General features: G+C 61.7%; 48 protein-coding genes (1 of these 48 cut by a window edge). 19 read left to right on the top strand and 29 right to left on the bottom strand.

Annotated features, from left to right (window positions below; translation table 11 throughout):
- The 5 genes in view from CAF63_RS03270 to CAF63_RS03250 are tightly spaced (at most 29 nt apart) and all read right to left on the bottom strand, a layout consistent with a single transcriptional unit that may run on beyond the window.
- Nucleotides 1–411, bottom strand: partial view of an enoyl-CoA hydratase/isomerase family protein gene (locus CAF63_RS03270; RefSeq protein WP_085683395.1) — the 5' portion only. Its footprint begins 387 nt before the window's first position; the window shows 411 of its 798 coding nt (coding positions 1–411); its start codon is at nt 409–411; its stop codon lies off the left edge, out of view.
- Nucleotides 408–1,565, bottom strand: coding sequence for a citronellyl-CoA dehydrogenase (gene atuD, locus CAF63_RS03265; protein WP_085683394.1), 1,158 nt, complete (start codon nt 1,563–1,565; stop codon nt 408–410). Before atuD ends, CAF63_RS03270 begins: the two co-directional genes overlap by 4 nt.
- A 29-nt stretch (nt 1,566–1,594) precedes the next feature.
- Entirely contained in the window at nt 1,595–3,211 is a 1,617-nt protein-coding gene (gene atuC / locus CAF63_RS03260) for a geranyl-CoA carboxylase subunit beta (RefSeq protein WP_085683393.1), read from the bottom strand.
- A gap of 3 nt (nt 3,212–3,214) precedes the next feature.
- On the bottom strand, nt 3,215–4,084 hold the full coding sequence (locus CAF63_RS03255) for an SDR family oxidoreductase (protein ID WP_085683392.1): 870 nt from the start codon (nt 4,082–4,084) through the stop codon (nt 3,215–3,217).
- Between the two features lie 12 nt (nt 4,085–4,096).
- Nucleotides 4,097–5,887, bottom strand: coding sequence for an acyclic terpene utilization AtuA family protein (locus CAF63_RS03250; protein WP_085683391.1), 1,791 nt, complete (start codon nt 5,885–5,887; stop codon nt 4,097–4,099).
- Nucleotides 5,888–6,081: 194 nt separating this feature from the next.
- Here CAF63_RS03250 and CAF63_RS03245 point away from each other — a divergent pair, with 194 nt between their 5' ends.
- The 3 genes from CAF63_RS03245 (at nt 6,082) to CAF63_RS03235 (ending at nt 8,695) form a co-directional block, all read left to right on the top strand.
- Nucleotides 6,082–6,705 (top strand): TetR/AcrR family transcriptional regulator, encoded by a 624-nt coding sequence (locus CAF63_RS03245; protein ID WP_007955773.1) that lies wholly within the window; start codon nt 6,082–6,084, stop codon nt 6,703–6,705.
- Nucleotides 6,706–6,796: 91 nt separating this feature from the next.
- Nucleotides 6,797–7,594: an ABC transporter substrate-binding protein gene (locus CAF63_RS03240; RefSeq protein WP_085683390.1), complete on the top strand. Its 798-nt coding sequence runs from the start codon at nt 6,797–6,799 to the stop codon at nt 7,592–7,594.
- 87 nt (nt 7,595–7,681) lie between these two features.
- Entirely contained in the window at nt 7,682–8,695 is a 1,014-nt protein-coding gene (locus CAF63_RS03235; protein ID WP_085683389.1) for a GNAT family N-acetyltransferase, read from the top strand.
- 71 nt (nt 8,696–8,766) lie between these two features.
- On the opposite strand, the gene CAF63_RS03230 is transcribed toward CAF63_RS03235, so the two are convergent.
- Entirely contained in the window at nt 8,767–9,321 is a 555-nt protein-coding gene (locus CAF63_RS03230; RefSeq protein WP_085683388.1) for an RNA polymerase factor sigma-70, read from the bottom strand.
- Nucleotides 9,322–9,701: 380 nt separating this feature from the next.
- Here CAF63_RS03230 and CAF63_RS03225 point away from each other — a divergent pair, with 380 nt between their 5' ends.
- Together CAF63_RS03225 and CAF63_RS03220 are read left to right on the top strand one after the other, a co-directional pair.
- Nucleotides 9,702–22,703 (top strand): non-ribosomal peptide synthetase, encoded by a 13,002-nt coding sequence (locus tag CAF63_RS03225; RefSeq protein WP_085683387.1) that lies wholly within the window; start codon nt 9,702–9,704, stop codon nt 22,701–22,703.
- Nucleotides 22,704–22,852: 149 nt separating this feature from the next.
- Nucleotides 22,853–23,665, top strand: coding sequence for an alpha/beta fold hydrolase (locus CAF63_RS03220; protein WP_085683386.1), 813 nt, complete (start codon nt 22,853–22,855; stop codon nt 23,663–23,665).
- A gap of 31 nt (nt 23,666–23,696) precedes the next feature.
- On the opposite strand, the gene dsbG is transcribed toward CAF63_RS03220, so the two are convergent.
- The 4 genes from dsbG to CAF63_RS03200 all read right to left on the bottom strand — a co-directional run bounded on the left by dsbG (nt 23,697) and on the right by CAF63_RS03200 (nt 27,829).
- Nucleotides 23,697–24,467: a thiol:disulfide interchange protein DsbG gene (gene dsbG / locus CAF63_RS03215; protein ID WP_007955786.1), complete on the bottom strand. Its 771-nt coding sequence runs from the start codon at nt 24,465–24,467 to the stop codon at nt 23,697–23,699.
- Nucleotides 24,443–25,315 carry a TlpA disulfide reductase family protein gene (locus tag CAF63_RS03210; RefSeq protein ID WP_085683385.1) on the bottom strand — a complete coding sequence of 291 codons (873 nt, stop codon included), beginning with the start codon at nt 25,313–25,315 and terminating at the stop codon, nt 24,443–24,445. Before CAF63_RS03210 ends, dsbG begins: the two co-directional genes overlap by 25 nt.
- Nucleotides 25,315–27,045, bottom strand: a complete 1,731-nt coding sequence (gene dsbD, locus CAF63_RS03205) for a protein-disulfide reductase DsbD (RefSeq protein ID WP_085683384.1) — start codon at nt 27,043–27,045, stop codon at nt 25,315–25,317. Before dsbD ends, CAF63_RS03210 begins: the two co-directional genes overlap by 1 nt.
- A 100-nt stretch (nt 27,046–27,145) precedes the next feature.
- Entirely contained in the window at nt 27,146–27,829 is a 684-nt protein-coding gene (locus CAF63_RS03200; RefSeq protein WP_085683383.1) for a hypothetical protein, read from the bottom strand.
- Nucleotides 27,830–28,167: 338 nt separating this feature from the next.
- Here CAF63_RS03200 and CAF63_RS03195 point away from each other — a divergent pair, with 338 nt between their 5' ends.
- From CAF63_RS03195 to CAF63_RS03175, 5 genes are all read left to right on the top strand, one after another.
- A complete protein-coding gene (locus tag CAF63_RS03195; protein ID WP_085683382.1) occupies nt 28,168–28,848 on the top strand; it encodes a response regulator in 681 nt (226 codons plus the stop codon).
- Entirely contained in the window at nt 28,848–30,170 is a 1,323-nt protein-coding gene (locus tag CAF63_RS03190; RefSeq protein ID WP_085683381.1) for an ATP-binding protein, read from the top strand. Before CAF63_RS03195 ends, CAF63_RS03190 begins: the two co-directional genes overlap by 1 nt.
- Before the next feature lie 107 nt (nt 30,171–30,277).
- On the top strand, nt 30,278–30,763 hold the full coding sequence (locus CAF63_RS03185; RefSeq protein WP_085683380.1) for a GNAT family N-acetyltransferase: 486 nt from the start codon (nt 30,278–30,280) through the stop codon (nt 30,761–30,763).
- A gap of 142 nt (nt 30,764–30,905) precedes the next feature.
- The gene (locus CAF63_RS03180; RefSeq protein ID WP_085683379.1) at nt 30,906–32,318 is read left to right on the top strand and encodes an aspartate aminotransferase family protein; all 1,413 of its coding nucleotides are present in this window, start codon (nt 30,906–30,908) and stop codon (nt 32,316–32,318) included.
- 83 nt (nt 32,319–32,401) lie between these two features.
- Nucleotides 32,402–32,626, top strand: coding sequence for an MbtH family protein (locus tag CAF63_RS03175; RefSeq protein ID WP_007917715.1), 225 nt, complete (start codon nt 32,402–32,404; stop codon nt 32,624–32,626).
- Between the two features lie 126 nt (nt 32,627–32,752).
- Here CAF63_RS03175 and CAF63_RS03170 read toward each other — a convergent pair whose 3' ends face one another.
- The 10 genes from CAF63_RS03170 to CAF63_RS03125 form a co-directional block, all read right to left on the bottom strand.
- Entirely contained in the window at nt 32,753–33,652 is a 900-nt protein-coding gene (locus CAF63_RS03170) for a metal ABC transporter solute-binding protein, Zn/Mn family (protein WP_085683378.1), read from the bottom strand.
- Entirely contained in the window at nt 33,653–34,552 is a 900-nt protein-coding gene (locus CAF63_RS03165; protein WP_007917717.1) for a metal ABC transporter permease, read from the bottom strand.
- Entirely contained in the window at nt 34,552–35,313 is a 762-nt protein-coding gene (locus CAF63_RS03160; RefSeq protein ID WP_178081261.1) for a metal ABC transporter ATP-binding protein, read from the bottom strand. Before CAF63_RS03160 ends, CAF63_RS03165 begins: the two co-directional genes overlap by 1 nt.
- An 83-nt stretch (nt 35,314–35,396) precedes the next feature.
- Nucleotides 35,397–36,326 (bottom strand): metal ABC transporter substrate-binding protein, encoded by a 930-nt coding sequence (locus CAF63_RS03155; RefSeq protein ID WP_085683376.1) that lies wholly within the window; start codon nt 36,324–36,326, stop codon nt 35,397–35,399.
- Between the two features lie 35 nt (nt 36,327–36,361).
- Nucleotides 36,362–36,937 (bottom strand): DUF6162 family protein, encoded by a 576-nt coding sequence (locus CAF63_RS03150; protein ID WP_085683375.1) that lies wholly within the window; start codon nt 36,935–36,937, stop codon nt 36,362–36,364.
- Nucleotides 36,934–37,275 carry a hypothetical protein gene (locus CAF63_RS03145; protein WP_085683374.1) on the bottom strand — a complete coding sequence of 114 codons (342 nt, stop codon included), beginning with the start codon at nt 37,273–37,275 and terminating at the stop codon, nt 36,934–36,936. Before CAF63_RS03145 ends, CAF63_RS03150 begins: the two co-directional genes overlap by 4 nt.
- On the bottom strand, nt 37,272–37,814 hold the full coding sequence (locus tag CAF63_RS03140; protein ID WP_085683373.1) for a thiamine pyrophosphate-binding protein: 543 nt from the start codon (nt 37,812–37,814) through the stop codon (nt 37,272–37,274). Before CAF63_RS03140 ends, CAF63_RS03145 begins: the two co-directional genes overlap by 4 nt.
- Nucleotides 37,811–39,010, bottom strand: coding sequence for a PepSY domain-containing protein (locus CAF63_RS03135; protein ID WP_085683372.1), 1,200 nt, complete (start codon nt 39,008–39,010; stop codon nt 37,811–37,813). The genes CAF63_RS03140 and CAF63_RS03135 overlap by 4 nt, the downstream gene beginning before the upstream one ends.
- Nucleotides 39,011–39,260: 250 nt before the next feature.
- Complete coding sequence (locus CAF63_RS03130; protein ID WP_085683371.1) at nt 39,261–40,136, bottom strand: alpha/beta fold hydrolase; 876 nt, start codon at nt 40,134–40,136, stop codon at nt 39,261–39,263.
- A 140-nt stretch (nt 40,137–40,276) separates the two neighbouring features.
- Entirely contained in the window at nt 40,277–40,735 is a 459-nt protein-coding gene (locus CAF63_RS03125; RefSeq protein WP_085683370.1) for a VOC family protein, read from the bottom strand.
- Between the two features lie 271 nt (nt 40,736–41,006).
- On the opposite strand from CAF63_RS03125, the gene CAF63_RS03120 reads away from it, so the two are divergent.
- The 3 genes from CAF63_RS03120 to CAF63_RS03110 all read left to right on the top strand — a co-directional run bounded on the left by CAF63_RS03120 (nt 41,007) and on the right by CAF63_RS03110 (nt 43,733).
- Nucleotides 41,007–42,221 carry an SfnB family sulfur acquisition oxidoreductase gene (locus CAF63_RS03120; RefSeq protein WP_085683369.1) on the top strand — a complete coding sequence of 405 codons (1,215 nt, stop codon included), beginning with the start codon at nt 41,007–41,009 and terminating at the stop codon, nt 42,219–42,221.
- Between the two features lie 2 nt (nt 42,222–42,223).
- Nucleotides 42,224–42,889: a methionine ABC transporter permease gene (locus CAF63_RS03115; protein ID WP_007955819.1), complete on the top strand. Its 666-nt coding sequence runs from the start codon at nt 42,224–42,226 to the stop codon at nt 42,887–42,889.
- 73 nt (nt 42,890–42,962) lie between these two features.
- Nucleotides 42,963–43,733 (top strand): MetQ/NlpA family ABC transporter substrate-binding protein, encoded by a 771-nt coding sequence (locus CAF63_RS03110; RefSeq protein ID WP_039770347.1) that lies wholly within the window; start codon nt 42,963–42,965, stop codon nt 43,731–43,733.
- Between the two features lie 37 nt (nt 43,734–43,770).
- Here CAF63_RS03110 and soxR read toward each other — a convergent pair whose 3' ends face one another.
- Entirely contained in the window at nt 43,771–44,229 is a 459-nt protein-coding gene (gene soxR, locus CAF63_RS03105) for a redox-sensitive transcriptional activator SoxR (protein ID WP_085683368.1), read from the bottom strand.
- Nucleotides 44,230–44,319: 90 nt separating this feature from the next.
- Here soxR and CAF63_RS03100 point away from each other — a divergent pair, with 90 nt between their 5' ends.
- Nucleotides 44,320–44,685 carry an antibiotic biosynthesis monooxygenase gene (locus tag CAF63_RS03100; RefSeq protein WP_007955823.1) on the top strand — a complete coding sequence of 122 codons (366 nt, stop codon included), beginning with the start codon at nt 44,320–44,322 and terminating at the stop codon, nt 44,683–44,685.
- Here CAF63_RS03100 and CAF63_RS03095 read toward each other — a convergent pair.
- From CAF63_RS03095 to msuE, 4 genes are read right to left on the bottom strand one after another with little or no spacing between them, the layout of a single operon-like run.
- Nucleotides 44,682–45,785 (bottom strand): sigma-54-dependent Fis family transcriptional regulator, encoded by a 1,104-nt coding sequence (locus CAF63_RS03095; protein WP_085683367.1) that lies wholly within the window; start codon nt 45,783–45,785, stop codon nt 44,682–44,684. The genes CAF63_RS03100 and CAF63_RS03095 overlap by 4 nt on opposite strands.
- Before the next feature lie 23 nt (nt 45,786–45,808).
- Nucleotides 45,809–46,996, bottom strand: coding sequence for an acyl-CoA dehydrogenase family protein (locus tag CAF63_RS03090; RefSeq protein WP_011335232.1), 1,188 nt, complete (start codon nt 46,994–46,996; stop codon nt 45,809–45,811).
- A gap of 10 nt (nt 46,997–47,006) precedes the next feature.
- Complete coding sequence (gene ssuD, locus CAF63_RS03085) at nt 47,007–48,152, bottom strand: FMNH2-dependent alkanesulfonate monooxygenase (protein WP_007955828.1); 1,146 nt, start codon at nt 48,150–48,152, stop codon at nt 47,007–47,009.
- Nucleotides 48,153–48,162: 10 nt separating this feature from the next.
- Nucleotides 48,163–48,726: an FMN reductase gene (gene msuE / locus CAF63_RS03080; protein WP_085683662.1), complete on the bottom strand. Its 564-nt coding sequence runs from the start codon at nt 48,724–48,726 to the stop codon at nt 48,163–48,165.
- 389 nt (nt 48,727–49,115) lie between these two features.
- Here msuE and CAF63_RS03075 point away from each other — a divergent pair, with 389 nt between their 5' ends.
- The 4 genes from CAF63_RS03075 to CAF63_RS03060 all read left to right on the top strand — a co-directional run bounded on the left by CAF63_RS03075 (nt 49,116) and on the right by CAF63_RS03060 (nt 53,340).
- Nucleotides 49,116–49,385, top strand: a complete 270-nt coding sequence (locus CAF63_RS03075) for a hypothetical protein (protein WP_085683366.1) — start codon at nt 49,116–49,118, stop codon at nt 49,383–49,385.
- A gap of 101 nt (nt 49,386–49,486) precedes the next feature.
- Nucleotides 49,487–50,101 carry a LysE family translocator gene (locus CAF63_RS03070; protein WP_085683365.1) on the top strand — a complete coding sequence of 205 codons (615 nt, stop codon included), beginning with the start codon at nt 49,487–49,489 and terminating at the stop codon, nt 50,099–50,101.
- A gap of 206 nt (nt 50,102–50,307) precedes the next feature.
- On the top strand, nt 50,308–51,474 hold the full coding sequence (locus CAF63_RS03065; protein WP_085683364.1) for an aminotransferase class V-fold PLP-dependent enzyme: 1,167 nt from the start codon (nt 50,308–50,310) through the stop codon (nt 51,472–51,474).
- Between the two features lie 57 nt (nt 51,475–51,531).
- The gene (locus CAF63_RS03060; protein WP_085683363.1) at nt 51,532–53,340 is read left to right on the top strand and encodes an aminopeptidase P family protein; all 1,809 of its coding nucleotides are present in this window, start codon (nt 51,532–51,534) and stop codon (nt 53,338–53,340) included.
- A gap of 9 nt (nt 53,341–53,349) precedes the next feature.
- On the opposite strand, the gene CAF63_RS03055 is transcribed toward CAF63_RS03060, so the two are convergent.
- Both CAF63_RS03055 and CAF63_RS03050 read right to left on the bottom strand, forming a co-directional pair.
- Nucleotides 53,350–53,949, bottom strand: coding sequence for a 2-hydroxychromene-2-carboxylate isomerase (locus CAF63_RS03055; protein ID WP_085683661.1), 600 nt, complete (start codon nt 53,947–53,949; stop codon nt 53,350–53,352).
- Between the two features lie 33 nt (nt 53,950–53,982).
- Nucleotides 53,983–54,711 carry an SDR family oxidoreductase gene (locus CAF63_RS03050; RefSeq protein ID WP_085683362.1) on the bottom strand — a complete coding sequence of 243 codons (729 nt, stop codon included), beginning with the start codon at nt 54,709–54,711 and terminating at the stop codon, nt 53,983–53,985.
- A 90-nt stretch (nt 54,712–54,801) separates the two neighbouring features.
- Between CAF63_RS03050 and CAF63_RS03045 the strand changes: the two genes are divergently transcribed.
- Entirely contained in the window at nt 54,802–55,371 is a 570-nt protein-coding gene (locus CAF63_RS03045; protein WP_085683361.1) for a TetR/AcrR family transcriptional regulator, read from the top strand.
- 10 nt (nt 55,372–55,381) lie between these two features.
- On the opposite strand, the gene CAF63_RS03040 is transcribed toward CAF63_RS03045, so the two are convergent.
- Nucleotides 55,382–55,663 carry a hypothetical protein gene (locus tag CAF63_RS03040; protein ID WP_085683360.1) on the bottom strand — a complete coding sequence of 94 codons (282 nt, stop codon included), beginning with the start codon at nt 55,661–55,663 and terminating at the stop codon, nt 55,382–55,384.
- Nucleotides 55,664–55,832: 169 nt separating this feature from the next.
- Nucleotides 55,833–56,720, bottom strand: coding sequence for a threonine/homoserine exporter RhtA (gene rhtA, locus CAF63_RS03035; protein ID WP_085683359.1), 888 nt, complete (start codon nt 56,718–56,720; stop codon nt 55,833–55,835).
- Nucleotides 56,721–57,121 lie beyond the last annotated feature (401 nt).

Here is a 57,121-nt window from a genome sequence, read left to right as displayed (position 1 = left end):
ACCGAATTGCGCCTGATGATCGGCGATGGCGATATCGCTGACACACGCCAGGCCGAAGCCGCCCCCGAGCACCGCGCCCTGCAACACCGTGATCAGCACTTGCGGCGCGTGCTGCGCTTCTTCCAGCAACGACCCGAAGGCACGGTTCAGATCGCGATAGGCATCGCTGCCCTGGGCGCGGGCATTGGCCATGTCCTTGATGTCGCCGCCGGCACAGAAATGCCCACCGGCACCGCTGAGCACCAGTGCGCGAACGCCGCGGTCATCGCGCACCTCTGCCAGCACGGCGCGCAACTCGGCGACCATTTGCAGGCTCATGGCGTTGCGGCTTTCCGGGCGACTGAGGGTGATGTGCAACACGCCGTTGTGCCGTTCCAGCAGCAGCGTCTGGCAATCGGGCAGGGCGCTCATTTCTTTTTCCCCGGCAAGATGCCCATGAGTTTGCAGATGATCCCCAGCATGATTTCATCGGCGCCGCCGCCAATCGACACCAGCCGCACGTCGCGGTAGGCGCGGGCCACCGGGTTGTCCCACATGAAGCCCATGCCGCCCCAGTATTGCAGGCAACTGTCGCTGACTTCCCGGCCGAGGCGCCCGGCCTTGAGCTTGGCCATCGAGGCCAGTCGGGTGACGTCCTGGCCTTTCACGTATTGCTCGGTGGCCTGATACACCAGCGCCCGCAGGCATTCGATTTCGGTCTGCAATTCGGCGAGACGGAAGTGGATCACCTGATTGTCGATCAGCGCGTTGCCAAAGGTCTTGCGTTCCTTGCAGTACTCGATGGTGCTGTCGACGCAGTATTCCAGGCCTTTGATCATGTTGGCCGCGCCGAACAGACGTTCCTCCTGGAACTGCAGCATCTGCATCATGAACCCGGCGCCTTCGTGACCGATGCGATTGCGCTGGGGCACGCGTACGTTATCGAAAAACACCTGGGCGGTTTCCGAGCTGCGCATGCCGAGCTTGTCCAGATTCGAACTGAGGCTGATGCCCGGCGTGTCCATCGGCACCATGATCAGCGACTTGTTGACGTGCGGCTTGTCGTCCGAGGTGTTGGCCAGCAGGCAGATGAAGTCGGCGCTCGGCGAGTTGGTGATCCACATCTTGCTGCCGTTGATCACGTAGTCGCCGCCGTCCTTGCGTGCGGTGGTCTTGAGCCCGGCGACGTCGGAGCCGGCACCGACTTCCGAGACGCCGATGCAACCGACCTGCTCGCCGCTGATCGCCGGGCGCAAAAACTCTTCGCGCAATTCATCGGAACCGAAGCGGGCGAGGGCCGGGGTGCACATGTCGGTCTGCACGCCGATCGACATCGGAATGCCGCCGCAATGGATGGTGCCGAACTCTTCCGCCGCAACGATCGAATAGCTGTAATCCAGGCCCATGCCGCCGAATTTTTCCGGCTTGGAAATCCCCAGCAGACCGAGGTCGCCGGCCTTGCGGAAAATCTCGTGGATAGGAAAACGCCCGGCCTTTTCCCACTCATCGACGTGCGGGTTGATTTCGTGCTCGACGAACTGGCGGACAGTACGGCGCAGTGCTTCGTGTTCCGGGGTGAAGATCATTTTTATTGTTCTCCTTTAATCCGTGGCGATCAGAACCGGCTGACGCCGAAGCTGTTGGGTTGCAGCGTGCGCACGTCGGCTTCGTGGCAGATGTCCAGCAGGTAACCGAGCAGAGTGCGGGTGTCGCGCGGATCGATCAGCCCGTCGTCCCACAGGTTGGCGCTGCCGTAGAGGGCGGTGGACTGGCTGTCGAGTTTCTGCGCGGTGACCTGCTCCAGCATGTCGAGCATTTTCGGGTCCGGCACCAGGCCGTCCTTGAGCTGCTTGGCTTCGGTGACGATCCGTAGCACCTTGCCGGCCTGGGCGCCGCCCATCACGGCGGTGCGGCTGTTGGGCCAGGCGAAGATGAAGCGCGGATCAAGCCCGCGCCCGCACATCGCGTAGTTGCCCGCGCCGTAGGAGCCGCCGACCACGATTGTCAGTTTCGGCACCCGCGCATTGGCCACGGCCTGGATCAATTTGGAGCCGTGCTTGATCACCCCGTGCTGTTCCGATTCGGTGCCGACCATGAACCCGGTGGTGTTGTGGAAAAACAGCAGCGGCGTCTGGCTCTGATCGCAGAGCTGAATGAACTGCGCCGCCTTGCTCGCACCGTTGGGCGTGATCGGGCCGTTGTTGCCGATGAAACCGCAGGCGCGGCCCTGAATTTTCAGGTGCCCGCAAACGGTCTGCTGATCGAACTCGCCCTTGAACTCCAGGAAGCGTGATTCATCGGCGATCCGAGCAATGATTTCGCGCACGTCGTAGGGTTTTTTCGGGTCGTCCGGGATCAGGCCGAGCAGTTCGTCGATGGGGTACAGCGGCTCCTTGAATTGCGGCTCGGGCAGCCACGGTATTTGCTCGTTCCAGTTCAGCAGGCTGACGATTTCCCGCACCTGACGCACGCCGTCGGCATCGTTTTCGGCCAGGTATTCGGCGGTGCCGGCGACTTGCGCGTGCATCTCGGCACCACCCAGTTCTTCGTCGGTGGCGACTTCACCGGTCGCTGCTTTAAGCAACGGCGGGCCGGCAAGAAACAGCTTGGCCTTGCCGCGCACCACCACCACGTAGTCCGACAACCCCGGCTGATAAGCGCCGCCGGCGGTGGCCGAGCCGTGCACCACAGTGATCTGCGGCAACCCCATGGCCGACATCCGCGCCTGATTGGCAAAACTGCGTGCGCCTTCGACAAAAATTTCCGCCGCGTAATTGAGGTTGGCGCCGCCGCTTTCGGCGAGGGTGATGACCGGCAGTTTGTTTTCCTGGGCGATCTGTTGCAGGCGCAGGGATTTTTTCAGGCCCGACGGGGAAATCGTCCCGCCCTTGATCGCGCTGTTGTTCGCCACGATCAAGGCGCGCACGCCGGACACGTAACCGATGCCGGCGATCAAGCCGCCACCGGCCGAGCTGCCGTCCTTGTCGTCGTGGAGTTTGTAGCCGGCCAGGCTCGCCAGTTCGAGGAATGGCGCGCCGGGGTCGAGCAGCAGATTCAGGCGCTCACGGGGCAGCAATTGTCCGCGCTTGTCGAATTTCGGTTTGGCTTCGGCGGCCTTGTTCAGCAGGTTCTGTTCGAGCTGCTGGACTTGCTCGATGGCCGCGAGCATCGCTGCGCGATTGCGGGCGAAGGCTTCGCTGTGCGGGTCGAGTTGGGACTGGATCTGCGGCATGGCTTACTCCTTGTCCTTCAAGACGTCCGGCATATAGGCCCGGTGAAAACCGTTGAAGGATTCGCCGTGTGTCGCCTTGTGCAGTGGCCAGGCGCGACTGCCCAGGCTGGCCGCACCGTCGATACGCAACGTGCTACCGCTGATAAACGAGGCGGCAGGGCTGAGCAGAAACACAATCGCCGCGCTGACTTCTGATTCGGTGCCGATGCGCTTGAGCGGCACGTGTTCGCGCAAGGTCGGGATCACCGCTTTGAACGCGCCTTCGTAGGTGTCCATGCCGCTGGAAGCGATCCACCCCGGGGCTACCGCATTCACTCGAACGCCGGCATAACCCCATTCGAACGCCGCTGTTTTGGTGAAGTTGTCCATGCCCGAACGCGCGGCGCCGGAGTGGCCCATACCGGGCATGCCGCCCCACATGTCGGCAAGCATGTTGACGATGCTGCCGCCGTGTTTGCTCATCGACTGGTTGAACACTTCCCGGGCCATCAGGAAACCGCCGACCAGATTGGTGCGCAGCACGGTTTCGAAACCTTTCTGATTGATCGAGGCCAGGGGCGACGGGTACTGGCCGCCGGCATTGTTGACCAGCCCGTGGATCGGCCCGTGTTCGCGAATCAGTTCGCTGACTAGCGCCTTCACTGCTTCTTCGTCACGGATATCGCAAGCCTTCCAGTGCGCACGGCCGACGTCCTCGGCGATTTCGGCAGCAACGGTTTGCAGCTTTTCCGGCTTGCGCCCGACCAGCACCACGGTCGCCCCGAGCGCCGCCAGTTCATGGGCGGTGCAACGCCCGATGCCACTGCCGCCGCCGGTGACGATGACGGTCTGGCCGCTGAACAGATCAGCCCTGAAAATCGATTCGAACGCCATGGTGCCAATCCTCTAGTCGAACTGTTCGGCGATGCTCTGCGGCACCGGGATCTGGATTTCCAGTAGTTGTTGAGCGAAGGCCTTGCCTTGCGGGTCGATGCGCAGGCTCGCCACGCCACCGCCGCCGAGGGCGTTTTCCAGCAGGAAGTTGAGGCTGTGGGTGCCCGGCAGATACCAGCGTTCGACCCGGCCGTAAATCGGGTCGAGGACATGACTCATCCAGTCCACAACCACCGCCGGGGTCAGCGCCTCGGCGATCCACGGCAGGTATTCCGGGCGGCGTGGCATGACGCCGATGTTGCTGTGGTTGCCCTTGTCGCCGGAGCGCGCCACGGCCAGTTTCACCAATGGCACGCTCGCGTCGGCGCGGCCCTGGGGTTTGGGTGTTTCGTGGGGCAGGGGCAGATCCTGACTGTCGAGGGTGGCGGGGGCGGGCAGGGCAAACAGATGAGATTCGCCAGCGATGTCGATCTGCAATGTGCAGGCGCTTTTGTCGATCAGGAACGAGAACAGCCGGATCAGCGGATACACCGTCGGCCGCCCGCCGACGATGCCGGTCAGGCCCGGCGCCATGCCGGTCGCGGCCTGGGCGATCTCGCGGGAAAACAGGATCAGTGCCTGCTTGTTCGGGTGGCGCACGGCGAGTTTGATCACCACTTCGCGGCTGTCCCGACGCTGGCCGTGAGGGCCGTAGGTGGCTTCGCTGCCGAGCAGTTCGACGTGGGTTTCGGTGTAGGGGCCCAATCCTTTCTGGTCGAGCATTTCCGAGGTCTTGTCGAGGATCGCCTGGCTGACGCGCCGGGCTTTCTCCACGGCATCGATGCCGGCGATCAGGCAACTGGCGGTGCAGCGGAAACCGTCCGGATACGTGGCGCTGACCTTGTATTGGTCGCTGGGCGGCAGGCCTTTGGCGCCGTGGACCCGGACGGCGTTTTTGCCTTGTTGCTGGAGTTTAACCTCGCTGAAATCGCAGACCACATCCGGCAACAGATAAGCCTGCGGATCGCCGATTTCGTAGAGCATCTGTTCGCCGACCGTCAGCGGTGTGACCAGCCCGCCGGAGCCTTCCGGTTTGCTGACGATGAACTGGCCGTCGGCGCTGACTTCGACGATCGGGAAACCGATGTGTTCGTAATCCGGCACATCGCGCCAGTCGGTGAAGTTGCCGCCGGTACACTGCGCACCGCATTCGATGATGTGCCCCGCCAGGGCTGCTTGCGCGAGTTTGTCGTAGTCGTGCCACGACCAGTCGAATTCGTGCACCAGCGCGGCGCTGACCACTGCGCTGTCGACCACCCGGCCGGTGATGACGATATCGGCGCCGAGGCGCAGGGCTTCGACAATGCCCGGCGCGCCGAGGTAGGCGTTGGTCGACACGCACATCGGCGGCAGCGGGGCGCCGCTGAACATTTCCGTGATGCCTTGGGAGGCGAGGTGTTTTACGCGGGGTTGCAGGTCATCGCCCAGCAGGACGGCGATTTTCAGCTCTACGCCGGCCTTGTCGCAGGCCGCTTGCAGCGCGGCGGCGCAGGCCTTTGGGTTGACCCCGCCGGCATTGCTGATGACGCGAATGTTCTGTTCGGCCAGTTGTGGCAGCAGGGGCGCGAGGACTTCAATGAAGTCTCCTGCGAACCCGGCCTGCGGGTCCTTCATGCGTGCGCCGGCCATGATCGACATGGTTATTTCGGCCAGATAGTCGAAGACCAGATAATCCAGCTGTCCGCCCGCCACTAACTGCGCGGCGGCGGTCGAGGTGTCTCCCCAGAATGCGCTGGCGCATCCGATGCGAACCGAGGTGGGCATTTTGATCTCCGACTCAGGAACCTGTGACAGAAGTGCATCGAGACTACCAAGCAAGCGCTTGGTTTGTAAACGCCTGGAATTATCTTCTGCCCAAGCGCTTGCTTGGTCACCGCCGGCGGCTTAAATTGCCCGCGCAACCCCGCCGTTTCTGCGGCGTACGGCGCATTTGACTGATCGACTGTAGGAGAGAACGGGTGGACGAGCAAAAAGCCCTGAGGGTCATGCGTGAACTGGTCGATGCCGGCCAGCTGACCGATCCGGACAGCGCTCGCGGCAAACTGCTGCAAGTGGCGGCCCACCTGTTCCGCAACAAGGGCTACGAGCGCACCACGGTGCGCGATCTGGCCGGTGCCGTGGGGATTCAGTCCGGCAGCATCTTTCATCACTTCAAGAGCAAGGATGAAATCCTGCGCGCAGTGATGGAGGAAACCATCCGCTACAACACCGCGCTGATGCGTGCAGCCCTTGCTGATGCCGCCGATGTGCGCGAGCGGGTGCTGGCGCTGATCCGCTGCGAATTGCAGTCGATCATGGGCGGCAGCGGCGAGGCGATGGCGGTGCTGGTGTATGAATGGCGCTCGCTGTCCGAAGATGGCCAGGCAAAAGTGCTGGCGCTGCGCGACATTTACGAAGACCTCTGGCTGCAAGTGCTGGGCGAGGCCAAGGAGGCGGGCTTCATCCGTGGCGATGTGTTCATTACCCGACGTTTTCTCACGGGCGCATTGTCCTGGACCACCACCTGGTTCCGCGCCGGCGGCAGCCTGAGCCTGGATCAACTGGCCGAAGAAGCGCTGATTCTGGTGCTCGAAGAGCGCTAGGCGCTTTCTATCGGGCCGGGAAACTGGCTAACTGGGCGAAACCGCCTAGCTTGAATGCAATGATCGGTACTTTTTCGGGGAGTGGGGTGTTTTGAAGTCTTCGCCAATTCGGACGGCCGCCGGGCTGATGCTCGCAGCGCTGGCTGCATTATGGGTATTGCCTGCTCCGGCGGCGCAAGTGGTTCGGGTGGGCGCGGCGCATTTTCCGCCCTACACCATTCGCCCGGAAAACGGCGCAGATACAGGGCTGCTGCCGGAGTTGGTCGCGGCTTTGAACAGCGCCCAGAGCGACTATCGTTTCGAGCTGGTGCCCACCTCGATTCCTCGCCGGTTCGGCGATTTCAAGGATGGCCGCACCGACATGGCGATCTTCGAAAACCCGGAGTGGGGCTGGAAAGACATTCCCCACACCACCGTCGACATGGGCCTGGAGGACGCGGAGATTTTCGTCGCGCAGAACAAGCCCGGTCGCCAGCAGAATTACTTCGCCGATCTCAAGGGCAAACGCCTGGCGCTGTACAGCGGCTATCACTACGAATTCGCCAATTTCAACGCCGATCCCAAGTACCTCGCGGAAACCTATAGCGCCACGCTGACCTATTCCCACGACAGCAACCTGTTGATGGTCTTGCGCGGGCGTGCGGACGTTGCGCTGGTGACCCGCTCGTACCTGTTCGATTACCTGCTGCGCAACGAAAAAGTGCGCGACGAATTGCTGGTGTCGCAACGCATCGACCAGATCTACCACCATTACGCCATTCTCAGCCCGAAGGCGCCGATCACCGGCGAGGCGTTCGGCAAGCTTTTGCAAGGTCTGCGCGACAACGGGCAGATGCTGAAGATCTTCGATCCGTACAAGATTGCGGTGGTGCCGGTGCCGCAACAATGACGGACGGTTTTTCGCGCCTGGCCTAAATTTCCCGCCTCGGCTCACGTCCCATCGTTGAACTGTCGACGATTACCGTGAGCCCGACCCATGTCCAATCTGAATGACCTGACTGCCCTGGCCCTGCCTTCGGGCAGCCAACTGGTAGCCGATGCCACCGAAAGCCGTCTGAGCCTGAGCCTGGACGGGCAACCGCTGATTCGCCTGCGTCTCGATCGTGAAGGCCAGGGGCCGATCCAGATCGATGAACGCTACGCACTGCCGCCGGGCCAGGCGCTGTGGGCGGCCTGTTATTGGCTGTTTGCCCGGGATCCGGCGCGTCAGCAATTGATCTGGCAACTGGATCAGACGCCGACCGAAGCCTTGCTCAGCGGTTTGCTGGTGAGCAGTGAAGTGGCAGGCGAATATCGCTGCGAGCGCACGCTGTTCTGGCAACTGCCGCAGCCGTGGCTGGGGGCCTCGCTGACCGGCAGTTATCCGCAGCAGATGGTCATCAGCAATGGCAAGCGTCATCCGCTGCGCCCGGTCAAACCGCGTGGTGAGGTTTATCGGCGTTTCGATGCGCGCCTCGGTGCCTGGATTTCCCTGCGAACGGTGGAGATCGAGCAGGATCTGGCGCGTTTCAATCGCTGGCAGAACAGTCCGCGAGTTGCCAGTTTCTGGCAGGAAGAGGGCAGCCTCGAACAGCATCGCGAGTACTTGAGCAAACTCGACGCCGATCCGCACACGCTGACCCTGATCGGTTGTTTCGATGATCAGCCGTTTGCCTATTTCGAAGCCTACTGGGCCAAGGAAGATCGCATCGCGCCGTTCTACGATGCCGACAATTACGATCGCGGCATTCACATGCTGGTTGGTGAGGAAGACCATCGTGGCCCGCACAAGGTGGCGAGCTGGCTGTCTGCGCTGGTGCACTACCTGTTCCTGAATGATCCGCGTACTCAGCGAGTGGTCGCCGAACCGCGTGCCGACAACGCGAAGATGATTGGCCACATGCACAACCAGTGTTTCCACTGCGAGAAGGAGTTCGACTTCCCGCACAAGCGCGCGGCGCTGATGATCCTCGGGCGCGAGCGCTTTTTCGACCGCTGCACGCTGGTGTGACACTGCGCTGAAAAAAAAAAGATCGCAGCCCTTCAACGAAGGCTGCGATCTTTTTTTGCGGCCGGTTTTTATCAGCGGCGGTTCGCGGACACTGCGTCGGCGCGGCTGCCGGATACCTTGCGGCAATGCACCAGCGCATCGCGAATCATGAAGTTGACCAGGGTCGGCGAAACGCCGAGTTCCTTGGCGATGTCCTTCTGCGGCACGCCGTGCAGACGGTACATCTCGAAGGCGTAGCGGGTGCGGACCGGCAGCTCGGTCAGCGCGTCGGCGATGTGTTCCAGGGTCGAGAAGTTGATGTGCGAGGTTTCCGGCGAGGCGCCCTGAATGACCACGTTCATCCCTTCCTCCTCGGGGCCGGCGTACTTCTGCTCCAGCGCCTGTTTGCGGTAGTGATCGATCGCAAGGTTGCGCACGATCTGGAACAGATAACTCAGCTGGGCCTTGATCGACGACGTGATCGGCGGTGCCGATTGCAGTCGGAAGAACGCATCCTGCACCACATCTTCGGCGCGTGACCGGCAGCCGGTAATGCGGGCTGCAATCTTGACCAGAATCAGTCGATTGTCGACGAATGCCTGAAGTAGCGGTGAATCGCACCTGCTTGTGGATACTTGTTCCGTCATGGAAATCACCTTGCTGCCAATAGGTTAGGGGGACGCCTGGGGGACGGGGCCGTCCTACACATCGAGCGACAAATTATGTTGAATGATAATGATTGTCAATTGAGAAAGAGAACTAATGATCCATAACAGTGCGATCTGAGAACTGCGACACGCCGCCGCACTTGCCCAAGCGCCCAGCCCCGTTGGCGATCCAGCCTGCTGACTAATTATTTCAAGACGTCATCCGTTCTCATTGGTGAATGGATCCGGGTACGCAGCCTCGGACCTACCGCATTCCAATGCCTTGCACGGTCGGCGAAGACCGTGTCCCGCATGCCTTGCACGGGCATGCCGCAGCCAACCCGATTCCACCAGCAAGCCGAATTCAGGCAGGAAACCTCATGACCGACGCGTTCGAACTCCCCAGCACCCTGGTCCAAGCCCTCCAGCGCCGCGCGGCCCTGACGCCGGATCGGCTGGCCTTGCGGTTTCTCGCCGAAACCGAGGAACAGGCTGTGGTGCTCAGTTATCGCGAACTCGATCAGCGCGCGCGCACCATCGCGGCAGCGTTGCAGGCCGAGGCCGGATTCGGTGATCGCGCGGTATTGCTGTTCCCGAGCGGCCCGGATTACGTCGCGGCGTTCTTCGGTTGCCTGTACGCGGGTGTGATCGCGGTGCCGGCCTATCCGCCGGAATCGGCCAAGCGTCACCATCAGGAACGCCTGCTGTCGATCATCGCCGACGCCGAGCCGCGTCTGCTGCTGACCAGCGCCGACCTGCGCGACGCCTTGCAGCAAATCGAAGGCGCGCCGCCGCTATTGTGCGTCGACACTCTCGACGCTGAGCTGGCCGAACGCTGGGTCGAACCGGCCTTGCCGCAAGACCACATCGCCTTCCTGCAATACACCTCCGGCTCCACCGCGCTGCCCAAGGGTGTGCAGGTCAGCCACGGCAACCTGGTGGCCAATGAACTGTTGATCCGTCACGGCTTCGGCATCGACGTGAACCCCGACGACGTAATCGTCAGCTGGTTGCCGCTGTACCACGACATGGGCCTGATCGGTGGCCTGCTGCAGCCGATCTTCAGCGGCGTGCCGTGCATCCTGATGTCGCCGGCGTACTTCCTCGGCCGGCCATTGCGCTGGCTCGAAGCGATCAGCCAATACGGCGGCACCATCAGCGGCGGGCCGGACTTTGCCTATCGACTGTGCAGTGAACGCGTCAGCGAATCGGCGCTGGATCGTCTTGATCTGAGCCGCTGGCGCGTCGCCTATTCCGGCTCCGAGCCGATCCGTCTCGACACCCTTGAGCGCTTTGCCGATAAATTCAGCGCATGCGGTTTCAGTGAAAGCAGTTTCATGGCGTCCTACGGTCTGGCGGAAGCGACCCTGTTTGTCGCCGGCACACCGCGTGGTAAAGGCATTCCTGCACTGCGCGTCGACGATCAGGCCCTGGCACAGAACCGCGCCGAAGCGGGCGAGGGCAGCCCGATCATGAGTTGCGGTATCAGCCAGCCCGAGCATGCGGTGCTGATCGTCGAACCGAACACCCTCGAAGAATTGGCCGACAACGCCGTCGGTGAAGTCTGGGCCACCGGCCCGAGCATCGCCCTCGGCTACTGGCGCAACCCCGAGGCCAGCGCCAAGACTTTCGTCCAGCACGCCGGCCAGACCTGGCTGCGCACCGGTGACCTGGGTTTCATTCGCGACGGTGAACTGTTCATCACCGGTCGCCTGAAAGACATGCTGATCGTGCGCGGTCACAACCTCTACCCGCAGGATCTCGAGAAAACGGTCGAGAACGAAGTGGAGGTGGTGCGCAAGGGGCGCGTCGCTGCGTTCGCGGTCAATCAGAATGGCGAAGAAGGTATCGGCATCGCGGCGGAAATCAGCCGCAGCGTGCAGAAAATCCTCCCGCCCGAAGCGTTGATCAAAGCCATTCGCCAGGCCGTGGCCGAGGCGTATCAGGAAGCGCCGAGCGTGGTGGTGTTGCTCAACCCGGGTGCGCTGCCGAAAACCTCCAGTGGCAAGCTGCAACGTTCGGCCTGCCGCAATCGTCTGGCCGACGGCAGCCTCGACAGCTACGCGGTGTTCCCGTCGGCCACTGCGGAAATCGCTCTGGACTCGACGCCATTCGCCTCTGAACTGGAAGCGTTGATCGGCAAAGTCTGGGCCGAGCAACTCAACGTCAAACAGGTCAACGCCGACGATCATTTCTTCCTGCTCGGCGGCAACTCGATCGCCGCCGCCCAGGTGATCGCCAAGATCCGCGAAGAACTGAGCCTGGAGCTGAACCTGCGCCTGCTGTTCGAAGCACCGACCCTGTCCGCGTTCGCCGCAGCCGTGGCACAGCAGCAACAGGACGGCGGCAGCGCCCAGGGCGAAATCACCGCACTGTCGCGCAACGAAGCCTTGCCGCAATCCCTGGCGCAAAACCGACTGTGGATCACCTGGCAGCTCGACCCACAGAGCAGCGCCTACAACATCCCCGGTGCCCTGCGCCTGCGCGGCGAACTGGACGAAGACGCTCTGCGCGCCAGTTTCCAGCAACTGATCGAACGTCATGAATCCCTGCGTACGCGCTTCTTCGAACGCGATGGCGTGGCCCTGCAACAGGTCGAAGCGGCGGGTGAGTTCAACCTGCAACTGATCGACATCAGTGACCTGCCGGCCAGCGAACGTGAAGCCCGCGCACAACAGATCCGCGAGGACGAAGCCCGCACCCGGTTCGATCTGGAGAAAGGCCCGCTGTTGTGGGTGACGTTGGTTCGCCTCGACGATGAAGAGCATCAGTTGCTGGTGACGCTGCACCACATCATCGCCGACGGCTGGTCGCTGAACGTGCTGATCGACGAGTTCTCGCGTTTGTACGCCGCCGCGTCCCAAGGCCAGCGCGCCGAACTGGCGCCGCTGCCAACCCAATACGCCGACTACGGCAGCTGGCAGCGCCAGTGGCTGGCGCAAGGCGAGGGCGAACGGCAACTGGCGTACTGGAAAGCGCAGTTGGGTGACGAGCATCCGACCCTGGAACTGGCGACTGACCATCCGCGTTCTGCCAAACAAATTCAAAGCGCCGCACGCCATAGCGTTCGTCTGGGGATCAGCCTCAGCAACGCGATCCGCCAGACGGCCCAGGCCTATCAGTCCACGCCATTCATGCTGCTGCTCTCGGCGTTCCAGAGCCTGTTACATCGCTACAGCGGCCAGTGCGATATCCGCGTCGGCGTACCCAACGCCAACCGTCCGCGCCTGGAAACCCAAGGCCTGATCGGCTTCTTCATCAACACCCAGGTGCTGCGCGCCGACGTCGATTCGCGTCTGCCGTTCACCGAACTGCTGGCGCAAACCCGACAGGCTGCGCTCGGTGCCCTGGCCAATCAGGATCTGCCGTTCGAACAACTGCTCGAAGCCTTCCCGCAGGCCCGCGAACAGGGGCTGTTCCAGGTCATGTTCAACCATCAGCAACGCGATTTGGGCGCGCTCAAACGTCTGCCGGGTCTGCTCGCCGAAGAACTGCCGTGGCACAGCCGCGAAGCCAAGTTCGATCTGCAACTGCACAGCGAAGAAGACCGCAACGGTCGGCTGACGCTGTCCTTCGACTACGCCGATGAGCTGTTCGACGCCGCGACCATCGAGCGCCTCGCCGAGCATTTCAGCAACCTGCTGCGTGCTGTCTGCGAACGTCCGGAAAAAGCCATCGGCGACCTGCAACTGCTGACCGCCGCCGAAAATACTCAGCAAAGCGAATGGAGCATCGCCCCGTGCACCCCGGCGCAACAATGGCTGCCGGAACTGCTCAATGAACAAGCGCGGCAGACGCCTGAACGCACCGCGTTGGTGTGGGACGGCGGCAGCCTCGACTTCGCCGAACTGCACACTCAGGCCAACCGACTCGCCCATTACCTGCGCGACAAAGGCGTCGGCCCGGACGTGTGCGTGGCCATCGCTGCCGAGCGTTCGCCGCAACTGCTCATCGGCCTGCTGGCGATCATCAAGGCCGGTGGCGCCTACGTGCCGCTGGACCCGGATTACCCGGCCGAGCGTCTGGACTACATGCTCAACGACAGCGGCGTCGAACTGCTGCTGACCCAGACCGCATTGCTCGACCGCTTGCCGGCCAGCGAAGGCGTCAGCGTGATCGCCATGGACACCCTGCACCTTGAGAACTGGCCGAGCCAGGCACCGGGTCTGCATCTGCACGGCGACAATCTCGCCTACGTGATTTACACCTCCGGCTCCACCGGCCAGCCGAAAGGCGTGGGCAACACTCACGCGGCGCTGGCCGAACGTCTGCAATGGATGCAGAACACTTATCGCCTGAACGACACCGACGTGCTGATGCAAAAGGCCCCGATCAGTTTCGACGTGTCGGTGTGGGAATGCTTCTGGCCGCTGATCACCGGTGCGCGCCTGCTGATCGCCGGCCCCGGCGAACACCGCGATCCGCATCGCATCGCGCAGCTTGTTCAAGAATATGGCGTGACCACGCTGCACTTTGTGCCGCCGCTGCTTTCGCTGTTCATCGACGAGCCTTTGAGCACCGGCTGCACCAGCCTGCTTCGCGTGTTCTCCGGCGGTGAAGCGCTGCCGGCGGAGCTGCGCAACCGCGTGCTGGCGCAACTGCCGACGGTGCAACTGCACAACCGTTACGGCCCGACCGAAACCGCGATCAACGTCACCCACTGGCATTGCAGCGTGTCGGATGGCGAGCGTTCGCCGATTGGCCGTCCGCTGGGCAACGTGGTCTGCCGCGTGCTCGACAGCGATCTCAATCCGGTGCCGGCCGGTGTGCCAGGTGAACTGTGCATCAGTGGCATCGGTCTGGCCCGGGGTTACCTCGGCCGTCCGGCGCTGACGGCCGAACGTTTCGTGGCCGATCCGCTGGGCGAGCAGGGCGTGCGTCTGTACCGCACCGGTGACCGCGCACGCTGGACGAATGATGGTGTGATCGAATACCTCGGCCGTCTCGATCAGCAGGTCAAACTACGCGGCTTCCGCGTCGAACCGGAAGAAATCGAAGCCCGTCTGCTGGCTCAGGACGGTGTGGCCCAGGCTGCCGTACTGGTGCGTGAAACCGTCGCCGGCCCGCAACTGATCGGCTACTTCACCGCCACCGACGCCAATGAAGATCAGGACGGGCAAATCGCTCGCCTGAAAAACGCACTGGCCGCCGAGCTGCCGGAATACATGGTGCCGGCGCAACTGATGCGCCTGGACGCAATGCCCCTGAGCCCGAGTGGCAAACTCGACCGTCGCGCCTTGCCCGAACCGCAATGGCAGGTGCGCGAACACGTCGAGCCGGTCACCGAGCTGGAACAGCAGATCGCCGCAATCTGGCGCGAAGTGCTGGGCCTGAAACAGGTCGGCCTGCGCGACGACTTCTTCGCCCTCGGCGGTCACTCGCTGCTTGCCACCCAAATCATCTCCCGCACCCGTCAGGCCTGCGACGTCGAGCTGCCGTTGCGTGCCTTGTTCGAACACAGCGAACTCGGTGATTTCGCCGAACAGATCCGCCAGATCCAGGCCAGCGGTCGCACCAACAAACAGCCGCCGATCGACAAGGTTGATCGCAGCAAACCGGTGCCGCTGTCCTATTCCCAACAGCGCATGTGGTTCCTCTGGCAGATGGAGCCGGACAGCCCGGCGTACAACGTGGGCGGCATGGCGCGCCTGCGGGGCGTGCTGGATGTCGGGCGTTTCGAAGCGGCGCTGCAAGCGCTGATCCTGCGCCACGAAACCCTGCGCACCACGTTCCCGAGCATCGACGGCGTGGCCCGTCAGCAGGTGCATGCCGAAACCGGCGTGCGCATGGACTGGAAGGATTTCTCGAAGCTCGCCGCCGATGTGCGCGAACAGAAAGTCCAGCAACTGGCCGACGACGAAGCGCACCTGCCGTTCGATCTGGAAACCGGTCCGCTGCTGCGCGCCTGCCTGGTCAAGACCGCCGAGCAGGAGCATTACTTCGTCCTGACCCTGCATCACATCGTTACCGAAGGCTGGGCGATGGACATCTTCGCCCGTGAACTCAGCGCGCTGTACGAAGCGTTTGTCGACGATCGCGAATCGCCGCTGGAACCGTTGCCGGTGCAGTACCTCGACTACAGCGTGTGGCAACGCAATTGGTTGGAGTCTGGCGAGCGTCAGCGTCAGCTCGACTACTGGACCGCCCAATTGGGCCGCGAACATCCGCTGCTGGAATTGCCGGGCGACCGTCCGCGTCCGCCGGTGCAAAGCCACCAGGGCGAGCTGTTACGTTTCGACCTCAGCGATGATCTCGCCGCACGGGTTCGGGCGTTCAACGCGCAGAACGGTCTGACCCTGTTTATGACCATGACCGCCGCGCTCGCAACCCTGCTTTACCGCTACAGCGGCCAGACCGATCTGCGCATCGGCGCGCCGGTGGCCAACCGTATCCGTCCGGAAAGCGAAGGGCTGATCGGGGCGTTCCTCAACACCCAGGTGCTGCGTTGCCAGCTCGACGGCCAGATGTCGGTCGGCGAACTGTTCGAGCAGGTGCGCCACACCGTGATCGAAGGCCAGTCCCATCAGGACTTGCCGTTCGATCATCTGGTTGAAGCGCTGCAACCACCACGCAGCGCCGCCTATAACCCGTTGTTCCAGGTGATGTGCAACGTGCAGCGCTGGGAATTCCAGCAGAGCCGCATGCTCGCCGGCATGACCGTCGAGTACCTGGCCAACGATGCGCGGGCGACCAAGTTCGACCTCAACCTGGAAGTCACCGACCTCGACCATCGCCTCGGTTGCTGCCTGACTTACAGCACTGACCTGTTCGACGAGCCGACCATTGCGCGTATGGCCAAGCACTGGCGCAACCTGCTGGAAGCGCTGATCGCCGACCCACAACAGCGTCTCAGCGAACTGCCGCTGCTCGACGCTCCCGAGCAACAGCAATTGCTCGACAGCCTCGGCGTCGAGCCGGGCGAACACCGTCTCGATCAGTGCATCCATCACCTATTCGCCGAGCAGGCACTGGCGCGCAAGGACGCACCGGCTCTGACGTTTGCCGGGCTGACCCTGAGCTACGCCGAACTCGATGCCCGCGCCAATCGTCTGGCCTGGGCCCTGCGTGAACGCGGTGTCGGCCCGCAAGTGCGGGTCGGCCTGGCGCTGGAGCGTTCGCTGGAAATGGTCGTCGGTCTGCTGGCGATCCTCAAGGCCGGTGGCGCTTATGTGCCGCTGGACCCGGAATACCCGCTCGATCGCCTGCATTACATGATCGAAGACAGCGGCGTCGGCCTGCTGCTCAGCGACCGGGCGATGTTCAAAGCCCTCGGCGAACTGCCGTCGAACGTGGCGCGCTGGTGCCTGGAAGACGACAGCGCGGCGCTGGCCGCTTACCCGGCCACAGAGCTGCCCTTTATCAGCCTGCCGCAGCATCAGGCATACCTGATCTACACCTCGGGTTCCACCGGCAAGCCGAAAGGCGTGGTGGTGTCCCACGGTGAAATCGCCATGCACTGCCAGGCGGTGATCGAACGCTTCGGCATGCGTCCGGACGACTGCGAGCTGCACTTCTATTCGATCAACTTCGACGCCGCCACCGAGCGTCTGCTGGTGCCGCTGCTCAGCGGTGCGCAGGTGGTGCTGCGTGCGCAAGGTCAGTGGGACGCGGAAGAAATATGCGGCCTGATCCGTGAACATCGGATCAATATTCTCGGTTTCACCCCGAGCTACGGCAGCCAGTTGGCGCAGTTCCTCGCGACGCAAAACGACATCTTGCCGGTGCGCATGATCATCACCGGCGGCGAAGCGCTGACCGGCGAACACCTGCAACGGATTCGTGCAGCGTTCAAACCGAGCCTGTTCTTCAACGCCTACGGCCCAACCGAAACCGTGGTCATGCCGCTGGCCAGTCTGGCGCCGGACGTCTTGGAAGAGGGCGCCGGCAGTGTGCCGATCGGCAGCGTGATCGGTGATCGCGTGGCCTACATTCTCGACGCCGATCTGACGCTGGTGCCGCAAGGTGCGACCGGTGAACTGTTCGTCGGTGGCGCCGGTCTGGCGGTGGGGTATCACGAGCGTGCGGGCATCACTGCCGAACGTTTCGTCGCCGACCCGTTTGCTGCCGATGGCGGGCGCATGTACCGCACCGGCGACCTGGTGCGCCAGCGCGCCGACGGCTTGGTGGAGTATCTGGGGCGGATCGACCATCAAGTGAAGATCCGTGGTTTCCGGATCGAACTGGGCGAGATCGAAACTCGTCTGCTCGATCACGATTCGATCCGCGAAGCGGTGGTGCTGGCGCTGGATGCGCCGAGCGGCAAGCAACTGGTTGGCTACCTTGTGACCGAGGTCGCTTCGCGAAGCGAAGCCGAGCAGGCCGAACTGCGCGAAGCCCTGAAGGCGCACCTGAAGACGCAACTGCCGGACTACATGGTGCCGACTCATCTGATTCTGCTGGCGAGCATGCCGCTGACCGCTAATGGCAAGCTCGACCGCCGCGCGTTGCCAGCGCCGGATCCGGAGCTCAATCGGCAGGATTACGTGGCGCCGAGCAACGAGCTGGAGCAGACCCTGGCGCAGATCTGGTGCGAGGTGCTCAACGTTGAACAGGTTGGTCTCAACGACAACTTCTTCGAACTGGGCGGCGACTCGATCCTGTCGATTCAAGTGGTCAGCCGGGCGCGTCAGCAGGGCATTCACTTCAGCCCGCGCGATCTGTTCCAGCACCAGACCGTGCAGACGTTGGCGGCTGTCGCCAGTCGCAGTGAAACCGTGACCGCCGAGCAAGGTCTGGTGACGGGCGAATCGCGTCTGACGCCGATTCAGCACTGGTTCTTCGACACCGAGATTCCCGAGCGTCAGCACTGGAACCAGGCGCTTCTGCTGGAACCGACGGTTGCGCTGGAACCTCATCGTCTGGAGCAAGCGTTGCTGGCGGTGATCGAGCAGCATGACGCCTTGCGCCTGCGCTTCACTGAGGTCAACGGCGCATGGCAAGCGACCCATCAACCGGTCACCGATGCCGCCGTGCTGTGGCAGGTTCGCGTGCCATCGATGGACAAGTGCGCGGCGCTGTTCGCCGATGCCCAGCGCAGTCTCGACCTTGCCCTAGGCCCGCTGCTACGCGCAGTGTTGGTCGATGGGCCGGACGCTCAGCAACGACTGTTCATCGCGATTCATCACCTGGTGGTCGACGGTGTGTCGTGGCGCGTTCTGCTCGACGATCTGCAAACCGTGTATCGCCAGCTCGACGCCGATCAGTCGGTGAAACTGCCTGCGAAAACCAGCGCCTTCAAGGACTGGGCGTCGCGCTTGCAGGCCTACGCCGGCAGCGAATCCCTGCGTGAAGAACTGAGCTGGTGGCAAGCACAACTGGCCGGTCCGAATGCCGATTTGCCGTGCGAACGTCCTGAGGGCGGTCGCGAGAATCGCCATGCGCAAACCGTCAGCGTGCGTCTGGATGTAGAAAAAACCAAACAACTGTTGCAACAGGCCCCGAGCGCCTACCGCACGCAGGTCAACGACCTGTTGCTGACCGCGCTGGCCCGCGTGCTGTGCCGCTGGAGCGGTCAGCCATCGGCGCTGATTCAACTGGAAGGCCACGGCCGCGAAACCCTGTTCGACGAGATCGACCTGACCCGCACCGTCGGCTGGTTCACCAGCGCCTATCCGCTGCGCCTGACCCCGTACAACATCGAAGAGGCTGCCGGGCAGGGCGCTTCGATCAAGGCGATCAAGGAACAACTGCGCGCTGTGCCGCACAAAGGCCTCGGTTATGGCGTGCTGCGTTATCTCGCCGATGACGCCAGCCGTCAAAGCATGGCGGCGTTGCCGAACGCGCCGATCACCTTCAACTACCTCGGCCAGTTCGACCAGAGCTTCGGCAGCGACGCGCTGTTCCGTCCGCTGGATGAATCGGTCGGTGCCGCCCACGATCCGCACGCACCGCTGCCGAACGAGTTGAGTGTCGACAGTCAGGTGTACGGTGGGGAATTGCTGCTGCGCTGGACCTTCAGCGCCGAACGCTACGACGCGCAGACCATCAACGAGCTGGCCGATGCCTACGTCGGTGAGTTGCAGAGCCTGATCGAACATTGCCTGCAGGACGAGGCGGGTGGCCTGACGCCGTCGGACTTCCCGCTGGCGAAACTGACCCAGGCGCAACTTGACGCACTGCCGGTGCCGGCGGCGCACATCGAAGACGTGTACCCGCTGACGCCGATGCAGGAAGGCATGCTGCTGCACACCTTGCTCGAGCCGGGCACCGGTCTGTACTACATGCAGGATCGCTACCGCATCAACAGCGAACTCGACCCCGAGCGTTTCGCCCAGGCGTGGCAAGCGGTGGTCGCCCGTCACGAAGCGCTGCGTGCGTCGTTCTGCTGGAACGTCGGCGAAGACATGCTGCAAGTGATCCACACCCCGGGTCGCACGCCGATCGAGTACCTGGACTGGAGCGCCATCGCCGACGCCGAGCAGGAGCCGAAACTGCAAGTACTGCTCAAGGCCGAGCGCGAAGCCGGGTTCGATCTGCTCAATCAGGCACCGTTCCACCTGCGCCTGATCAAGGTCGGCGCGGCGCGCTACTGGTTCATGATGAGCAACCACCACATCCTGATCGATGCCTGGTGCCGTTCGCTGCTGATGAACGATTTCTTCGAGATCTACACCGCTCTGGGCGAAGGTCGCGAAGCGCAATTGGCAGTGCCGCCGCGCTACCGTGATTACATCGGCTGGCTGCAACGCCAGAGCCTGGCCGAAGCGCGCCAGTGGTGGCAGCAGAATCTGCAAGGCTTCGAGCGCACCACGCCGATCCCGAGCGACCGCCCGTTCCTGCGTGAACACGCCGGCGAAAGCGGCGGCATGATCGTCGGCGACCGCTACACCCGACTGAATGTCGAAGATGGCGCCCGTCTGCGTGAGCTGGCGCAGGCCCATCAGCTGACCATCAACACCTTCGCCCAGGCGGCGTGGGCACTGGTGCTGCGCCGTATGAGCGGTGATCGCGACGTGCTGTTCGGCGTGACCGTGGCCGGACGCCCGGTGGAAATGCCGGAGATGCAACGCACCGTCGGCCTGTTCATCAACAGTATCGCGCTGCGGGTACAGATCCCGGCGGACGATCAGCGCGCCAGCGTGCGTCAGTGGTTGAGCGGTCTGCTCGACAGCAACATGCAACTGCGCGAGTACGAATACCTGCCGCTGGTGAACATCCAGGAACAAAGCGAACTGCCGAAAGGTCAGCCGCTGTTCGACAGCCTGTTCGTATTCGAAAACGCCCCGGTGGAAGTCTCGGTGCTGGACCGTGCGCAGAGCCTCAACGCGACCTCGGACTCGGGCCGTACCCACACGAATTTCCCGCTGACAGCCGTGTGCTACCCGGGCGATGACCTCGGTCTGCACCTGTCTTACGACCAGCGCTACTTCGACGAGTCGACCATCGAGCGCATGCTCGGCGAGTTCAAGCGTCTGTTGCTGGCGCTGGTCGATGGCTTCCATGGCGATATGGCCGACCTGCCGCTGCTGGGCCATGAGGAACAGGACTTCCTGCTCCACGGCTGCAACCAGAGTGAGCACGACTATCCGCTGGAGCAGAGCTACGTCGAGCTGTTCGAAGCGCAGGTCGCGCAACATCCGCAACGCATTGCCGCCAGTTGTCTCGATCAGCAGCTGAGCTACGCCGAGCTGAACCAGAACGCCAACCGTCTCGGCCATGCACTGGTCGCGGCAGGAGTGCAGATGGATCAACCGGTGGCGCTGCTGGGCGAACGTAATCTGGATCTCTTGGGCATGATCATCGGCAGCTTCAAGGCCGGTGCAGGTTACCTGCCGCTGGATCCGGGCCTGCCTAGTCAGCGTCTGCAACGCATCATTGAACTCAGCCGTACGCCGGTGCTGGTGTGTACCGAAGCTTGCCGTGAACAGGCGACGACCTTGCTGGATGAGTTCAGCTGCGCCAACCGTCCACGCTTGCTGGTGTGGGAAGAGGTTCAGGCCGGCGCGGTGTCGTCGGCGAATCCGGGCATCTTCAGCGGCCCGGACAACCTGGCCTACGTGATCTACACCTCAGGCTCCACCGGGTTGCCGAAGGGCGTGATGGTCGAGCAGCGCGGCATGCTCAACAACCAATTGAGCAAGGTGCCGTACCTGAACCTGAGCGACGCCGATGTGATCGCCCAGACCGCTTCGCAAAGCTTCGACATTTCGGTCTGGCAGTTCCTCGCCGCGCCGCTGTTCGGGGCGCGGGTGGACATCGTGCCGAACACTATCGCCCACGATCCGCAAGGCTTGCTGGTGCATGTTCAGCAGCAGGGCATCACCGTGCTGGAGAGCGTGCCGTCGCTGATACAGGGCATGCTCGCTTCGGAGCGCCTGAGCCTCGACGGTCTGCGCTGGATGCTGCCGACCGGTGAAGCGATGCCGCCGGAACTGGCGCACCAATGGTTGCTGCGTTATCCGGAGATCGGTCTGGTCAACGCTTACGGCCCAGCGGAGTGCTCGGACGACGTGGCGTTCTTCCGCGTCGATATGGCCTCGACTCGCGGCAGTTACCTGCCGATCGGTACGCCGACCGACAACAACTTGCTGTACCTGCTCGATGGCGCGCTGGATCTGGTGCCGCTGGGTGCGGTGGGCGAGTTGTGCGTGGCCGGCACCGGTGTCGGTCGCGGTTATGTCAGCGATCCGCTGCGCACTGCGCCGGTGTTCGTGCCGAATCCGTTCGGTGCGCCGGGCGAGCGTCTGTATCGCACCGGTGACCTGGCGCGCCGTCGCAGCGATGGGGTGCTGGAGTACGTCGGTCGGGTCGACCATCAGGTGAAGATTCGCGGTTACCGGATCGAGCTGGGCGAAATCGAGGCGCGTCTGCATGAGCAACCGGAAGTTCGCGATGGCGCGGTCGGCGTGCAGGAAGGCGTCAACGGCAAGCATCTGGTCGGCTATCTGGTCGCCGCAGATTCTGCACTGAATCAGAGCGAACGGCTGGAGCGGATCAAGCAGCGCCTGCGCGCCGAACTGCCGGAATACATGGTGCCGCTGCATTGGCTGTGGCTCGACCGGTTGCCGCTCAACGCCAACGGCAAACTCGATCGCAAGGCCTTGCCGGCACTGGAGATCGGCCAGTTGCAGAGTCAGGATTATCTGGCGCCGCGCAGCGAACTGGAACAGACCCTGGCCGATATCTGGGCCGAGGTGCTGAAGGTCGAGAAGGTCGGGGTATGCGACAACTTCTTTGAACTCGGCGGCCATTCGTTGCTTGCCACGCAGATTGCGTCGCGGGTGCAGAAAGCCCTGCAACGGGACGTACCGCTGCGAGCGATGTTCGAGTGCAGCACGGTGGAGGAACTGGCCGGGTACATCGAAGGGCTGGCGGCCAGTGACATTACCGAGGAGAAGGTAGATCGCCTGAATGACCTGATGGCGGAGCTGGAGGGCCTGTAAACAACAGCCCGCGACAACGGCGACAGAAAACATGGTTTTCTCTGTAGCCGTTGTCGCGGGTAAGGCTTTGTAATCCTTTCATATCATTGACTGTCGAGGCCGGCCCGCTCAGTCTTCGGGCTTCAGTTTCTTTGCCACGGGGGTTATCGATGCCTTTTTTCACGGTTGACGGACAGGCGCTTCACTACATTGATCAAGGCACAGGCCCGGCGGTATTGCTGGCCGGCAGCTACCTGTGGGACCAGGCCATGTGGGCGCCGCAGATCGCAGCGCTGTCGCCGCACTATCGGGTGATTGCGCTGGATCTGTGGGGCCATGGCGAATCCGGTCGCTTGCCTGAAGGCACCGCTTCGCTGGACGACATCGCCCGTCAGGCACTGGCCTTGCTCGATCATCTGGACATCGACCGGGTGACGCTGGTCGGGCTGTCGGTCGGCGGCATGTGGGGCGTGCGCCTGGCGTTGTCGGCGCCGCAGCGGCTCAACGGTCTGGTGTTGATGGACACTTACGTAGGCGTCGAGCCGGAACCGACCCGCCAGTATTATTTCTCGCTGTTCAAACAGATCGAGGAAAGCGGCGGGATCTCCGAGCAACTGCTGGATATCGTGGTACCGATCTTCTTCCGTCCGGGCATCGATCGAGAGTCGGCGCTGTATCAGGATTTCCGCGCAAAACTCGCCGGCTATTCAGCTGAACGCCTGCGCGAGAGCATCGTGCCGATGGGGCGCATCACCTTTGGCCGTGACGATCTGTTGCCCCGTCTGGGCGAGCTGAATGCCGCCACTACGCTGGTGGTCTGCGGCGATCAGGACAAGCCACGCCCGCCGTCGGAAGCACGGGAAATGGCTGAGTTGATTGGCTGTCCGTGTGTGCTGGTGCCGGAGGCAGGGCATATCTCCAATCTGGAGAACCCACCGTTCGTGACCGACACGCTGCTGAAGTTTCTGGCTGAGCTGAAGTAACGAAAACGCCCACGCATTGCGTGGGCGTTTTTTATTTCGGGCCGAGAATCTTCGCCAGTTTGTCCGGCGTCGGCGCGCCTTGCTGTTGTTGCAGTTCGCCCTTGTCGTCCATGTAGAAGATCGCCGGGGTGGCCTGCAAGTCCAGGTCTTCCATCAACTGCATGTTCGCCGCGAGTTTGGTCTGCACGGCGACCGGAATGTCCTTCAAGGCCTTGAGGGTGCTGGCCTTGCCAGCCTTCTCGTGATCTTCCAGGGCTTTGCTCGGGTCTTTGGCGGCGAGCAGGGCGGCGGATTTTGCCGGGCTGTCTTCGCGGATGATGCCGACCATGATGTGGCGCAGCTGCACCTTGCCGGCCTTGACCCATGGACGGGCCTGTTCCCAGAACATGTTGCAGTACGGGCAGTTCGGGTCGCTGAACAGGTACACGGTGCGTGGTGCATCCTTGTTGCCGTCCTGAATCCAGTTGCTCGCTTCGAACTTGGCCCAGACTTCCTTGGCCATCGGCGCGTAAACCAGTTTTTGCAGCGGCGCGCTGCTCAGGTCGTTGCCGTCGGCGTCGTACAGATTGCCCAGCAGCACATGCTTGCCGTCCGGCGTCAGGTACAGCGCCATGCCGCGGTTCTGGTATTGCGCGGCGTAACCGCGCAAACCGTCCGGCGCGTCGAACTGGCCGACGATCTTGGCGCCCTTGGCTTCGATCTTCTTGATCGCTTCAGGCAATTCTTCGGCGGCCTGGACCGACGGCAAGTGCAGCAGGGCTGCGCTCATGGTCAGCGTCAGCAGGTGGCGGAGGCGGGGCATGGCAGTTTCCTTGAAAAAGAGGTGGCCGGGTTCGGGCTGGAAGCCGGGCTGTCGAAGTTTTCCAGGGCGCGGGCCAGACTGGCGTTGGACAATTCGCCAAGATGGCTGCCCAGCAGGCGACCGTCCGGGCTATAGAACAGCGTAGTCGGCAGGGCCATGGAACCCACGGCCTGGCCGAGGCGTCCGCTGCGGTCGAACAGCACGTTGTTCAGGCTCAAGCCCTGGGTTTCGAGAAAGGTCGCGACGCTTTGCATGCTTTCCGCCTGGTTGACGAACAGGAACGTCAGGTCCGGGCGTTGTTGCTGGGCGTTTTCCAGCACCGGCATTTCCCGGCGGCACGGCGGGCACCAGGTCGCCCACAGGTTGATCACCAGCGGCCCGCCCTGATAGTCGGTGAGTTTCACGGTTTCCCCGGCGGCGTTGCGCAGGGTGATATCCGGCAGGCGCGTGCCTTGCTCGTAGATGTTCAGCGACAGGGTCGCCAGCACCCAGAACGCCACGCCGCTGACCACGCCGAAGCCTAGCGGGCGACGTAAACCCGGCCGGCGCCAGCCGCGATACAGCGCCGCCAGCAGCAGCACGATCACTCCCGGCCAGGCGAGAAAACCGCCGTCGCGCAGATCGATGATCTGCCACAGATCGTTGCGATAGTGGCCCCAGTACACGGCGACAAACGCAATGCGCGCCGCCAGCATGCCGAGCAGAAACAGGCTGAACAGCGCCGACTCGGGGTTGTCACCGCCACGCTTGGCCACCCGCCAGCCGACGAAGGTCGCCAGCGCCAGCGCGCTGATCAGCAGCAGATGGTTGAGTGCGATGGCAAAGGTGCCGAGGGTGAAGGTCAGCATTAACGGGCGTCTCGGGTGGTGGTCCAGCGTTGCAGGAAAGTATCGGCATCGACCTCGCCGGTGATGCGCTGGCTGCGGCGTTCTTCGCCGTCGGCGCCGATCCACACGAAACTCGGTGGCCCCGGCACTTTATAACGGCCGAGCAGTTCGCGGCTGGCGGCATTGTCGGCGGTGACGTCGAGTCGGAGCAAGCGTACATCGCTCAAGGCCTGCATCACTCGAGCCTGGCCGAACACCTGTTTCTCCATGACTTTGCACGACGTGCACCAGTCGGCGTAGTAATCGAGCAATACCCACTGGCCCTGCGCTTTGGCGGTGTCGAGCTCGCGTTGCAGGGCAGCGGGATCCTTGATCGTCGTGAAGGCTTCGTGGCCGCTGGGCGCCGCAGACCCGACTCGGCCGGCGCTGTACACCTGCAACGGCTGATACGGATCGTCACTGCCGCCCGCCGCACCGACCACCAGCAGACTGCCCCACAAGCCCAGCAACAGTGAACCGGCACCGAACAGTTGTGCCACGCGACCGAAGCCCTCGGACTGTTTCCAGGCACTGTAAGCAGCGATCAACAACAGCGCGCCGCACAGGCCCAGCCACAGCGACGGATCCAGCACCGGACGCAGCATCAGCAGCGCGGTGGCGAGGAACAGGAAGCCGAACACGCCTTTGAGCAGATTCATCCACGCGCCGGGCTTGGGCAGGAAGCGATTGCCGACGGTTACCAGCAACAGCAGCGGTACGCCGATGCCGATCCCGAGCGCAAACAGAATCAGGCCGCCGTGCAGCGTGTTGCCACTTTGCGCGATGTAGAGCAGGGCGCCCGCCAGCGGTGCAGTCATGCACGGGCCGACCAGCAGACCGGACAGCGCGCCCAATACCCCTGCGCCGACCAGGCTGCCGCCACGTTGACTGCGCGAGGCGTGTTCCAGTCGATCCCGCAGGGCCACTGGCAATTGCAGTTCAAAGAAACCAAACATCGGCAGCGCCAGAACCACGAACACTGCTGCGAACGTCCCGAGCAGCCACGGGTTCTGCAACCATGCCTGCAGGTTGGCCCCCAGCAGTGCGGCGATGACGCCCATCGCCGCATACACCAGCGCCATGCAAACCACATAACTGCCGGCCAGCGCGAAACCGCGACGCGGCGTGGCGCCGCTGCCTACCACCATGCCCGCCAGAATCGGCAGCATCGGCAACGAACACGGGGCAAACGCCAGCAGCAGGCCCAGGCCGAAGAACACCAGCAGACTCCAGCCCAGCGAATGCTGTTGCAGACCGCTGGCCAGTGCCTGATCCGGCGCTTCATCTGTCGTTGCTGCGACTTTGCCGCCGAGGTCGATCACTCTGGTTTGTGGCGGATAGCAAAGACCGGCATCGGCGCAACCTTGATAGCTGACCTTGATCTGGCCTTGGGCGGCAGCCGGGATCTTCAGCTCAAGGCCCTGGCGATAAACCGGTTGCTCACCGAAATACTCGTCGCTGTGGGACTCGCCTCCGGGCAAGGGCGGGATGTTTTCGGTCGCCAGTCCGTCGAATTTCAGGCGTTTCTGATACAGGTAATAACCGTCGGCAATTTGCCAGAACAGCTGGGTCTCACCGGAATCCAGACGTTCCGAGGTCAGTACGAACGCCTTATCGACCGGCAGGAATTCCGGTTTTGATGCGAAGGGATCATTACCTGCCTGGGCCAGATTCGAAATCAATAATGCAAACAATAGAAAGAAATGACGCATGGAGGAGCCTTGTCCCTGTGCAATTGAGGGGCACGATGGGCGGTGGCGATTAACCGATGATTAACCGTGCCTCGGCGCCAGGTCAGATCTCTATTTGTTTTCAGTCGTGCGGAAGCCCAGGCCAGGATTCATCATCGGTTTTGATCGGGCCGTATACTTTCTTCGACTCATGCTCATACCTCAAGTATTCATTGTCGCTCAGGAAAACATAGAAGTGGCGGTCGAACGTGGGATAGTCATTGGTGACGGCAGTCAACATACGGTGGCTGTAGGGTTCCAGTTTCGCCCAGTTGCTGTTTTTTAGAGGGTGGGTCTTTAGAGTTTTTGTGTATGCATCATAGGATAGATAGTTCCCGTTATTTAAAAGTATCCAGAAGTCATTGGTTGTGGATGAGTAACTTTGATGCATGACGCCGACGATGTTGTCGAAATAAGGAAGGAGTGCAGACCATTCGGAATTTGCAACCGAGGCATTGGATACGACACTGTCAGTTTGCTGGAGGAACTGGCACACCCACGGTGTTTCATTTTTATAGTAAAACAGCCAGAGATGGTCGGTGTTGTTGTTCCAGCTTGGAGATTCAGTGGTGAAGCCGAAGCGCACATCGGCGGCCGATATGACGTGATCTCCCCAATTTCCTCTCACCGGCTTTGGGTAGTCACTGTCGGCTTTATTTGCGCCAATGGAGAAGCGCGAGTAAGTATTGGATTCCTTGAAGTAGAAGAAAATGCGGTCGGGGCCGGCGCGCCAGTCAACAGCGATGAAGTTGTCCATTTTTGACATGTTTAAAGTCCTTTTGTTAGTTGTTTTATGCCCGAGTTGTCTCTTGGCTTTTTTTGGTTTGTTGAGTTGTTTTGATGTTTGTTTTTTGCGCTGTCAGAGTAGTTTTGGTTGCGAGGGTCTGACAAGTTATTTGGTTGGGGTGAGTATTTCGAGTTAATGCGGGTGTGCTGGTTGCGCAGCGGGAAAATATATAAGTTTTTAGTGTTGCTCACAGGGCTGGATATTCTGTGGGCATCTCGTTAGCCCAAAGACACTTTTCGTATGCTGAATCCCTCGTCATAATTTGAGCTTAATCCTCACCTGCTTGACTCACGTTTTTGCTCAGGGAGCCTCCCCCCATGCATGTACTGGTTTGCGAAGACGATGAGTTGATCGCCAGCGGCATCGTCGCCGGGTTGACGGCGCAAGGCCTGACGGTCGAGCACGTCAATACCGCCTCCAAGGCGCGGGCGATTCTCAAGGTTGCCGAATTCGACGTGATGGTGCTCGATCTCGGTCTGCCGGACGAAGATGGCCTTAAGTTGCTGCAACAACTGCGTCAGCAAGGCCTGGAAATTCCGGTACTGATCCTTACCGCGCGGGACTCGGTCACCGACCGGGTCGACGGTTTGCAGTCCGGTGCCGACGATTACCTGCTCAAGCCATTCGACCTGCGCGAATTGTTCGCCCGTCTGCAAACCCTGCTGCGCCGGGTGGCCGGACGCAGCGTCAATCTGATCGAACACGGCGCGCTGACCTACGATCCGAGCAGTCGCGAAACCACGCTGGCGGGCCGTTCGGTGGATCTGTCCCGTCGCGAACAATCCCTGCTGCAAGCCTTGCTGCACAACCGTGGCCGGGTGCTGTCCACCGAGCAGTTGAAGGACAGCGTCTACGGCTTCAACGATGAACTGGAGAGCAACGCGCTCAATGTGCATATCCATCACCTGCGCAGCAAACTGGGTAAAGGCATCGTCGAAACCGTGCGCGGCCTGGGCTATCGCCTGGGCCCGGCCGATGGTGGAGAACACGACAAGTGATGAGTCTGCGCCTGCGCCTGAGCCTGACACTCGGCGCCGCGTTCGCGCTGATCTGGGCGCTGGCGGCCGCCTGGATGCTCAGCGACTTGCGCAACCAGATGATGTTTTCCCTCGACCAGCGCCTGGTGGCGTCGGCGCGGATGGTCGCCGGTTTGCTTGAACAATTGCCGGCGATTCCGAGCAAAGGCGAGGGCACTCACTTCAGCGCCGAGCAACTGAACATTCCCGGCGGCATGGCCTGTCAGGTCAGTTCGTTGCGCGGTGAAATCCTCGCCCGCAGCCACAACAACCCGGAACAGGCGCTGGAAGCCCAGAAGATGGGCTTCCACGATCAGATGATCGATGGCGCGCCATGGCGCAGCTTCACCCTGGCCCGAGGCGATGTGCGGATCACCACAGCTGACCGAGTGATCGAGCGCGAAGCCCTGAACATGTCGATCCTGCTGGCGGCCTCGGTGCCGGTCGGCGTGGCGTTGCTCGGCTGCCTGTGCCTGTTGTGGCTGGGGATCGGTCAGGGTCTGGCGCCGCTCAATCGCTTGCGTGAAGCCTTGATGCGCCGCAATGCCGACTCGCTGGAACCGTTGCAACTCCAGTCATTCCCCAGCGAACTTAAACCGTTGCTGGAAACCCAGAACCAATTGTTCCAGCGTATTGGCAAGACCATCGAACGCGAACGCCGTCTGACGGGTGACGCCGCCCATGAGCTGCGCAGCCCGCTGACGGCGATCAAGACCCACTTGCAAGTGGCGCGCATGACCGACGGCAACGCCCGCGATCAGTCCCTGGCGCGGGCCGAGGAGGGCGCTGACCGCTTGCACCGCACCCTTGAGCAATTGCTGTTGCTGGCGCGGGTCGAGGGCAGTCTGTCGTTCGACGACGGTGTGCAATGCAGTGCCGAACAGGTGGCGAAACTGGCGATTCAGGACTCGGCCAGCGACCAGCGCCAGCGCATCAGGCTGCACTTGCCTGAGCGCTTGTCCGGTGCACCCCTGCAAATGCCGGCGGTGCTGTCGATCGCGGCTCTGCGAAACCTGTTGGACAACGCTCTACGTCACACGCCGACGAACGGCGCGGTGGAACTGAGCCTGGAAACCTCCGCCACTCACGTGCGTTTCGTGGTGCGCGATCATGGGCCGGGAATTGCCCCGGACGATCTGCAACACCTGACCCAGCGCTTCTGGCGCAATGGCCAGAGCACCGGCTGCGGACTGGGACTGGCGATTGTCCAGGCCATCGTTCAGCGTTGTGCCTGCACGCTGCATTTCGATAGCCGCCCGGATGGTTTGCGGGTCGAGTTGACCATGCCGCTGCAACCGGTCTGACATTTTGCCAGGCACATCAAATGTAACCTCTCTCCATTAGTCATCCGCCGGCCGCGAAGTTATTGTCGCCCCAGCCTTTGACTCAATGGATTGAGGGAAATAGCGCCATGGAAGCACCCATCCACATCTGTCCCGCTACCCCCGCCGACGCCGGCATCATCAGCCGGATTCTCGAACGCTCGATCCGCGTCGGTTGTGCGCTTGACCATCGCAACGATCCACCACTGGTCGACCACTGGGTCCGCCGACAATCGGCGGAACACATCAGCGTCTGGCTCGCCGATCCGCGTCGCTATCTGAATATCGCGCTTCTTCAGGACAAACCAGTCGGCGTCGGCATGGCCGCCGCCAATGGCGAGATCATGTTCTGTCATGTGCAACCGGAATGGTTTCGCCGAGGTGCGGGCCGCGCGCTGATGGGCGATCTCGAGGGCTGGTTGAGGATTCGCGGCCGGCCTTGCGCCACACTCGCCAGCACGCGAACCGGCGAGGCGTTCTACCGGCGCCTGGGGTATCGCGAGGCGGCGTCTGCCTTCACGCATCACGGCGTTTTGAGCCTGCCGATGCACAAGCCGCTGGCATTGTCGGCCTGACATTCGATCAAGGGTGTAAATCCTCGACACGCTGGTGCGTTTCCAGAACAGGAAAACCTGCATGTGCGCCCCGCGACCGGAACGCGCACCTGCCCGGTGTGCAGTTTTGGTCACTATCCATAGCGTATTGAGGGGTCGAGAGATGTCAGTCGCCACCAGCCTTATCGAAGAGTCGTCGGCCCGGATCGCCTCCGCGCCGGCTGAAACGCTGTATCAGTTCAATGAGTCGCCGTTGCTGGCCCGTCAGAGCCAGCAGGAATCCAATGCCCGCAGCTACCCGCGGCGCATTCCCCTGGCGCTGAAACGCGCCAAAGGGCTGTACGTCGAGGACGTCGAGGGTCGCACCTTCATCGATTGTCTGGCAGGCGCCGGCACCCTCGCGCTGGGGCATAACCATCCGGTGGTGATCGAAGCGATCCGGCAGGTGCTGGCCGATGAATTGCCACTGCACACGCTGGACCTGACCACGCCGGTGAAGGATCAATTCGTTCAGGACCTGTTCGGCCTGCTGCCGCCTGCACTGGCGAAGGAAGCGAAAATCCAGTTCTGCGGCCCGACCGGCACCGACGCGGTGGAAGCTGCGCTGAAACTGGTGCGCACCGCCACCGGGCGCAGCACCGTGCTGTCGTTCTCCGGCGGTTACCACGGCATGAGCCAGGGCGCCTTGAGCCTGATGGGCAGCCTCGGTCCGAAAAAGCCTCTGGGTGCGCTGCTCAGCAACGGCGTGCAATTCATGCCGTTCCCTTACGACTACCGTTGCCCGTTCGGCCTCGGTGGCGCGGCGGGTGTGAAAGCTAATCTGAGCTACCTGGAAAACCTGCTCAATGATCCCGAGGCGGGCGTGCAACTGCCGGCTGCAGTCATCGTTGAAGCGGTGCAGGGGGAGGGCGGTGTGATCCCGGCTGACATCGAGTGGCTGCGCGGTCTGCGCCGCATCACCGAGAAGGCAGGCGTCGCATTGATCATCGACGAAATCCAGAGCGGTTTCGCCCGTACCGGCAAGATGTTTGCCTTCGAGCACGCCGGCATCACCCCGGACGTGGTGGTGCTGTCCAAAGCCATCGGCGGCAGCCTGCCGCTGGCCGTGGTGGTTTATCGCGACTGGCTCGACACCTGGCAGCCGGGCGCCCACGCCGGTACGTTCCGTGGCAACCAGATGGCGATGGCCGCCGGTTCCGCGGTGATGCGTTACCTGGTCGAGCACAAGGTCTGCGAACACGCCGCCGCCATGGGCGAACGCTTGAGCGAGCACCTGCACATTCTGCAGCGTGACTTTCCGCAACTGGGCGACATTCGTGGTCGTGGCCTGATGCTCGGCGTCGAGCTGGTCGATCCGAACGGCACGCCAGATGCCTTGGGCCATCCGCCGGCATTTGCGCGCCTGGCGCCGCTGGTTCAGCGTGAATGCCTCAAGCGCGGGCTGATTCTGGAGCTGGGCGGGCGTCACGGTGCGGTGGTGCGATTCCTGCCGCCGCTGGTGATCACCGCTGCTGAAATCGACCGCGTCGCCGAGATCTTCGGCCGCGCGTTGAGCGCCGCGACCGCCGGCCTGTAAATTTTTCGCCGCGTCGAACGTTCTTTCTACATACCCGGCTGCACCCGTCGTGCAGCCCACCCCTACAGCGATGGAGACACAGCATGACGTCAGTATTCGACCGCGAGGACATCCTCTTTCAAGTCGTGGTCAACCACGAAGAGCAATACTCGATCTGGCCGGACTACAAGGCCGTGCCGGAAGGCTGGCGCACCGTCGGCAAGAGTGGCCTGAAAAAGGAATGCCTGGCCTACATCGAAGAAGTCTGGACCGACATGCGTCCGCTGAGCCTGCGCCAGAAGATGGAAGCGCAAGCGGCCGCCCAGTAAGGCGTCGGACAAAAAGAAACCCGCTGGACTGGAATCAGTCAGCGGGTTTTTTCATGTCTGGAAGATCGGCCTTGATGATCGTTCCCACGCTCTGCGTGGGAACGATCAACGGGGGGGCAACTGGCCTTAGGCGCCGCTCAAGCCCTTGAGCAGCACAGCCACATTGCCTTCCAGCTCTGCCACCGGATCCGCTGCATCGGTGCTCAGCACCAGCAGATGACTGCCCGATTCGGCAATCGCCGCTTTCACCGCGTCCGACGGCTGGCGATGGTGCAGCACCACCGCCACGTCATTGTCCTTGAGCGTGGCGGTGAGTTTTTTCAGATCTTCCGGCGTCCACTCGGCATCTGGTCGGGCATCCTGTCCGATCAACTCCAGATTCAGGCTGCCGATCAGGTAACCGAAGTGATCGCTCAGGCTCATCACGCTCAGGTCGTCGGCACTGGCCAGACGCGCCTCGCTGTCGGCACTGAGTTTCAGCAGGCGCTGCTTCAGTGCCGCCAGATTGGCCTCGATTTTCGGTTTGTCCTTCGGCGCCAGGCGCACCAGGTCCGCCGCCATCACGTCAGCCATGCGCCCCATGTTGTTGCTCGCCAGCCACGGCTGGCTGTTCAGGCCGTCGACCTTGAGCCCCGGTTGCACGGCAATGCCGGGCAGGGCGCCGTCAACGGGGCGGGCGGCGTCGACCTCGACGATGCGGATGTTGCTGCGCCGGGCGATCGGGTATAGCGGATCATCGGCCCACAGCGAGCGCACGCCGATCACCGCATCGGCGCCGGTGGCCAGTTTGCTCAGCGCCGGGGCACCGCGACCGGTGAAGTAGGCGGTCTGGCGGCTGCCCGGCAGATTCGCCGGCGCCGCGCGCTCGAGGCTGATGTCGGTGCCCTTGAGCAGGACTTCGCCCAGACCGTAAGTGATGGGCAATGAGGCCAGCACCCGCAGCGGTTTCTCGGCAGCCAGCAAAGGGCTGGAAACCGCGCCGCTGAGGGCGATGGCCAGAGTCAGTTGTCGCAATGAAAAAGCCATTTATCCAAGGTTCCCTTTCAGACTGGGGACGACGCCCCGGGCAATCGCGGCGAGGGCGAAGGCGATACCAGCGACGAGAATGATCGCGGCACCGGATGGAATCGGCAGGTCGAACACGATCGGCGCAAGAATCCCGCACAGCGTACTGACCGTGGCAATCAGCACCGAACACCAGAAAAAGCCCTTGAGCGACTGGCTGAGCAGACGCGCTGCTGCCGCCGGAATCACCAGCAGCGCACCGACCAGAATCGCTCCAATGACTTTCACTGCGGCAACGGTGATCAGCGTCACCAGAATCACGAACAGGTAATCCAGGGTTTTCACGGCGACGCCACGCACCGCCGCCAGTTGCGGGTTGAAGCTGGCCAGCATGATCCGGTTGTACAGCGGCAGGGCCAGCGCCATCACCAGCGAGCCGACAATCGCCAGCACCGCCAGATCATTGCCGTTGACCGTCAGCACCGAGCCGAACAGCACGTTTTCCAGAATGTGCACGTTGATCTTGCCGGCCAGAATCAGCAGCAGGCTGGCGCCCAGCGCGAGGGATACCGACAGGAACACTCCGATCAATGTGTCGGGTGCCAGGCCGGTACGGTTGCGCAGGTAATTGAGCAAGATGCCGAACAGCAGGCAGTAACCGAACAGGCTACCGTACGGCCCGGTATAGGGCTCGCCGAGCAGAATGCCGATGGCCACACCGGTCAACGCCGCGTGGCCCACCGCCTCGGAGAAAAACGCGAAGCGCTTGACCACGACCAGCGTACCGAGGCCACCGAGCACTGGGCCGATCAACAGACCGGCGAGCAGCGCGTTGACCACAAACCCGTAGGCCAGGGCTTCCGGCAGGTAACCGGAAGAGGCCCAGCCCTGCACCATCAAACGAAAGGCTTCGTAACTCATCAGGCAGCGCTCCGTGGATGGGTCGAGAACAGGGTCAGCAGGCGTTCCGGGGTCAAGGCCTGTTGCGGCGTGGCGTCGAACAGCACCCGGCGGTTGAGACCGGTGACGCGATTGGCCAGACGCCCAACCGCTTCCAGATCATGCTCGATCCACAGCACGGTGATGCCCGCCGCACGCCAGTCCCCCAGCAAACGCTCGAATACCTGGATCCCGGCTTCGTCGAGAGCCGACATCGGTTCATCCAGCACCAGCAATTGCGGGGCCGGAATCAGGCCTTGGGCGAGCAGTACCCGCTGGCGTTCGCCGCCGGACAGTGCGCCCATCCGGCGCTTGCGCTTGTCTTGCATGCCGACCCGCTCCAGCGCATCACCGATGGGGCCGGCGTAGCGCTTGCTCAAGCCGAGAAAGGCCGGGCGACGCTGGCACATGGCGGCCATGAAATCATCGACGGTCATCGGCAGGCCGCGATCGAACTCCAGCGCCTGCGGCACGTAGCCGATGGTGCCGGGCTCGCCGGGCCATTGCAGGCTGAGCCGGCCCTGATGCGGCATCTGTCCGAGGAGGGTCTTGATCAGCGAACTCTTGCCACCGCCGTTGGGGCCGACCAGCGCATGCACGCTGCCGGGCTGCACCTGAAAGGTGACCTTGTCCAGAATCGTCGTGCGGCCGAGGGTCAGGCTGACGTCGGCGAAATCCAGGGTCGGGCCCGTTACTTCCTGTGGGAGCGAGCTCGCTCGCGAAGGCTGTGTGTCATTCAACATTGATGTTGTCTGGCCGGTCGCTTTCGCGAGCAGGCTCGCTCCCACAGGGGATTCGAGTTCGCTCGAGATCAATTCTTTGGAAGTCATGCGCCGGACTCCTGAATCGCCCGAACCACGGTGTTGAGGTTGCCGGTCATTTCCTTTTCGTACTTGTCGGCGGTGTATTCGCCGTAGGAAATGTGCGACAGCGGGTACAGCCTCACACCGGATTCACGCTGGATGGTATCGACGTAAGTGGACGGGAAATCCATCTCGGAGAAGATCACTTTCACGTCCAGCTCGCGCAATTGGTCGATGGTTTTCTTCAACTGGCTCGGGCTTGGTTCGATGCCGTGGGCCGGCTCGACCACGGCAGTGACTTCCAGACCGAATTCACGCAGCAGGTAGTCATAAGCGGCGTGTACCGTGGCCACTCGCAGTTCGGCATTCGGTGCCTGGGTCAGTTTGGCCAGGGCATCGGCGCGCATCTGCCGCAGGCGTTTGCCGTAGGCGCGGGCGTTCTGGGTGTAGGTCTTGGCGTTGTCCGGGTCGAGCTTGCCCAACTCACGGGCGATATTGTTGACCTGGGCAATCGAGGCGCTGATCGACAGGAACGTGTGTGGGTTCACCACTTTGCCGGCACCGCGCGCGGCAACCCCGGTGGCGGCCAGCAATGGCACGTTTTCGTTGGCTTCGATGGTCTTGATGTTCGGTGTTTCGCTGGCGGCGATCATGCGGTCGGCGAAGTCGTCATGGCCGACCCCGTTGAGCACGATCACGTCGAGCCCGCTGATACGCTTGATGTCTTCGGCGCGCGGCTCGTAGGCGTGCGGGTTGAAACCGGCGGGAATCAGCGGCACGACCTCGGCCTTGTCGCCGACGATGTTCGCCACATAGCTGTAATAAGGATGCAGGGTGATGCCGATGCGCAGGCGCTTGGCCTGATCGGCGCTGGCCAACGGGCTCAGCAGGCAGGCGCACAGGCCGATCAGCAGCAGGCGCAGGAACGGGCGGCGTTGAGATGAACTAGGCATGGGCAAGCGGTCTTCTCTCGAATGAAGGCGAGGGTTCAATGACGATGTTCACGGGTCACCCCGGCATCGAATTGCGCGACGATCTGTTTCCAGCCGGCAGCGGACAGCGCTGCGTCGGACAGGTCTGCCGGCGCTTGCAGGTCGGTGGCGCGGTTGAGCCAGATGTCCGGTGCGGCGTCGTCGGCTGTGTTGAGGCGCATCAGAAACGAACCGGCCACAGCCGGTGCCTGGCTGTGGCCGAAGTAGGCGCGGTCGGCCAGCAACTGCCAGGCATGACCGCCACGACTCACGGAACTGGCGTCCTGGGCAAACGGGGCAAAGCCTTCGTCCGCCAGGTTCTGCGGGCTCGGCAGTGCTTGCTGTTCTTCGCGCAACAGGTGGATCTCGTCGAGGGTCACCCGCAGGTCGGCGTAAATGCCTTGCTCACTGGCACCGAGGTCGCGGCGGGCGTCCAGTTGATGGCTGGAAACCGGCTCGGGTTCGTGGGAGACGCCGCGCCACGCCGCCACGGAACCGGCGACCGCGAGGATCAGCAGGCACATCAGCAGCACATTGAGGGTTTCGTGCCCGGCACCGGCCGGGCGGACAACCTGGGTAGTCGGCGTGGTCATGGGGCTTCGATATCCGCTTGGTCAATTTCGACCACGTGACCGGGGCCGGCGTCGAACAGCACGTAGAATTCGGCGCCGGGTTTCTTGAAGGTCAGGGTCGAATCGGCGCCGAGCTTGCCCGGCACCAGGATGGTTTCGTCATAGCCGATCACGTCCAGGGTCACGCCTGGTGCACCGCTGCCGTCGGAAAAGCCGCCGGTGCATTTGATCTGCTCGGCGTCGATGGCCTTGCACTCGCACATCGGGTTGTGGGCCAGGGCGCTGGCGCTGAAACCGGCACACAACACCAGCATCAGGCTGCTCAGGCGCAGGCGGGAAAAGCGTCGGGCGAGCATCATGGTTTGGCTCCTTGTTTGTTCAGCCAGGCAATGGTGGCGGGGGAGGCCTGACTCAGGGGGATCGAGGCCTGATGCATGCTGCCGTCCCAGCCTTCCATGGTGATCCACAGTTCGGCGTCGGCAGAAGTCTTTTCCGGCACCGGCAACTGGGTGCCCATGCGATACGGCGTACCGAAGAAAATCACCCCGGCAGCGCGCAGGCTGCGTGGCTTGCCGATGCGCAGGTAGGTCGCCTTGACCGGTTCGACACAGGCATTGCACAGCGCGGCACTGAAGGCTTTCAGGTAGCCACCTGGACCATCGGAGCGGGGCGCTTCGTTACGAAACTCGGCGAGGCGCAGGCTCCAGGGGCCAACCTGTATTTCGCCGATCTCCCGTTCACCCAGCCCGGTGTCACCGCGAAACAGCGCAGCGTCGGAAAAATACTTGGGCATGAAGCCCAGCGGGATCAACAGCAACAGCACGTTGATGTGAAAGCGCCATTTGTGCCAGAACAGGCTCAGCCGTGAAGGTTGAGGGGCGGTAGTGAGCTTGCTCACAGGTTGACCTCCGACGGTTCACGGTTGATGACCGGTTGCGTCTTGATACGACTCTTCTTGCTCTCGCGCTTGAGGGCGTTGGCGGTGGCCAGTGCGGTGCGCTTGGTCCAGATCAGCAGGCCGCTGAGCACCATCATGCTCAGCAGCAGGCCGAAGAAGAACCAGATCAGCTTGATCCACAATCCGCCGAAATCCCCGGTGTGCAGCGGTCGCATGGATTCAGTAACGAACTCCAGGGACGTGCGGTCGGACAACACCCGTGAAGACGCCAGGTCACCGCTGTATGGATTGAGCGTGGCGCTCTGGAACATCAGCGGATACCAGCCGCGCCCCCGGATATCGAGGTGGCTGTAGGCATTGCCCGGAAGATTGATCACGCTGGCTTCCAGCCCCGGGATCTTCTGTTGCGCAAGTTCGATGGCGCGCTCGAGGCTGACGCGCGGCGGCGGGGTGCCATCGGCCGACAATGGCACGCTTTCACGGGCCATGGCCGGGAGGATCGTCTCGCTGGAAATGGAAATGTGGTTGTCGGACAGCGCGGCTTCGATCAGAAACCAGATGCCGGTGATGGAGATCACCGCAATGAACCAGATCGACCAGATGCCGCTGAGGCGGTGGAAGTCGCCCCAGAAAATCCGCGCGCCGTGGCGAAAGCGCAGGGTCGGACGCAGGAAGCCTTTCCAGAACCGCTTGTAGACCACCAGCCCGGTGATCAGCGAAGCCAGTAATGGCAGACCCAGCGCCGAAACCAGATACCAGCCCCAGCTGTAGCCGTTGGTGAACGGCACCAGCCACCAGCCATGCAGTGCACGGGTGAAGGCTTCAAAGTTGAATTCCGGCGCCGTGCCCTGGATCACCCCGGTGTAGGGGTTGACGTAGCTCACCAGTGAGCGGCCATCGGGGTAGCTGAGGGTTACATCCAGGGCGAAGTGCGATTCGTCGGGACGACTGATGCGGGAAACGAGGGCTTGCGGTTCGGCTTTTTTGATGGCGGCGAGGATATCGTCATAGCTGAGCCGTTGTGCGTCGTCCGACGGTGCGCTGGCGCGCATCTGCGGGTTGGCGAGCCAGACGATTTCCTGGCTGACCACCGCCAGGGTGCCGGTTACGCATACGATCAGGACAAAAAACCAGATGGGCAATGCCAGCCAGCTGTGTACCAGGAACCACAGTTTCGAGCGGGATTTCTTCGACATGATGTCCGGTCTTGCTTCGGTGAGAGGGAGCGGTACTACGGGCTTCGCAGCACTGGATTCCCCGAAAGGCCCGGTCGTGGCTTTTGCCTACGCGACCGGTCCGCATCTCTATAAGACGGATGAGCGAAGAAAATCCCGATGAAGGATATGAAAGTAAATGTTTCGCGATTGCATGTCCGTGCCATTCCGGCCGATTCATGCAAAGAAGAAGCAGATCTGACGGCCCGCGCCGCCAGACTGAGGGAGGAAATCAGCGGAGAAAGTCGAGCGCTTCGGCCAGCAACAGCTCGGGGACTTCTTCGGCAAGGTAATGGCCGGCCGGCAGGGCCTTGCCGCGTACATCAGCAGCAACTTGTCGCCATTCCTTCAGGGGATCGAAGCACCGACCGACCGTGCCCTCGGCGCCCCACAGCACCAGCAACGGCAGCTTCAGAAGTCGACCAGCGTCAAGGTCGGCGCGGTCATGGTCCAGATCGACACCGGCACTGGCGCGGTAGTCCTCGCAGATCCCGCGGGCGCTGCCGGGAAGTCCGAGACAACGCAGGTATTCTCCGAATGCCTCATTGGTGAACGGCTTGAGCCCGGCGCTGCGACTGCCCATGACACTGCGCAGATAGCCTTCTGGATCGGCTTCGATCAGGGTTTCCGGCAACGGCGCCGGTCTGATCAGGAAGAACCAGTGCCAGTAGGCCCGGGCAAAGGCTTCATTGGTCTGTGCGTACATCGCCAGGGTCGGAGCGATGTCGAGCAGGACCATGCGCTGCACGACCTCGGGATAATCGAGGGCCAGACGATGGGCGACCCGGGCGCCCCGGTCGTGGGCAAGAATCGAGAATTGCTCGAAACCCAGCGCTTTCATCAATTCCGCGCCATCGCGGGCCATTTCGCGTTTGGAGTAATTGAGGTGAGTCTCATCGGCTGGCGGACGGCTGCTGTCGCCGTAACCGCGAAGGTCGGCGGCAACTACCGTGAAGTGTTCGGCCAGTTGCCCTGCGATCTTGTGCCAGATGACGTGGGTCTGTGGGTGCCCGTGTAACAACAGCAAGCCCGCGCCGCTGCCTTTGATGCGGTAGGTGATGTCCACACCGTTGACGTGGCGCTGGTCTTTAATGAATCCGGCAAACATCGGGTGATCCTTTATTCAGGCGGGTGTTCGCATCCTGAAATCGCCGGGCGTTCATGACAAGGTGTGAAGCGTGGTTCGACGGTTCATGAATCGTGTTCGCCCATCCCCGCGCGTTGCGCGGGAATGGACACTCGGCATTGCTAACCCTGCTGAAACATCTCCTTTGCCCGCTGCTCGATCTGCTCTTGCGTCAGATCTTCCTTGCGCGTGGCCAGAAACCACAGATGCCCGTACGGATCTTTCAATGTCCCGCTGCGATCGCCGTAGAACTGATCCTTGACCTCGGACACGCTGGTAGCCCCGGCATCGAGTGCGCGCTGGAACGACTTGTCGACATCGGTCACATACAAGTGCAATCCGACTGACACGGATTTGTCCGGGTTGCTCAACGGCCCTTGATCGCAAGGCGATCCGAGCATTATTGCGCTATCACCAATGCGCAGTTCCGCGTGGCCGATGCCGCCATCGGGCATGCTCAGGCGCATGACTTCGGTAGCACCGAAGGCTTTCTTGTAGAAATCGATGGCTTCGGCAGCTTTGTGAATGCCGAGATAGGGGGTAATGCTGTGATACCCCTCTGAAATGGGTTTGACGCTCATATCGATACTCCCTGTTTATTTGTTGCCCTGTTCTTGTTGGAGGAAGGCGTGCCTTCGCCGGGTAACCGGTCGCTCAACTATAGGCCTGTGCCAGGGGCCCGACCGAGTACCCGACGAGCAGTGTTCAGCCATCGACAGTGAAGCAACAGAATGCGCGGCTTTTTAACTTCAAACCCTGTAAGAAACCTCTGAAAGCCCCGAAAATCAAGGCCTGTCAGTCAGGCACAGAAGCTGCAATGACCCGGTACAACACCGATACCGAGAGTCATCCATGTCTGAATCTGCCGTTTATCCGATCAACCCGCCGGCCGCCCATCGCATCGCCGACGACGCCGAAGCCTTGCGCGTGGCCGCACAGGTCGCCGCCGTCTTGCAGGAACACGCCGCCGAGCGTGACCGCAGACGCGAAGTGCCCGCCGAGATCGTCGATCTGTATTCCAACAGTGGCCTGTGGGGCATCACCGTGCCAAAGGAATACGGCGGCGCGCAGGTGTCTTACGCGGTGCTGGCGCAGGTGATCGCGATCATTTCCGCCGCCGATCCGTCCCTCGGGCAGATCCCGCAAAACCATTACTGCCTGCTCGAAGACATCCGCCTGCAAGGCACGCCGGCGCAGCAGGCACATTTCTTTGAGCTGGCGCTGCAAGGTCATCGCTTCGCCAATGCGCTGTCGGAAACCGGCGGCAAGAATGTGCAGGACATTCAGGCGACCATCCGCCGTTATGGCGACGGTTTCGTGATCAACGGTCGCAAGGGTTACTGCACCGGTTCGCTCTACGCCCACTGGCTGGCGGTGCTGGCGCTGGATGAAGAACAGAAGGGCCAGTTGGCCTTTGTCGAACGCGGTACAAAGGGGCTGGTAATTGTCGACGACTGGGACAGCATCGGCCAGCGCACCACCTCCAGCGGCACTGTGCTGGCGCAGGATTTACAGGTGGCACCGTTCAATCTGTTTCCGACGTACCGTTCCTACGAAAACCCGACCCTGGCCGGGCCGTTCGCCCAGTTGACCACCGCCGCCATCGACGCCGGCATCGCCCGGGCAGCCTTGCGCGATACCGTGGAATTTGTCCGTCAGTTCGCCCGGCCATGGATCGATGCCGGTGTGGAAAAGGCCAGCGAAGATCCGCTGACGATCATTCAGATCGGCGCACTGGAAATCCGCCTGGAAGCTGCCGAAGCCTTGCTCGAACGCGCGGGTTGGGCGCTCGACGCTGCACGTCCGGCACCCGATGAAGACAGCGTCGCACTGGCGTCCCTGGCCGTGGCCAAGGCCAAAGTGCTGACCACCGAAATCGCCATCGAGGCCAGCAACAAACTGTTCGAACTCGGCGGCACCCGCTCGACTTTGAAGAAGCACAACTTCGACCGCCACTGGCGCAACGCCCGGGTTCACACGCTGCATGACCCGGTGCGCTGGAAGTATCACGTGGTCGGCAACTGGCTGCTCAACGGCGTCAAACCACCGCGTCACGACTGGTCCTGATCATGGCCGAGTGGTTCAAACATATTTACTGGGCCGACATCGCCCAGGCCTGTCTCGACACCCTGAGCATGCTCGGCGCGGCGCTGCTGTTCACGGTGTTGCTGGGTTTGCCGCTGGGGCTGCTGCTGTTTCTCACCGGCAAGCGCCAGTTGCATGAAACCGTCGGCCTGTATCGGGTGCTGTCGGTGATCGTGAACATGCTGCGTTCGCTGCCGTTCATCATTTTGCTGATCGTGCTGATTCCGCTGACCACGTTGCTGGTGGGCACGTCGCTGGGCGTGCCCGGGACAATTCCGCCGTTGGTGGTCGGTTGCACACCGTTCTTTGCGCGGCTGGTGGAAACCGCGTTGCGCGAAGTCGATCGCGGCGTGGTCGAGGCGACCCAGGCGATGGGCGCCAACACCTGGCAAATCATCCGCCACACCCTGTTGCCGGAGGCCCGCGGCGGGTTGCTGGCGGCGGTGACGGTCACCGCCATTGTGCTGGTGGATTACACGGCGATGGCCGGCGTGATCGGTGGCGGCGGGCTCGGCGATCTGGCAATCCGCTACGGCTATCAGCGCTTTCAGACCGACGTGATGGTGGTCACCGTGGTGTTGCTGCTGATTCTGGTGCAGGCCCTGCAAATGACCGGCGACCGATTGGTGGCGCATTACAGCCGACGCTGAAAAAACAAGTTCAACCCATAAAGGCCCCACGTTCACCCCACGACGGCCACTCAAATCTGCCTTGGAGCACAGCATGAAAAAGACCCTGGCCGTACTGGCTGCCGTTCTGTCGTTCGGCGCCCATGCCAACGAAAAACTGATCGTCGGTGCCACCCCGGTGCCGCACGCGGAAATCCTCGAGTTCGTCAAACCGACCCTGGCCAAGGAAGGCGTGGATCTGGACATCAAGGTCTTCACTGACTTCATCCAGCCCAACCAGCAACTGGCGCTGAAAAACCTCGACGCCAACTACTACCAGTACCGGCCGTTTCTCGATGATTTCAACAAGACCCGCCACACCGATCTGGTGCCGGTGGTCGGCGTGCACATCGAACCGTTCGGCGCCTACTCGACCAAGATCAAGAACATCTCGGAGCTGAAGGACGGCGCCAGCGTGTCGATCCCCAACGACCCGGTGAACACCGGTCGCGCGCTGGTGTTGCTGCACGAGGCGGGGCTGATCAAACTCAAGGATCCGAGCAACACCCTGGCCACCCAGCGCGACATCGTCGAAAACCCCAAGCACCTGAAAATCCGTGAGCTGGAAGGCGCGTTGCTCGCTCGGTCGGTGAGTCAGGTGGATCTGGCCTTCGTGTTCGCCAACTACGCGCTGGAAGCCGGGATCGACACCAACAGCGCGCTGATCGTTGAGAAGGGCAAGAGCCTGTACATCGAGTTTCTGGTGGCACGTCCCGACAACATCAACGACCCGGGCCTGCAGAAACTGGCCAAGGCGTTGAATTCCGATGAAGTGCGTCAGTTCATTCTGACCCGCTACAAAGGGCAGATTGCGCCGGGCTTCTGATGGATCAAATTGGGGGTTCCCATGGGCATGGGAACCCTCACTTGGGTACGTCGAGAAAGTGCGCTCCCGGCCCTTGCTCGCCCAGCACATCGCCCTGATTGCGCAGCGGGCAGGCTTCCATCGACAGGCATCCGCAACCGATGCAACCGGTCAGCCGGTCCCGCAGCAGCGTCAACTGATTGATCCGCTCGTCCAGCTCACGCCGCCACTGCTCCGACAACACTTTCCAGTCCGCTGCCGTTGGTGCGCGGTTGTCCGGTAGCTGTTTCAACGCCGCGCCAATTTCCGCCAGAGGAATGCCCAGCCGCTGCGCCACCTTGATCAGCGCCACCCGCCGCAGTACTTCCCGTGGATAGCGCCGCTGGTTGCCGGCATTGCGCTGGCTCTTGATCAAACCCCTGGATTCATAAAAGTGCAGGGCGGTGACCGCCACGCCGCTGCGGGCCGCGACTTCGCCCACGGTCAGTTGCTTGTGCACATTTTCCGCAGTGATCATTTGCAAATTGCCCCTTGACCTCTAGTTAAGTCGAGGTTTTACCCTGCAGGCCTTCGAATCGCAAGATTCGTCTGACAGAGTGGGGATGTCATGCAAGCACCAGCGAAAAACCGCAGCTTTACCCAATTGATCGAATTTGAAATCGAACCCGGCCAGCAACCGGCGCTGGTCTCGGCGCTGGCGGTGCAGACCGAACGTCTGGCCCAGCGTTACGCCGGTTTCGTCAGCGCCAGCGTCCAGGCCAGCGACGATGGCCGGCGAGTGTTGAGCTTTCTGCAATGGCAGTCCCGCGAGGCGGGGGAGGCGGCGTTCCAGAGTTTCGAAACCGGTGAGCAGGATTTCTGGCAACTGATCCGCACTCATCAGGCGCGTACCGTGACCTTCGGTTCATTCCAGGTGCTGAGCAGCATCGCCCGCAGTCACGACGACGGTTTGCATTGCCAACTGGTCGGCTAGATCGACAGCTGGATCAAGCGCTCGCCTTGCAGGTTTTCCGTAGGCCGGCGCTTGTTCACCGCCAGTTCGCCGATCTTGATCAGTCGCGTGCGGGTGACGTTGCGGCTCAGGCCGAGCAAGGACGCGGTGTGCACCTGGTTGTAATGGCAGAAGCGATAGGCCGCGCGCAGCAACGCGTCTTCGACTTTTTCATGCAGGGCGCCAGCCTGTTGCTCGAAGAGTTTCTGGAAGGCGCGTTCCAGCAGCGCTTCCGGTGAGTCGTCGGCGGTCGCGTGCTGATCGTCGGAACGGTCGATGCGCAGGTTCGACAGGCGCAGATCGTCGCGTTCGATCACGCCGTTACGGCAGATCAACAACGTGTGATGGATGACGTTTTCCAGTTCACGGATGTTGCCCGGCCAACTGTAGCCGCGCAGCTTGTGTTCGGCGCCGGGACTGATGGTGACGCGCCCGTAACCCAGGCGCTGACTGTAGGCCTCGATGAAGTGCCGGGTCAGCGGCAGGATGTCGCCGGGCCGCTCGCGCAACGGGCTCAGTTCCAGATTGACCACGTTCAGCCGGTAATACAGATCCTCGCGGAAATGCCCGGCGTTGATGGCTTTCTCCAGTTGCACGTTGGTCGCGGCGAGCACCCGTACATCGATGGGAATGCTCTTGCGCGAACCCAAGCGCACCACTTCACGTTCCTGCAACACCCGCAGCAATTTGACCTGAATGGCCATCGGCAGATCGCCGATCTCATCAAGGAACAAGGTGCCGCCATCCGCTTCTTCGAACCACCCGGCCTTGGCGCTGAGGGCGCCGGTGAAGGCGCCTTTTTCATGGCCGAACAGTTCGGCTTCCACCAGCGATTCGGAAAACGCCCCGCAGTTCACCGCAATGAACGGCCGGTTGCGTCGGTTGCTCAGGTTGTGGATATGCCGCGCCACTAACTCTTTACCGGTGCCAGTTTCGCCGATGATCAGCACGCTGGCTTCGCTCGGTGCGACTTGTTGCAGATGCGCGAGCAGGGCCTGGGATTTCGGGTCTTCGAACACCTGGGCGGTGGCGCGAATCGACGTGGCCAGGGCGGGTGAGGGCGGCAGGGTCAGCAGTTGCATGGGTCTCGCTCCACGAAAGGAAATCAGGAATAGAACGTCGGCACCGGCAGGGACTGGTTCAGCGCCCAGTCGCCCAGCTCGTGGAGTTTGTAATCCAGCGGATCGTGCAGGGTTTGCGTGCGCAGGTTGCGCCAGTGTCGGTCCAGACGCAGCGATGCGTGGGTCGAGCGGGCGCCGGTGACTTCGAACAATCGGCTACAAATCTCCAGGCCCTGGCGACTGGCGGCGACCTTGGCCGTGGCAATCGCTGTGGCCAGGTGACCGCGCTCTTCGGCGCTCAGGTTCGGGCCTTTGGCCCAGGCTTCGTCGAGCAATGCGGCTGCGCGTTCCACCAGCAGACGGATGCCTTCAAGGGCAACCCAAAACTCGCCGTAATGGGCCAGCACATACGGGTCTTCACGCACCTCGCGCACCGAGGATTTGTGCCAGACACGGGTTTCACTCAGGGTGTATTGCCGCGCTTCTTCAAAGGCCCCTTCGGCGATGCCGAGGAACATGTGGGTGAATGTCAGCTGCGCGATCAAAGGGCGCAAACAGGCGAACGGTGTGCTCAACGGGCCCGGATCCAGCAGCAGCTCCGATTCTTCTACCCGGACTCGTTCGAACGTAGCGCTGCCGCTGTCGGTCTGGCGCTGGCCGATGTTGTTCCAGTCGTTGTGCAGGGTGATGCCGCTGCGACCGCTGGGGATCGCCGCGATCAGCAGTTTGCCGCCGTTGCTTTCGTCCACCGCCGAGGCGATCAGCATCTGTGAGTCGCTGGCGCCGGAGCAGAAGCTCTTCTTGCCGGAAAACTCGCGCCAGCCACCGAGGTCCTTGACCACGGTGCGGGTGTCCAGCGGATTGAGCGCGTTACCCCAGAACCAGTTCTGCCGCGCGGTCTGTTCGAACCACGGTTGCCATTGTTCGGGGCGGGAAAACAGGCGCACGGTGGCGAGCATCAAATGATGAAAACCGAAGACGTGGGCGATCGAGCTGTCGACCTTGGCGAACTCGCGCACGACTTGCAGGGTTTCGCTCCAGCGCGCGCCGAGGCCGCCGTAACGGGTGGGAATGCTCAGGGCCAGCAGACCGCTGTCGCGCAGGGCGTCGCGTTCGGCTTTCGGTGTGCCGCCGCGCTCGTCGCGTTCGACGGCGGTAAGGGCGAATTCGGCTGCCAGTTGGCGGGCGGTCTGCAACGGGGAGAGCAAGGTGCTTTGCGGTTTGGCAGTCACTCGGTCTTCCTCAGGCGTTGGCTTTGGCGGGCAGAACATCATTGGCGATCATTTCGCCAAACGGCCCGGTGAGGTTGGTGACACCGCGTCCGGCCAGACTTGCATATGGCTCGGGCAACAACGGGAAGACCAGCTCGGCAAAGCGGTAGGCCTCTTCGAGATGCGGATAACCGGAAAAGATGAAGCTCTCAATGCCAAGGTCTGCGTATTCCTTGATCCGCGCTGCCACTTGCTGCGGATCACCGACCAATGCAGTGCCGGCCCCACCTCGCACCAGACCGACGCCGGCCCACAGGTTGGGGGCGATTTCCAGGTTGTCGCGGCGCCCGTCGTGCAGGGCGGCCATGCGTCGCTGGCCCTCGGAGTCGAAACGGGAAAAGGATTTCTGCGCGGCCTCGATGGTTTCGTCGCTGATGTGCTCGATGAGTTTGTCGGCGGCTTTCCAGGCCTCTTCGGCGGTCTCGCGCACGATCACGTGCAGGCGAATGCCGAACTTCACCTTGCGCCCGTGACGGGCGGCGCGTTCGCGCACATCGGCGAGTTTTTCGGCGACGGCGGCCGGTGGTTCGCCCCAGGTCAGGTATACGTCGACCTGCTCGGCGGCCAAGTCGTGGGCCGCGTCGGAGGAGCCGCCGAAGTACAGCGGCGGATAGGGTTTCTGCACCGGTGGATACAGCGCCTTGGCGTTTTGCACTTTCAGGTGTTTGCCTTCGAAATCCACCGCTTCGCCTTGCAACACCCGGCGCCAGATCTTGAGGAATTCGTCGGTGACTTCGTAGCGTTCGCTGTGGCTGAGGAAGCTGCCATCGCCGCGGTTTTCGTCCGGATCACCGCCGGTCACGACGTTGATCAGCAAGCGGCCGTTGGACAGTCGATCCAGGGTCGCGGCCATGCGCGCCGAAACCGTTGGCGAGATGATCCCCGGACGGATCGCCACCAGATAACGCAGGCGTTCGGTCAGCGGCACCAGTGCCGATGCGATCACCCACGAATCCTCGCAGGACCGCCCGGTGGGAATCAGTACGCCGTGGTAGCCGAGGCTGTCCGCAGCTTGCGCCACCTGTTTCAGGTAATTGAGGGTGACCGGGCGTGCGCCTTGGGTGGTGCCCAGATAGTGACCGTCGCCGTGAGTCGGCAGGAACCAGAAAACATCCATGAACAGCTCCTCAGGCGATTTTCAGCAACGGTTTGAGGTGAGCACCGAACAGCGGCGCGGCGCGTTCGGCGGCCAGACGGATGCGCGCCTTGAGCGGTTCGCTGGTGATCTGGTAGTCGGCGAAATCGGCTTCGGTGGCGTACACGCCGATCGGCAGGGTCACGGCCTGGAAGAAGCTGAACAGCGGGCGCAACTGGTGATCGAGGACCAACGCATGGCGTTCGCTGCCACCGGTGGCGGCGAGTAGCACTGGTGTGTCGATCAGCGCATTCAGGTCGATCAGGTCGAACAAATGCTTGAGCAGTCCCGGATAGGAACCGCGATACACCGGCGCGGCGACGATCAGCAGATCAGCCTGTTCGATGGCTTGCAGCTCGGCTTCGATCTCGGCCGGTAGCTCCTGACGGGACAGCGCGGCGCCCAGCGGGCGGGCGATGTCGCCCAGTTCGATCAGGTGACTCTCGACCGGCAGGTGCCCGGACAATTCGGCCAGCAGGGCCTGGGTCAGCACCAGGGTGCGGGACGGACGCCAGGTTCCGCCGGACACGGCGACGACTTTCAGTGGACGCGACATGGTCAGTTCCTTTTTCAACAGTTGCTCGGCGAGCAGTGAGTAGTCACCGGAGCAGAGCAAACGCTGTACCAATTCCTGTGAGGCCCGTATTCCGGGGCTTTGAACGTTTTCGAGGGCTGTGGCCCTGTGACTTTCAGACCGGTTTGTTGAACTGCTGTTGCCAGAGAAACAGTTGCTGGAGCAACAGTGCCGAACGCGATGAGGGATTTATAAAGGCTGGCTGTTATTCCGTAAAAGACTGTTAATTGATATTGATAGGTCTTTCGAGAATATGCAGAGCGAATACTGGCCGAATTCTGATAGCCACTATTGAGAGCGTTGATTTCTGCCAGAGCGTGCCCGGGCGTAGCCTTTCTCCATCGACCCACACTGCTCGCCAGGACGCTCCCATGAATCGTTTACTGACTGTTTCGCTGATGCTCGCTCTCTCCGTTCTCGCCGGTTGCGCGAGCCACGTTTCCCCGGAACTGCGCCCTTACACTGCAGAAGAAACCCGCGAACTGGCCCTCGAAACCTTGAACCGTCGCGGCCTGTCCTACGAGGAATATCATGCGAAAAAAGCCGAATTGCTCGGCCAGCCACGGAAGACTTTCGGGTTTGATAACAAGGGTGAGATGAGCGCCGAGCGGGCCGTACAGCTGCACGGTCGTCCAAGCTGATTGAGAACTGTACTGCTCGAAGTTTTTCCCAACTGTCCGTGGGTTTGCGGGCCGCCGTGGGATAGGGTCAACACCTGAATGACCCTGACGGACTGCCTGCCATGACCCTCTCGCTCGACCTGTTGCTGGGCTTTGCCCTGTTTGCCTTTGTCACCTCGATCACACCGGGGCCGAACAACACCATGTTGCTGGCATCGGGCGTGAACTTCGGCTTTAACCGCACCATCCCCCATATGCTCGGCATTACCTGCGGCTTTTTCGTGCTGGTGGTGGCAGTGGGTTTTGGCCTGGGCGCGGTGTTCCAGACTTATCCGCTGCTTTATACGGTCCTGCGTTACGTCGGCGCGGCGTACTTGCTGTACCTGGCGTGGAAAATCGCTCACTCCGGCCCGGTCGGCGACAGCGAGTCGGGCGAGGCGAAACCGATCAGCTATCTCGGCGCGGCCGCTTTCCAGTGGGTCAATCCCAAGGCGTGGATCATGGCCATCGGTGCCATCAGCACGTACACGCCGATGCAGGGTTATTTCACCAACGTGATCGTGATTGCGGCGGTATTTGCCATCATCAACTTGCCGAGCGTCGGCGTCTGGGCGGCGTGTGGGACTCTTTTGCGCAACGTACTGAAGGATCGCCGCTGGTTGCGGGTGTTCAACTGGGGCATGGCGGCGCTGCTGGTGATTTCGCTGTATCCGTTACTCCTTGAAAGCTTTCGCTGACGCAGTGCTACAACCGCCGGCCCGATGCCTGTTAAAGTCGCGTGCAGGAGCGTTCCTACGCACTTTTAAATGAAGTTGTTCTTCTTTAACGGCATCCGATCAGGTATTGATGACGCTCTCGAACCCGGACGCAGCTCACAAGGCTGCGTCGTGCCGTTTGTAGACACGAGCTTCCTGATCCCGGAACACGCTCTGCGAGTCTTTTTATGAACACACGTCCGCTGTATTTCGATTACGCCGCCACCACCCCGGTGGACGAGCGGGTCATCCAGGTGATGATCGAGTGTCTGGGTTTCAACGGTAACTTCGGCAACCCGGCCTCCAGTTCCCACGCCTTCGGCCAGCAGGCCCGGCAAACGGTCGAGAACGCTCGCCGGCAAGTCGCCGAACTGGTCGGCGCCCAGGCGCAACAGATCGTCTGGACCTCCGGCGCCACCGAATCCAACAACCTTGCCCTTAAAGGCGTGGCCCAGGCCCGTGGAGTTTCCGGCGGCCACATCATCACCAGTCAGATCGAACACAAGGCCATCCTCGACACCGCCCGGCAATTGCAGGACGCCGGTGTCGCCGTGACCTATCTGGTGCCGGACGCCGAAGGTTTGATTACCCCGCAAGCGGTCAGCGAAGCGATGCGCGATGACACCTTTCTGGTGTCGCTGATGCTGGTCAACAACGAACTCGGCACCGTCAACGACATCCCGGCCATCGGCGAAGTGGTGCGTGGGCGCGGGGCATTGTTCCACGTCGATGCGGCCCAGGGCGCCGGCAAGGTCGCGATCGATCTGGCGCAATGGCCGGTAGACCTCATGTCGTTTTCGGCGCACAAACTTTACGGCCCCAAAGGTATCGGTGCGCTGTACGTCGGCCCGCATGCGCAGCAGCGTTTGCAGGCGCAGATTCACGGTGGTGGGCACGAGGGCGGGTTGCGTTCCGGTACGCTGGCCACTCACCAGATTGCTGCCATGGGCTCGGCATTTGCCCTGGCCGCCGAGGCGTTTGATGACGAGAAGAAAATCATCGTCGCGTTGCGCGAACGACTGCTCAAACAACTCTTGAGCCTGCCCGGCGTGCGCCTCAACGGCAGCTCCACCCAACGTATCCCGCACACCTTGAGCCTGACCTTCAGCGAAGGCAAGTTCAACCCGGCGGCGCTGAGCCATTCGATCGCGTTTTCCGCGACTTCGGCCTGCAATTCCGCCAGCAACACACCGTCCCACGTTTTGCTGGCATTGGGGCATGACGCGCACCTGGCGGGACGCACGATTCGCCTGAGCCTCGGCCGTTTCACCACCGCTCAAGACATCGACAAGGCTGTAGAACTGATCAAGACCGCCTGCGCCAGTGCTCCGGCATTCTGGGCGACAGGGCTTTAACGAGCCGGCTTCGAACGGCACCGAACAATAACGATGAAGTGATTGGCAGGAGACATGATGAGTACCCAGACTTTGACCGAAGGAACGGTTCCCCAGCGCCTCGCGCACACCCGTGAACTGATGCGTCGCGAAGGTATCCACGCGTTGCTGGTGCCGTCCGCCGACCCGCACCTGTCGGAATACTTGCCGGGTTACTGGCAGGGCCGGCAATGGTTGTCGGGTTTCCATGGCTCGGTCGGCACGTTGATTGTCACCAACGATTTCGCCGGGGTCTGGGCTGACAGCCGTTACTGGGAACAGGCGACCAAGGAGCTCAAGGGCAGCGGCATCGAGCTGGTGAAACTGCAACCGGGTCAGCCGAGCCCGCTGGACTGGCTGGCCGAGCAGACACCGGAAGGTGGCGTGGTCGCGGTCGACGGCGCAGTGATGGCCGTTGCGTCGGCGCGTACCCTGGGCAGCAAGCTCGAAGCGCGAGGCGCCAGTCTGCGTACCGACATCGACTTGTTGAAAGAAGTCTGGAGCGATCGCCCGGCGTTGCCGAACGCGCCGATCTACCAGCACCTGCCACCGCAGGCGACTGTCAGCCGTGGCGAGAAACTCGGCAAACTGCGCGAAACCTTGCAGGAACGCGGCGCCGATTGGCACTTCATCGCCACCCTCGACGATATCGCCTGGTTGTTCAACCTGCGTGGCGGCGATGTGTCGTTCAACCCGGTATTCGTTTCCTTCGCCTTGATCAGTCAGCAACAAGCCACGCTGTTTGTGGCCTTGAGCAAGGTTGATGCTGAGCTGCGTGCCGTGCTGGAAAAGGACGGCGTGACCCTGCGCGATTACAGCGAAGTCGCTGATGCCCTGCGTGCGATTCCGAGTGGCGCGAGCCTGTTGGTGGATCCCGCGCGGGTCACCAGCGGTCTGCTGGACAACCTCGACAGTGGCGTGAAACTGGTCGAAGGCCTGAACCCGACCACGCTGGCCAAGTCGCAGAAGAGCCTGGCGGACGCCGGGCATATTCGTCAGGCGATGGAGCAGGATGGCGCGGCGCTGTGCGAGTTTTTCACCTGGCTGGAATCAGCATGGGGTCGTGAGCGCATTACCGAGCTGACCATTGACGAAAAACTCACGGCGGCCCGTGAGCGTCGTCCGGATTACGTGTCGCTGAGTTTCAACACCATCGCTGCGTTCAACGCCAACGGCGCGATGCCGCATTACCACGCCACCCCGGAAGAGCACGCGGTGATCGAGGGTGACGGCTTGTTGCTGATCGACTCTGGTGGTCAATACCTGGGCGGCACTACCGACATTACGCGGATGGTGGCGGTCGGTACGCCAACCGAAGAGCAGAAACGCGACTGCACCCGCGTCCTGAAAGGCGTGATTGCGTTGTCCCGAGCGCGATTCCCGAAAGGCATTCTGTCGCCGTTGCTGGATGCAATTGCCCGAGCGCCGATCTGGGCTGAAAACGTGGATTATGGCCACGGCACGGGCCACGGCGTGGGTTATTTCCTGAACGTTCACGAAGGTCCGCAGGTGATCGCCTATCAGGCTGCGCCGGCGCCACAGACTGCCATGCAGCCAGGGATGATCACCTCTATCGAACCGGGTACTTATCGTCCGGGCCGCTGGGGTGTGCGGATCGAGAACCTGGCGATGAACGTTGAAGCGGGAAGCAGCGAGTTCGGCGAGTTCCTCAAGTTCGAAACCCTGACCCTGTGTCCGATCGACACCCGCTGCCTGGAACCGTCGTTGCTGACGCAGGAAGAGAAGCAGTGGTTCAACGACTATCACGCTGAAGTGCGCGAGCGTCTGAGCCCGCTGCTTGAAGGTGCGGCGCTGGAGTGGTTGAACACTCGTACCGCCGCGATTTGACCTGAACCGCTAAGGCGCTGCTTGCAGCGCCTGTTCGACGAATTCGAGTCGATCCTGGCCGAAGAACATTTGGTCACCGACGAACATGCTTGGAGCACCGAAAACACCGCGTTTAACGGCGATTTCGGTGTTTTCCTTGAGTGCGCCTTTCACGGCTTCGTCGTTGGTCAGTGCCAGCACTTCGTCAGGAACGAATCCGTTCTCGATCAATACCGCCCCAACCGTTGCCGGATCATCCAGGCAGCGTCCTTCACCCCAGAGTGCGTTGAACAGACAGTCGATAAATGCCTGAAAGCGTTCCGGATGGCGCAATTGCATGCCGGTAACAGCACGCATCAGCATCAGCGTATTGATCGGAAAGTGCGGATTGAATTTCAACACTACACCGTAGCGTTGCGCATAGCGGTCGAGGTCCTGAAACATGTACCGCCCCTTGGCCGGAATCATCGCAGGTGATGCGTTACCGGTGGCTTTGAACACTCCGCCCAGCAGCATCGGGATGTAGATCAATTCTGCACCGTTGTCGGCGCAGATTTTCGGCAATTGGGTATACGCCAGGTAAGTCGCCGGGCTGCCGAGATCGAAATAGAACTCCACGGTTTTGCTCATCATCGCTGCACTCTGTTTTTGTTATTGGAGGGATTACCAGCGTTCATTCCACGGACGCAGATCAAGCTCGAACGTCCACGCGTCCCGTGGCTGGCTATGCAGATACCAGTAGTTATCGGCGATATGTTCGGGGTTGAGAATGCCGTCCTCATCCTTGGTAGCATATTTGTCAGGGAAATTGTCGCGGATGAAATCGGTATCGATGGCGCCGTCGACCACGACGTGGGCGACGTGGATGTTCATCGGGCCAAGCTCTCTGGCCATGCTCTGTGCCAGAGCGCGGATACCGTGTTTGGCCCCTGCGAATGCGGCAAAGCCGGAGGCGCCGCGCAATCCGGCAGTCGCGCCGGTGAACAGGATCGTGCCGCGGCGGCGAGTCACCATCCGTTTGGCGACTTCCCGGGCATTGAGGAATCCGGAGAAACAGGCCATTTCCCAGATCTTGAAATACTTGCGGGCGGTTTCTTCGAGGATGCTGCACGGCACATTGGCGCCGATATTGAAAACGAACGCTTCAATCGGCCCGAGACGAGTTTCGATATCTTCTATCAGCGCTATCACGTCTTCTTCCTTGCGTGCGTCGCAGGCAAAACCTTGGGCTTCACCGCCGTCCGCCTGAATGGCTTCCACCAACGGCTGCAATTTGTCGGCGCTGCGCCGCGTGACGCAAGCGATGAAGCCTTCCTTGGCGAACCGTTTGGCGATGGCACCGCCCGTGGCATCACCTGCACCGACAACCAATACGACCTTTTTGTTATTCATGGGTGAACCCTTTAGTAAACGATCGTTAAGTGAACGAACGTTATGCTAGGATTTGCTCAGCGTCAAGGCACCCAATGTGAGGACAATTACATGCGGTATTCCGCCGGTCACAAGCTGGAAACCAAAGAAAAGCTCCTGCAAAGCAGCTCGCTGTCTGCGAAAAAGACCGGATTTTCTTCGATGGGCGTTGATGGTCTGATGAAGGCAATTGGCCTGAGTGGCGCAGCGTTCTACAGCCATTTCTCGTCCAAGGACGCGTTGTTCGCGGCTATCGTCGAGCGTGAGTTGTGCCAGAGTCTTGAGCGCTTGGGCGGGCAGGGTACGCAAGATCGCGAACGGCTGGAGCGGTGCCTGAAACTGTATCTGAGCATGTCCCATGTCGAGCAGCCTGAGCTGGGCTGTGCATTGCCCGCGCTTGGCGCAGAGATCGCGCGGTCGGATATTGTTGTGCGGGAACAGGCTGAATTGTGGATTTGTAAACTTCAGGAAAGTTGGGCGCAGATTCTGGAAAGCGACAGCCTGGCATGGGCCATTCTGTCGCAATGTGTCGGGGCGCTGGTCGTGGCGCGTATGTTGGCGTCACCGAAGATTCAGCAGCGGGTGCTGAAGTCCTGTCATGAAGAGATCGGGAACCAGCTCGCCGCTTCGCGAACGCAGTAGCGGCGATGGTTTATTTGCAGATGACGATCATGCTGCGGCTGGTATAGCCGGCGGGGTTGAGACCAAACGGGTAATCGCCCGGTTCTTCCACGGTATCACCTGACTTTGCGATGACCTTGTAGCCCTTCGGCGCGCAAGAGTTCGCGGCGCTGGTGTAGCACTTGTCCCAAGAGGAGGACAATCCCGAACAGTTGATGTGCAGCCCTTTCTTGCCATGTTTGACCTGGGTCTTCGACGTCGCCGCGCAACCCGCAACGGCGAGTATGGCGATCAGTATCAAAATTCGTTTCATTACCGTCCTTATGGCGGCCTCGAGTCTGGCGCTCGGGTCTGCCTGTATGCACTCTCGCTTGACGCGTTCCGATGTCCCTATCCGAAAAAATCCATGTCTGGCATTGGGTTGCGAGGCTAAACATGGCCTAAATGAGCGTCAATTGCCAGACCTTCGTTCAATCCTCTTTTCAATCCGCCGCAATGACGGGTTTGGCAGTGCTGCCCATTGTCATGGTTGCACCGACGGAGGCCAGAATAATGCACAGGATCGCCATCCATTGTGACAAAGAAAGGTATTCCTGAAGGAATAGCAGGCCCGACAGCGCTCCAAAGGCCGGTTCGATGCTCATCAGTGTGCCAAAGGTGCGCGCTGGCATACGAGTGAGAGCGACCATTTCCAGCGTATAAGGGAGGGCGGTAGACAGTATCGCGACGCCGATAGCGATCGGGATCAATGCTGGAGTCAGCAATGCGCTGCCGGCGTGGACGATACCGATGGGGGCGACGAACAGGGCAGCGATCATCACGCCAAGCGCTGCGGTGGTCACGCCGTTATCTGCGCCGGCCTTCTGGCCAAACAGAATGTATAGCGCCCAGCAAACGCCGGCTCCCACTGCATAACCTGCACCCACCAGATCGATACCCGCTGTCGTAGCGCCGGTTGGTATCAACAGCAATAAGCCGACGGCTGCCAGGGCAATCCACAAAAAGTCGATCGCGCGGCGTGAAGCATAGATGGCGACTGCCAGCGGGCCGGTGAACTCCAGGGCGACTGCGATGCCGAGTGGAACAGTGCGTAACGACATATAGAAGAGGAAATTCATGCCGCCTAGCGCCATCCCGTAGACAATCACTGTACGCAGCGACTTGGCTGTCAGCTTCGCTCTCCAGGGTTTGAGCAATAACAGCATGATGACGCTGGCGAAGATCAGGCGCAGGGTGGTAGTGCCTTGAGCGCCAACGATGGGGAACATGCTTTTAGCCAGCGAGGCCCCGGACTGGATTGATGCCATGGCTATTAATAGAAGGCCAACCGGGAACAGGGTTGAGGCAAGGCGGCGAGGCTGGTCGTTCATTGCGTGGCATCATCCGGCGAAGGAGCTGAGGTGTGTTGGGCAATATAGTGCGCACTCGCTGCGTTCGCGTCTATATAGAAGCGGCCTTTTTCCCTTTCTTGATAGAAAACTCAAATTAAGGGTTGACGGCAGATTCTGAGTCTCTATAATTCGCCCCACTTCCGGCGCAGTCGAAACGGAAAACTCCTTGATATTCAATGAGTTAAGTAGGTTTCGAGCATGGGTCGCTTCAGTTCATCGAAGCCTGGAAGGAGTTGGAAATGCCGGATTGTTCGGCGCTTTCAACGGTTCGATCTTCTCGGTCGAAAGCGGAGAAAAAGAGGTGTTGACAGCAGCGTGTAACGCTGTAGAATTCGCCTCCCGCTAACGAGAGATCGGAAGCGCAAGTGGTTGAAGTTGTT

Source organism: Pseudomonas sp. B20(2017), from assembly GCF_002113125.1.
Taxonomy (GTDB): Bacteria; Pseudomonadota; Gammaproteobacteria; order Pseudomonadales; family Pseudomonadaceae; genus Aquipseudomonas.
Note: the sequence above shows the minus strand (reverse complement) of the source record. Positions and strands in the feature narration are given on the sequence as shown.

What these genes read in the sequence shown, in the direction of transcription:
- CAF63_RS03130 (WP_085683371.1), bottom strand. Translation starts at nt 40,136, where the DNA reads ATGTTTGCCGGATTCATTAAAGACCAGCGCCACGTCAACGGTGTGGAC.
- CAF63_RS03075 (WP_085683366.1), top strand. Translation starts at nt 49,116, where the DNA reads ATGAATCGTTTACTGACTGTTTCGCTGATGCTCGCTCTCTCCGTTCTC.
- dsbD (WP_085683384.1), bottom strand. Translation starts at nt 27,045, where the DNA reads ATGCGTCATTTCTTTCTATTGTTTGCATTATTGATTTCGAATCTGGCC.
- CAF63_RS03235 (WP_085683389.1), top strand. Translation starts at nt 7,682, where the DNA reads ATGTCCAATCTGAATGACCTGACTGCCCTGGCCCTGCCTTCGGGCAGC.
- CAF63_RS03070 (WP_085683365.1), top strand. Translation starts at nt 49,487, where the DNA reads ATGACCCTCTCGCTCGACCTGTTGCTGGGCTTTGCCCTGTTTGCCTTT.
- CAF63_RS03060 (WP_085683363.1), top strand. Translation starts at nt 51,532, where the DNA reads ATGAGTACCCAGACTTTGACCGAAGGAACGGTTCCCCAGCGCCTCGCG.
- CAF63_RS03195 (WP_085683382.1), top strand. Translation starts at nt 28,168, where the DNA reads ATGCATGTACTGGTTTGCGAAGACGATGAGTTGATCGCCAGCGGCATC.
- CAF63_RS03125 (WP_085683370.1), bottom strand. Translation starts at nt 40,735, where the DNA reads ATGAGCGTCAAACCCATTTCAGAGGGGTATCACAGCATTACCCCCTAT.
- atuC (WP_085683393.1), bottom strand. Translation starts at nt 3,211, where the DNA reads ATGCCGCAGATCCAGTCCCAACTCGACCCGCACAGCGAAGCCTTCGCC.
- CAF63_RS03110 (WP_039770347.1), top strand. Translation starts at nt 42,963, where the DNA reads ATGAAAAAGACCCTGGCCGTACTGGCTGCCGTTCTGTCGTTCGGCGCC.
- CAF63_RS03065 (WP_085683364.1), top strand. Translation starts at nt 50,308, where the DNA reads ATGAACACACGTCCGCTGTATTTCGATTACGCCGCCACCACCCCGGTG.
- dsbG (WP_007955786.1), bottom strand. Translation starts at nt 24,467, where the DNA reads ATGCCCCGCCTCCGCCACCTGCTGACGCTGACCATGAGCGCAGCCCTG.
- CAF63_RS03155 (WP_085683376.1), bottom strand. Translation starts at nt 36,326, where the DNA reads ATGCCTAGTTCATCTCAACGCCGCCCGTTCCTGCGCCTGCTGCTGATC.
- CAF63_RS03250 (WP_085683391.1), bottom strand. Translation starts at nt 5,887, where the DNA reads ATGCCCACCTCGGTTCGCATCGGATGCGCCAGCGCATTCTGGGGAGAC.
- CAF63_RS03150 (WP_085683375.1), bottom strand. Translation starts at nt 36,937, where the DNA reads ATGACCACGCCGACTACCCAGGTTGTCCGCCCGGCCGGTGCCGGGCAC.
- CAF63_RS03135 (WP_085683372.1), bottom strand. Translation starts at nt 39,010, where the DNA reads ATGTCGAAGAAATCCCGCTCGAAACTGTGGTTCCTGGTACACAGCTGG.
- CAF63_RS03115 (WP_007955819.1), top strand. Translation starts at nt 42,224, where the DNA reads ATGGCCGAGTGGTTCAAACATATTTACTGGGCCGACATCGCCCAGGCC.
- rhtA (WP_085683359.1), bottom strand. Translation starts at nt 56,720, where the DNA reads ATGAACGACCAGCCTCGCCGCCTTGCCTCAACCCTGTTCCCGGTTGGC.
- soxR (WP_085683368.1), bottom strand. Translation starts at nt 44,229, where the DNA reads ATGATCACTGCGGAAAATGTGCACAAGCAACTGACCGTGGGCGAAGTC.
- CAF63_RS03230 (WP_085683388.1), bottom strand. Translation starts at nt 9,321, where the DNA reads ATGACGGAACAAGTATCCACAAGCAGGTGCGATTCACCGCTACTTCAG.
- atuD (WP_085683394.1), bottom strand. Translation starts at nt 1,565, where the DNA reads ATGATCTTCACCCCGGAACACGAAGCACTGCGCCGTACTGTCCGCCAG.
- CAF63_RS03100 (WP_007955823.1), top strand. Translation starts at nt 44,320, where the DNA reads ATGCAAGCACCAGCGAAAAACCGCAGCTTTACCCAATTGATCGAATTT.
- CAF63_RS03200 (WP_085683383.1), bottom strand. Translation starts at nt 27,829, where the DNA reads ATGTCAAAAATGGACAACTTCATCGCTGTTGACTGGCGCGCCGGCCCC.
- CAF63_RS03190 (WP_085683381.1), top strand. Translation starts at nt 28,848, where the DNA reads ATGAGTCTGCGCCTGCGCCTGAGCCTGACACTCGGCGCCGCGTTCGCG.
- CAF63_RS03050 (WP_085683362.1), bottom strand. Translation starts at nt 54,711, where the DNA reads ATGAATAACAAAAAGGTCGTATTGGTTGTCGGTGCAGGTGATGCCACG.
- CAF63_RS03220 (WP_085683386.1), top strand. Translation starts at nt 22,853, where the DNA reads ATGCCTTTTTTCACGGTTGACGGACAGGCGCTTCACTACATTGATCAA.
- CAF63_RS03255 (WP_085683392.1), bottom strand. Translation starts at nt 4,084, where the DNA reads ATGGCGTTCGAATCGATTTTCAGGGCTGATCTGTTCAGCGGCCAGACC.
- CAF63_RS03045 (WP_085683361.1), top strand. Translation starts at nt 54,802, where the DNA reads ATGCGGTATTCCGCCGGTCACAAGCTGGAAACCAAAGAAAAGCTCCTG.
- CAF63_RS03170 (WP_085683378.1), bottom strand. Translation starts at nt 33,652, where the DNA reads ATGGCTTTTTCATTGCGACAACTGACTCTGGCCATCGCCCTCAGCGGC.
- msuE (WP_085683662.1), bottom strand. Translation starts at nt 48,726, where the DNA reads ATGTCGCGTCCACTGAAAGTCGTCGCCGTGTCCGGCGGAACCTGGCGT.
- CAF63_RS03175 (WP_007917715.1), top strand. Translation starts at nt 32,402, where the DNA reads ATGACGTCAGTATTCGACCGCGAGGACATCCTCTTTCAAGTCGTGGTC.
- CAF63_RS03185 (WP_085683380.1), top strand. Translation starts at nt 30,278, where the DNA reads ATGGAAGCACCCATCCACATCTGTCCCGCTACCCCCGCCGACGCCGGC.
- CAF63_RS03210 (WP_085683385.1), bottom strand. Translation starts at nt 25,315, where the DNA reads ATGCTGACCTTCACCCTCGGCACCTTTGCCATCGCACTCAACCATCTG.
- CAF63_RS03055 (WP_085683661.1), bottom strand. Translation starts at nt 53,949, where the DNA reads ATGAGCAAAACCGTGGAGTTCTATTTCGATCTCGGCAGCCCGGCGACT.
- CAF63_RS03040 (WP_085683360.1), bottom strand. Translation starts at nt 55,663, where the DNA reads ATGAAACGAATTTTGATACTGATCGCCATACTCGCCGTTGCGGGTTGC.
- CAF63_RS03095 (WP_085683367.1), bottom strand. Translation starts at nt 45,785, where the DNA reads ATGCAACTGCTGACCCTGCCGCCCTCACCCGCCCTGGCCACGTCGATT.
- CAF63_RS03145 (WP_085683374.1), bottom strand. Translation starts at nt 37,275, where the DNA reads ATGATGCTCGCCCGACGCTTTTCCCGCCTGCGCCTGAGCAGCCTGATG.
- ssuD (WP_007955828.1), bottom strand. Translation starts at nt 48,152, where the DNA reads ATGGATGTTTTCTGGTTCCTGCCGACTCACGGCGACGGTCACTATCTG.
- CAF63_RS03225 (WP_085683387.1), top strand. Translation starts at nt 9,702, where the DNA reads ATGACCGACGCGTTCGAACTCCCCAGCACCCTGGTCCAAGCCCTCCAG.
- CAF63_RS03165 (WP_007917717.1), bottom strand. Translation starts at nt 34,552, where the DNA reads ATGAGTTACGAAGCCTTTCGTTTGATGGTGCAGGGCTGGGCCTCTTCC.
- CAF63_RS03120 (WP_085683369.1), top strand. Translation starts at nt 41,007, where the DNA reads ATGTCTGAATCTGCCGTTTATCCGATCAACCCGCCGGCCGCCCATCGC.
- CAF63_RS03180 (WP_085683379.1), top strand. Translation starts at nt 30,906, where the DNA reads ATGTCAGTCGCCACCAGCCTTATCGAAGAGTCGTCGGCCCGGATCGCC.
- CAF63_RS03160 (WP_178081261.1), bottom strand. Translation starts at nt 35,313, where the DNA reads ATGTTGAATGACACACAGCCTTCGCGAGCGAGCTCGCTCCCACAGGAA.